The following is a 55,103-nucleotide window of genomic DNA, read 5'->3' as shown; positions in this document are numbered from 1 at the left end:
ACTTCGATATTGATTATAGATCACTTTTCGTCTATACTTAGGGGTGAACACAATGTGATATAACACATCCATTTTGTGTGTGATAAACTATGTGCTTTTTGAGCCATATTTTTCTCCTTTCGCTTTACAATTGGCTTGAACACCTTAATTGTATCGCGTTTGGAGTTTTTTGGTATAACCTTCGATGCGCACCCGCATAGCGGGTGGTTCTTTTGTCTCGCACCTAACGGAGCGAGACGGACTGAAAGTCACATAATAGGATTGGTTTGACTGTTAAGTCAAACCATGGCATACGTAGTATATCATGCAATTTTACATATTTTATACCAGTATTTTAACACGATTTTAGTTTATAGACAATATTTTTGTAAATATTTGTTTGCACACTGGTTATTTTCTGCTTTTATTCCTTGTATTATGGTAGATAAACGAGGTAAAACATGGAACCTATTCAATTAAAAAAATATATCGGTCAAAAAATTCGTACCATTCGCAAAGAAAAAAGATTAAGTCAACAAAAGCTCAGTGAAAAGGCTGGTGTGGGTATAGATTATATTTCCAACCTTGAAACAAAGGGTTCAAATATAAAGATTGATACACTTGAAAAGATTATCACAGCTCTTAATATCACACCATCAGAGCTATTTGAAAGCCGTATAACCCAAAAGAATCCACATCTAGAGTTATTAGCTGATCAATTAACTCAACTCCCACAAACGAGTCAAGAACAGCTATTAGAAGCCTTCCAATTACTAATAAAAACCGTGAAAGAAAAACCAAACCGCTAAGATTTGAATCCTAGCGGTCATTTTTTCATTCGTTCAATTTTCTTTCCTTATAACATGTAAATTTGTTGTGATACGAATAACGCTTCATCGCCTTGTATCAGTCTAAAGTTAATTTTCTATCATCAACATCAACAATTGTTAAAAATCACTAACTTTTGCCATTGTTCAGTATCAAGGAGTTCTGATGCTCCACCACCGCGTCACAAATACATCCACTAACACAAAAAGGTGACAGAGCCACCTTTTTGTTAACGTTTCAGTTTTGTTCCTTTTTCTACAAAATCAGGATTTTATAGAGACTAGCGGGCTGAAATTATTTTTCTGTAAGTGCAGCCAATCCTGGAAGAACTTTACCTTCAAGAAGTTCCATTGATGCTCCACCACCAGTAGAGATCCATGAGAACTTGTCTGCACGACCAAGGTTGATAGCTGCGGCAGCTGAATCACCACCACCGATGATTGATTTAACGCCTGGTTGTTTCACGATAGCGTCCATTACACCGATTGTACCAGCTTGGAAGTCAGGGTTTTCAAATACACCCATAGGTCCGTTCCATACAACTGTTTTAGCACCAGTCAAAGCTTCGTCAAATTTAGCGATAGATTTTGGACCGATGTCAAGACCAAGGAAACCTGGGTCAACTGCTTCACCTTCAGTGTCTTTCACTTCAGTGTAGTCAGCAAATGCGTTCGCTTCTTTTGAGTCAACTGGCAAGATCAATTTGCCGTTTGCTTTTTCAAGAAGAGCTTTCGCAACATCCAATTTATCTTCTTCTACAAGTGAGTTACCGATTTCGATACCTTGTGCTTTGTAGAATGTGTAAGTCATACCACCACCGATAAGAACTTTATCAGCTTTTTCAAGCAAGTTTTCGATAACACCGATCTTGTCTGAAACTTTTGAACCACCAAGGATAGCCACGAATGGACGTTCTGGAGCTTCAACTGCTTCTTGGATGTAAGCAATTTCGTTTTCAAGAAGGAATCCAGCGACTGCTTTTTCAACGTTTGCTGAGATACCAACGTTAGATGCGTGTGCACGGTGAGCAGTACCGAATGCATCGTTTACGAAGATACCATCTCCAAGTGATGCCCAGTATTTACCAAGTTCAGGATCGTTTTTAGATTCTTTCTTACCGTCAACATCTTCAAAACGAGTGTTTTCAACCAAAAGAACTTGTCCATCTTCAAGAGCGTTGATAGCCGCTTCCAATTCAGCACCACGAGTAACACCTGGAAGGAATGTAACTTCTTGACCCAATTTAGCAGCCAAGTCAGCAGCTACAGGAGCAAGTGATTTACCAGCTTTGTCTGCTTCTTCTTTTACACGTCCAAGGTGAGAGAAGAGGATTGCACGTCCACCTTGTTCAAGGATGTACTTGATAGTTGGAAGAGCTGCAGTGATACGGTTGTCATTAGTAATCACGCCATCTTTTACAGGAACGTTGAAGTCAACACGAACGAGAACTTTTTTCCCTTTCAACTCAACGTCTTTAACAGTCAATTTTGCCATTTGGAAAGACTCCTTAATTTTTTTTACGTGTTAATTATATCACAAAATCAATAAAAGAGATAGCAAAACCTTAAACTTTTATCCACAACAATTTTTCTCGATTAAATCAGGACAGTGCTTGTAACTACGACAGAATACTCTACCATTTTTATTCTCCTCCCCTATACAAAAAGATTTGACTCTTAAAAGTCAAATCTTTTTCATTAATATGAAGTCAGTGTTAGATACACTCTCTATCTTAATCTTCTTTTTTCTTTTGAGTTAGCAAGCCAAAACCACTTAAAACTCCGACCAAGCCAAGGGCAAGAAGATTTGCATCTACTTCTGTACCTGTACTTGGAAGTTGTTTTCCTTCAGTTTTTTCAACTTGTGCTTCTGTTTTTGCTGGTTCTTGCTTCGCTGCTTGGCTTGCTTGAACTGGCGAAACGGATGTTTCAGCCTTAGGTTCTGTTTTTGTAGTTTCCTTCTTAGTATCTTGAGTCGCTGGAGCAGGTGTAATTGGTCTGTCACCTAGTACTTTGACTACTTTTGTACCGACTTCAACAATCTCAGTTACGGCTTCCTTGAGAACTTCCGTTCCCTTAAGACTGCGATGTCCTTCAGAATCAATCTCTACAAGGTTTCTACGAAGGCCTGCAACTCCTACTTGAACCAAGCGTCGTTCTCCTAATGGGAGGCTAGGATTTACTCCTTCTTCATGTCCAAATGCAAGAACTTCTTCTTCCACAACCAAGCTTGGTTTCTTAACTTCTAAGACTTTTGGACCGTCTAGCGGTTGAACACGGCTTTCTACCTTAGTACCAACTTCAGTGATTTCTGCAACTGCCTCCTTGACTACTTCTGTCTTAAGAAGAGTACGGTTACCTTTGGCATCTACTTCAATCAGACGACGAGTCTGACCTTCTACACCTACCTGAACAATACGACGTTCACCCAACAAGAGGTCTCCTGATGGACGTTCTTGGCGTTCGAAGGCTTGAGTTTCTGTTTCAATCACTAACTCAGGTAGCGCTTCAACTGTTGGCGCAGTTTCTCCTTCTTCTAAGCTACCCACATGATGACTTTCTTCTGCAGAAGCTAGTTTCTTATTCAGCTTTTCTTTCATGTCCGCAAAGGATTCTGGAGTTGGTGTTTGTGAAGATAATAAATCTTCAGCTTGCGCAATCAACTCCGATTTAGGATCTTTTTCAAGGACAGATTCGAGCAAGCTTTCCAATTCTTCTCTAGCAGTTTGATAACGTTGATTGCCATCCAATTCAGTACCAGCTTGTTTCAAGTCATTCAAGGCCTGGTTGACTGCTTCTTGACTAGCATCATGATTTTCTAAGATAGCTTTCGCTGCATCAAGCTTCTCAGCAAGAGCTGCTTGTTTTGCTGCATCAGCAAATGTATAAGCTATTGTTTCTTTGCGTCCTTGAGCAGATGTGATTTCTTGTTTCAGATATTCGTCGTTAATGGCTGCCTTAGGTGATACTAGAACATCAAAGTCGACAGTTTGTCCTTGATAGTGCAACTGAAGTTTTTGACGGCCTGTTTTTTGAGAATCATAACCTGTAATTTTGACTCCTTGGTCTGTAAAGCTATGTTCAGTCTCCGTCTCATCATCATACAAGACCTTGAAACGTCCTTCTGATAAGTCTAGAGCATCACCTACCAAGTAGTCAATTTTCGGTTGTTTGCTAATATACAAGGCTGCGACTTCTTTTGGACCAGTTTCTTCACCAGTGACTTGAACCTTAAAGCTACCTGCAACTGGAAGACCAAGATAGGTTACTGTTAACTCTTGTTCGCCATGATGGTGAGCATCGTAGCCATTAACAGTAACTCCTGCATGACTAAGGTTGATGACTTCATCTGATTCTTCACCTTCGTATTTGACACGGAGAAGACCACCTTTAAGATTTAATTCCTCACCATCTTGGTAAGTCGTCTTTTTAGGTGCTACTTCTAGACTGACAGCCTTAATCTTTCTTTCATCCTGAGGAATCGTCGCAGCAAGAGTATTACTGATTTCTTTCCCTGGCAATTGTGTTCGGTAGTAAAGAAGGCTTGGACGTTTTTCAAAGCTCAATGGTTCTGTCGCCAAATCCCCTCCAACTGCTGTATTTAAGGTAGCGATTGGAGTTTGTGAATCTGCCTTGTCATAGACTGTGATGGTTGCCCCAGCAGGAACTTCTGAGAAGCCGAGCTGAACCTTATTGTCAGTTAGAAGACGCGCTGCAACTTTACTCATTGGAATGTTTTGGCTCTCCGTATCAAGAGTTTCATACATCTTCCAGTTGTAGATACGAATGGCTTTCCACGGTGTTCCATTGTCAGACGTGATGACGTTCAAGCGCCAGTCTTGCGCAGTGATTGGGCTATCAAGGGTGATATCCGAAACATGGGCTTTATTGCCACGAACAGCTTTAGCTAGTTTCCATTCGCCTGCTTCATCTTTGTAGTAAAGGTCAAAGTCTTTGGTGTTCATCAAGCCATCATTAACAGACTCTCCACCAGCTCCTGCGTGGTCCATGACCCATCTAACAACACGGCGTGGTTGTGTCAAACGAATATCAACGCTACCACTCAATTGAGCAGAAGACCATTTATCAGATAAGCTAGTGATAGTTCCATTCAACATACCTTCGATACCTTCGCCGCCTTCTGTATTTGGGAAGGTACTTCCGATAACAGTCGCTCCTGGAACAATGTTTGTTGCTAATGGTCTTGGAAGGCTTGTATCTTGGACAGTCATTCCCCACTCGAAGTTTGTAGTTGCTGCTTCAGAACGAAGGCCATTCTTCCCAACTGCGACAACCTTCAACTCTTGACTAGTACCAGTTGCACTAGCTGAACGGCTAACTTTTGGTAGGTAGATCGTAGTTGCAGATGAACCTGTCAATAGGCGCCAAGCATCACCATCCTTCTCATAAACTTCATAGAAGTCAGCATCCTTGTTACCTGTAAATTGAACAATGGCTTCCGCTTCTTGAGCATTTTTCAGAGATTGTTTAGTTACTTTAAGAGCAGTTGGTGCTTGGGGTGATTCTTGATTATCTGACACTGTCAACTCACCCAAGTTAAATTGGTAATCCTTAAGAGCAGCAGTATTTTCAAAAGTGAGCTTGATACCGTAAATAGTCTGACCTGCCAAGGCACTCAAGTCAAATTCGTCTTTTGTCCAATTGTCAGATAGAGTCAGCTCTTTACGAGCATTCTCGCCACCATAAGTATAGTTTTTCTGAGTCGCAAATTCTACATAGACCTTGCTTCCCTTACCGCCTTTATGGGCGACACGGAGTTTCGTTTTATCTGTTACTTCCAGTTTTGTAGAGTAGAGACGAACATCTTGGTTAGTATTTTCAGCTAAATCACCCGCAAACTTAAGTGAGTTTCCTCCATTGTAGGCATCTTCAAAGTCATAGTCAGCTTGGAGTTTAGCAGCTGAGGATGTTTGCCACCAGCGCCATGTAGGCAAGATACCTGATACAGAACGATAGTTCCATTCAGAATCCTTAGAGACTTTACCGTCTACAAACCATTTTTTACCATGTCCAGTGTTAAAGGATGTTGTGAAGCTACGTCCAACTGCTGGTGTGCGGTCAGCTACGAGGTTGGCAATCCCGTACCAGTCCTTGTCCTCTGGTTTTTGACCAGTTGGATCTCCTTGATAACCTGTAAAGAATATGTTTTCATTCTTATGATAGTCTTCGCCTGTCTTACCAAGACTCGTGATAGTATCAGGTGCAAAGAGGCCAAGTGATAAGCGGAGCTTGCCATTTTCATCTAGAAGGGCATCCCATTTCACTTTTGTCTTGTAGGAACCACCTTGTTGCAATTCCAAACCTGCAAAAACATCATATTGACTACGTCCAAGCCATTTTGCCATAGTTACAGAGTAATCATTTTTCTCTTTGGTCCAGTTAAAGTTGGCAAAGAAGTGATCCGCAGGAACCTTGTCTCCCTCTTTTTCCATGAATTGGTAATTGTATTCACCAAGTCCATCTTCATGATAACGACCATATTCATAGGTCATGGCGTCATACCAAGAATATTTGACTGGATGATTAACTTGAGCTGCATATTCCTTGGTATAAAGCATGAAGTCACGCATTTTCTTACCAAGAGGCGTCACGATATCACCTGTTGTTTCTTGGTTGATAAAGTAGCCATCAAAACCATAGTATTTAGCCAAATCAACCAACTTACGAGCGATAGGGAAAGTTCCGTCTTCGTCTTGTTGAAGGGCTGCGGCAAATTTTTCTTGGTCTGCAATGCTATTTGACCAGTTAAAGAATAAGGTACCCAATACAGGGACACCATTACGGTGACCAGCATCAATCACATCCGGAGTTGGAACCAGCCCTTCCCAGAAGACCATGGAATTCAAGTACTGCCAGTAGTCGAAAGCGTAGGCTTTAAACTCTTCACCACCTACAGAAGCATGGTCTTTAGCCTTAGAGTTAGTGTTAGCAAGAGCTTCAACCTTAGCGTCCTTATTAGCTTTTTCGTTGACTACATGTCCACGATAGCGTTTGGCTAGTTCTACTGAAGAGCGGTTAATAGCATCGTCTTCGCGAGCACCTGGTTCCCATTTCAACAAATCTTCCCATGTGTCAAACTTAATTTCTTTTGGTCGAAGACTTTTTTCTTCTTTCTTAGGAACGTCAGCGACAGTAGCTTTTTCTTCTGGCTTGTTTTCTGTAGTTGCAGGCGTTTCTTCAGCCTTAGGCGTTTCAGCAACTGGACTAGTTGCTTCCTTATCAGCTGCAGTCAATTGATCCAAACTTGGTTTCTCTTCTGAAACAGGCTGCTCGCTTGTCTTATCTTCCGTCGCTTCCAGCTCCTTCAATACTTCTGGTGCTGGTGTAGTTGCTTCTGCTGGAGTAGTGGTTGACGGTTGCTCTGAAGCTACTGCTGTAGTTGTTGCCCCATTTTCTGGAACGACAGACTCTTCAGCCAAAGCTGGACCTGCAAATAGAACGGAACCAATTATCAATGAGCAGGCACCCACTGACAATTTCCGAATACTATAGCGACAATGTTTTTCAAAAAATGGATTCTTCATTTTTTTCTCCTTTGACTTTCTCATGAAAGTAAGCGCTTTATTTTTGAATTAAAAAAGTAGCTGTTCCAAAAATACACAGAACAGGTCATTTTCATTTTACGATATTTAGAAAAAGAGTCAACACTAGCCCTTCAAGAACTATAAAGAAGTGAAGAATTAATATAAATTAGACAATCATTGACCATTTTTCGAATAAAATCAACATTTTTCTCAAAAAAGAGCATTTACTACTTGTTAGATTTACTTTTATCCTTTAAAATAGAATGGGAGAAATTCCGCGATTATTTTTCGGAGGAAAAAGAAAATGTCCATTAATTGGCAGGAAATTATTTTTCACTTTTTAGGTGGTCTGGGTCTATTTTTATATAGTATCAAGACCATGGGAGACGGTTTGCAACAAGCTGCTGGAGACCGCCTTCGATATTACATTGACAAGTACACAAGTAATCCCTTCTTAGGGGTTTTAGTGGGGATTGTCGTCACTGCCCTAATCCAGTCAAGTACAGGTGTAACGGTTATTACGGTTGGACTAGTCAGTGCTAGTCTCCTCACCCTTAGACAGGCCATCGGGATTATCATGGGAGCCAATATTGGAACGACCGTAACATCCTTCATCATCGGTTTCAAACTTGGCGAGTATGCCCTACCCTTGATTTTCCTTGGAACCATGTTCTTATTCTTTACAAAAAACCGTACTGCAAATAATATTGGACGTATCCTTTTTGGTGTGGGTGGTATCTTCTATGCCCTCAACCTCATTAGTGCTGGGATGAGCCCTCTTAAAGACTTGCCTCAATTTAAGGAATACATGGTTACTTTGGGTCAAAACCCTACCTTGGGAGTTGTGGCTGGTGCAGTTATTACCGTTCTGATTCAGGCTTCTTCTGCAACCATCGGGATCCTACAAGGTCTTTATGCAGGTGGATTCCTCGACCTCAAAGGGGCACTACCAGTCCTATTCGGAGATAATATCGGTACAACCTTAACAGTTATTATCGCAGCAGCCGGAGCAAACATCTCTGCTAAACGAGTTGCAGCAACACACGTTACCTTTAACGTTTTAGGAACCATCCTCTGCTTAATCTTGTTAGGCCCATTCACTTCGATGATCGAGTACTTCCAGGCACTACTTCACCTCTCACCTGAGATGACGATTGCCTTCTCACACGGTGCCTTTAACGTAAGTAACACCATTGTACAATTCCCATTCATCGGTGCTTTGGCTTACTTCGTTACTAAGCTAATCCCTGGTGAAGACGAAGTTGTTAAATACGAACCTCTTTACCTGGATGAACAACTCATCAAGCAAGCTCCTTCTATCGCCCTAGGAAATGCCAAGAAAGAACTCTTGCACCTAGGAAACTATGCTGTAAAAGCATTTGACCTTTCTTACGACTACATTATCAATTCTAATGAAAAAGTCGCAGAAAAAGGACACAAGACTGAAGAAGCTATCAACACAATCGACGAGAAATTAACACGTTACCTCATTAGTCTATCTAGTGAAGCATTGAGCCAAAAAGAAAGTGAAGTCTTAACCAACATCCTTGACTCTTCTCGAGACTTGGAACGTATCGGTGACCACGCTGAAGCTTTGATTAATCTTAACGACTACTTGCAACGCAAGAATGTTCAATTCTCTAACTCAGCCCTAGAAGAGTTGGAAGAAATTTACCGTCAAACAAGCGATTTCGTTAAAGATGCTCTTGAAAGTATTGAAAACAATGACCTTGAAAAAGCTCAAGCTCTTATTGAACGCCATGAAGCCATCAACAAGATGGAACGTGTCCTTCGTAAGACTCACATCAAGCGCCTAAACAATGGTGAATGTTCTACCCAAGCAGGTGTCAACTTTATCGACATCATTTCACACTATACTCGTGTGTCAGACCACGCTATGAACCTTGCTGAAAAGGTTTTGGCTGAACAAATTTAAGATAAAAAAATGCTTTGATTCTTTCGAATCAAAGCATTTTAAATAGCTCTCCAATCATAATGGAAGAGGCAGCTGCACCCTTGTACCTTGCTTCTTCCTTTTGGATAAAACTGGCCAGATTGACTAACTCTGGCGCAGGTGTTCTAGGATTCTTGAGGAGTTCAAGTGTGACTAGCCCTGAAAGTCGGACTGCAAGCAAGCGCTCATTGGTGCTGGGCAATTGCTTAGCAGTTTCTAGGAGTGCAGCCACTAAATCTTCACTCAAGTTTTGACGGGCATGATTGTAAAGGTCCCGTATCAAGGTTTCTAGGTTTTGTTCTCCCATACCTATTATCTCCATCTTTTTAGTTTAGTAATTCTTGATCAAATCTACAGTAGAGCGATCTAATTTCTTCACCAAGGCTTGTAGGAAAGCTTGGGCTTCAAGGAAATCATCCATGGCATAAAGGGTTTGATGAGAGTGGATATAACGAGCGCAGACACCGATTGTTGTAGATGGAACACCACCATTTTTCAAATGAGCTGCTCCTGCATCTGTACCACCTTTTCCACAATAGTATTGGTACTTGATTCCAGCTTCTTCAGCAGTTGTCAAAAGGAAGTCCTTCATGCCTGGGAGAAGCAAGTGACCTGGATCGTAGAAACGAATCAAGGTTCCATCACCAATCTTCCCTTGACCACCATAAACATCACCTGCTGGTGAGCAATCCACCGCAAGGAATACTTCTGGATCAAATTTTGTTGTAGATGCATGGGCACCACGAAGTCCAACTTCCTCTTGCACATTTGCACCGAGGTAAAGTTCATTTCCTAGTTTTTGGCCTGACAAGTTTTCAGCTAATTCGCTAACCATAAGCACACCGTAACGGTTATCCCATGCTTTTGAGATGATATTTTTTTCATTAGCAGTTAGAATCGCACTACTATCTGGCACGATTGTGTCCCCAGGACGGATACCAAAACTTTCAGCTTCTTCCTTATCCGCAAAACCACCGTCAAAAACGATATCTGAAATAGCTGGCATAGTTGGGCCACCTGTGCCTCGAGTCAAATGTGGAGGTACTGAACCTGAGATGACTGGAATTTCACGTCCTTGGCGCGTAAAAAGTTTAAAACGCTGGCTGCTAACAACCATAGGGTTCCAACCACCAATGCTGACTACTCGGAAGGTCCCGTCTGGCTTGATTTCACTAACCATAAAACCAACTTCATCCATGTGAGAGGCTACCAAGACACGAGGGGCATTTTCAACTTCTGAGTGTTTAACCCCAAAAATACCACCCAAGCCATCAGTCACAACTTTATCCACGTGAGGTGTTAATTTTTCACGAAGATAAGCGCGAACAGGTGCTTCATGACCTGAGATAGCGGGAAGTTCTGTTACTTCTTTGATTTTAGAAAATAATGTTGTCATTTCTATCCCTTCTTTCTTTCAACCATTTTACCACTTTTTATAGGAGAAGGGTAGTGGGAATCAACATTTTACCAAGTAACTTACTCTTATAACAATAAAAGAATCACAAATGTGATCCTTCTTCTCTTGTATTCCGCTTTAATGAAAAGTGATCTGGTACGGGGTCTTTACCCGTTTCAGACCAAGGATGGCAACGTAATATCCTAGCCAAGCCCATCAAAACTCCCTTTAATCCATGTTTTTCAATAGCCTGAATCATATAGTTGGAACAGGTAGGCTCAAAGCGACAAGAGGGGGGAAAGGCTGGTGAGATAAAGCGTTGGTAAAAGCGCACTGGCGCAATTAAGATTTTTTTCATTATTTATTATTTGTTACAGCCATGGTGTGTAGTTGGCTGATTTCTTTTTTATTGAGACGACGTGCTTCTCCTGGACGAAGTCCTGTCAAGTCTAAATGTCCAAAACGTGTCCGAGACAACTTATCCACTTGGAGCCCAACTGCTTCAAACATCTTTTTAACCTGGTGATTGCGTCCTTCATGGATAGTCAACTGAACAACTGAGCGGTTTTTTACTGGATCTACTTTTAGAATTTCATAAACAGCTGGCTTGGTTTTCTTGCCTTCAATTTCAACGCCTCGAGTCAAAGGACGAAGATTTTCCTTGTTAGCAATTCCTTTTACACGCGCAACATAGACCTTGTCAATCTCATTTCGAGGGTGAATCATCTCGTCTGTAAAGTCACCATCATTTGTCAAAATCAAGACACCTGATGTATCCCAGTCCAAACGCCCTACCGGATAAATCCGTTCTTTAACATTGGGTAAAAGGTCAACAACAGTCTTGCGACCCTTGTCATCCGTTACACTGGAAATCACACCACGTGGTTTATTGAGTAGATAGTAGACCTTTTCTTCGTTATAGATGGGTTGACCTTCAACCTCAACCTTATCGCCAGACTTAATGGTTGTCGCTAGTTCACGTACTACCTGTCCATTGACGGTTACCAAGCCTTGCTTGATCAACTCCTCTGCTTTTCTCCTACTGGCCACTCCTGCGTGGGCAATATATTTATTGATTCTCATCTTCTTCTATCCTTTCACCAAATAATTGGCTTTCTTGTGCTTGAATATCAAGCTCATCAATCACGGGCAACTCTTCCAAATGGTTAATGCCCATGTAATCTAGGAAATAATCCGTCGTTACATAGAGATTAGGGCGTCCAAGAACCTCTTTTTTCCCGTCTTCTTTTATCAAGTCAAAGGCTTGCAACTTAGCTAGCGCTCCACTTGAATTAACCCCCCGAATAGCATCTATCTCTATCCGTGTGATAGGCTGCTTGTAAGCAATGATGGACAAGGTTTCTAGCGCAGCTCGAGATAGACTTTGATTGATTGGCGCCTTAGAGTATTCTTTTAAAATCAATGCAAATTGTGGCTTGGTCACCAATCTGTAGGCACCACCGGTCTCAATCAGTGCTAAACTGGAATCCTGGTCTTTTTCATACTTGTGGGCTAACTTTTCTAAGCTTTGCTGAATCCCAGTCGGTGGAAGCGATAGGACCTCAGCTAGCTGACGGACTCTAATGCCATCCTCCCCCGCTACAAACAGGAGTGCTTCTATTTCTGCTAAAGTACTCATATTTCCTCTCTATCAAGCTTGACTCTGCTCTACTTGATTTTCTTCATTCTTTTTCATGAGATAAATATCTCCAAAACTCTCTTTTTGAATCAAGAGAATTTCTTGGGTTTTAATCAACTCCAAGGTTGCTAAAAAGAGTGTAATGACCTCTTGTAAATCCTTGGTTTCTTTAAACAAATCCTGCAAACATAATTGTTGACCTTCAACCAAGGCTTCTCGAACGATGACCATCATATCTTCAATCTTATACTCATCTCGTAAGATTGTTGTGTGACTTTTAGAGAATTCTTCCTTTTTCTTGGTCAGTAAGGTTGAAAAGGCTAAGAAAAGATCAATCGTCGTCTTATCATGTACAAGTTCTGCATCCTCATAGATCAACTCTGTAGGTGCTTTTGAGTAATATTGAGCTCGTTCCTGGTGCTTCACTTCCAACTGCTCTCCCAAAAGTTTAAATTTACGGTATTCCTCAATCTGAGAAAGGAGATCCTGCTCTAGGTCATCCTCTAAATCCGTCACTTCTGCAACCTTTGGCAAGAGCTTGCGACTCTTAATCAGCATCAGTTGGCTAGCCATCACCATGTATTCACCTGCAACTTCTAAACGCATAGCTTGTAATGTAGAGATATAGGCTAGATATTGTTCGATAACCTCTGTGATCGGCACATCATAGATATCCATCTGATACTTTGAAACCAAGTGTAGGAGCAAGTCCAAAGGCCCTTCAAAATCTTTTAATTTAATATCCATTATCTATATTTTTCTAAGGTCATGACTGTCTTTAATCCTAATTTTTTAGCAATTTCGTACAAGTCAACCTTTTCTTCGATTTGTCTTAATATAAACTGTTCTCTCAATCCTTGGGCAGATAAATCTGAAAATCCTTTTTCCTTTAAAAAAGCTTCCAACTGACGAAAGGCCCATTGACGGGAGTACGGTTTCCCAGCTTTTTCAAAGAGATAGGTCTGCCCCATCAAGGGCTCTAACTCCGCAAGCAAATTTGTGGGAAGGCTCAAGATTCTTTGTTGAGAAGCTTTATTGACTCTCAAAACTTGAAAATCCAGGTTCACATCCCCTGTTTTTAAGGCTAGAATTTCACTCGGCAAGAGGCCCAATTCTACTATTAACAAGGCTAGCAAGCGTCCTTCTGGATAAGCACTTTCTTGCCAGAAAGAACTGAGGTCTAAAAGTTCCGACTTCCCTTGTTTTTTCTCAGCCTGTTTGGGTAATTCCAAACGGTAAAAGGTGCCAATCATTCCTTTCTGATATAAAAAGTAAAGAAATTGGTTGCAAGCAGAAACTTTCCGCTTTTGGGCACTCATTTTAAAATTTGATAATTGAGCTTGGTAGATTTTTAAACTTGTCTCTGAAATTTGTTTTCCAACAAAATCCAAAAACTGCTCCAAATCATACTTATAAGACTGCTTAGAATTACTAGATAGATTTTGTTTTTCTTCTAAAAATACTGAAACCCATTCTCTCATTTGCTTCGAATCTCATATTCCTTACTAAAATCATGCAGAAGGGCATTGACAGCCTTAAGGATTGATTTCCGTGTAATAATCCCTTGGAAAATTCCATCCTTATCAACAACTGGTAGGAAAGATTCATCCACTAACTTATGTAAAACATCTGTCAATGTATAATCCGGAGCTACCACTGCAACATCCTTCTTGGTCATGTGTACGATATCTGTATCTGCCATGGCTTCTTGACTCAATCCCTGCTCCATCTGGTAGGCAAGAATATCTCTAAGACCAATAGTCCCGACGAATTTTTTCTCATCCGTCACGACTGGCACTCTGGTATAGGTCATCTGACTAAGGAGGAGAATTGCATGATCTGCATTGTGAGTATCAATGAGCACAGCCAAATTTTCAGCAGGAGTTAAAAAGGTTTCCTCTTGCTCCAGTAAAAACTGTTCAAATTCTTTGGCAATCATCGAGCAAACTCCTTAGACAAGCCTGGATATACCTCATGGTCACGTGTCAAAAAGTCCACTTTAAAGTAGCTATCATCAATCTCCACACGAGCGTAGAGGCATTCTCTAATTGCACCACGTGGCTGACTGATAGAACCAGGATTTAGAAAGAGAGTCTTTCCTTCCATCCAAGCATCTGGGATATGTAAGTGCCCATAAAGACAGATATCTGCATCTTCCTCTTGAGCCCAGAAATCAAGCTTTTGGAAGTTGAAGTTAATATCAAACAAATGTCCATGAGTCTGGATGATCTTGGTAGGACCCAGTTGAGTCACTAAGCGTTCTGGATAGTCTGAATAAAAATCCATGTTTCCTCTGACTACCTGGATTCCTTCCCAGAGTGGTGAATCTGGGCGAAGTTCCGAGTCACCATCGTGAAAAATAGCATCGACTTTCCCAAGATAGCGGTCACGTATTTCTTCTACAATCAAGCTATCTCCGTGGGAGTCACTCATTACAATGATGGTTTGCTTTGCCATGATGGAAATACCTCCAAAAGTTTCTTAACGGCTAAGGCACGGTGGGACTGGCTATTTTTTTCTTCGAGGGTTAATTCAGCTGATGATTTGCCAGTTTCTCCTACTAGGAAAAGAGGATCATAACCAAAACCATTTTCACCCTTAGGTTCAAAGTTAATGTAGCCTGGCCAGTCAGCTTCGACAACTAAGCTTTCCTTACCTGGGCTAGCTACGACCAGGGTTGTATGGAATTGTGCCGAACGGTCCTTGAGTTCAAAGACCATAGCCAACTCGTGCAAGAGTTTAGCATTATTTTCTTGGTCAGTAGCCCCTACTCCTGCGAAACGAGCTGACCAGACACCTGGTAATCCACCGAGGACATCGACCTTAAGACCAGAGTCATCAGCTAAAACCATCTTGCCTGTTAATTTAGAGATGGTTTCTGCCTTAAGGCGAGCATTTTCTTCAAAGGTCATACCTGTTTCAGCTACTTCAGGCAGGTCAGGATAGTCATTGAGATTTTCTACATCATAACCTAGCTTATCAAAGATAGCACGAAATTCCTTGGTCTTGCCCTCGTTACGAGTCGCAATCAACAAGGTTTCTCTGACCTTATTTGTCTCAAAGAAATCTTGAACGTTGACTCCTTCTTTAGGCAATTCCACATGCAAGAGTTGGCCATTTTCAACTAAGAGCAAGGCACCCTGACGTTGAATGACTTCTAAGTTTCGGTTCGCTTCTTGGTTGAGAATATCTACCACAAAGGAGAGTAGTCGATAGTCTGAACCATATCGTAAAACGGTAACTGAAAGCGGAAATCCTCGCTCCTCATCTCGAAAGATTTTGGCTAAATCAAACAAAGGAAACTCTAAGTCATCATCCGTCAAAGTCCGAATGCCACCAAAAACACTGTAGGATCCAACATACCAGTCCTGGTCGTCCTTGTATTCATAAATTTTGTTTGTCATAATGTTACATGCTCCACATGAATCTCTTTTTCCAGCCATTCTGCTCCTATCTGGGCAAAACTTTGGCTATTTGCAGTTGTATAAAAACGGTGTTGAAGGGGCGCCGCATCTCGGCTACGGTTAATCTCAAAGTAATTGAGCAAGACTGAAATATCACGCACACACTCAGCTCCACTATCGATCAGCTGAACCTTAGGCCCCATGACATTTTGGATGATAGGTCTAAGGAGCGGATAATGAGTACAGCCTAAAATCAAGCTATCCACTTTTCCGACCAAGGGACGCAAGGTTTCATAGACAACTTTCTTGGTCACACTGGTCGATAGAGCACCTGACTCGACCAAGGGAGCAAACTTAGGGCAGGCCAAGCTTTCCACTTGTAAATCTGGGTCTAGATCATGAATCTTTTGTCGATAAATATCTGATTTTACCGTCATCGGGGTTCCAATCACACCGATTTTCCCACCCTGACTCGCTTTGATAGCTGCTGATGCACCAGGCAAAATCACACCCAGCACCGGAATATCCAACTTAGCTTTAATCTCTTCCCAGACGACTGCCGTTGCTGTATTACAAGCAATGACAATCATCTTAACATCCTTGGTCAAAAGAAAGTTGACCAGCTGCCAAGTATATTCACGAATCTGCTCAGCAGGACGGGGACCATAGGGAGCCCGTGCCGAATCTCCAATATAGACGATTTCTTCATGAGGAAGTTGGCGCATGAGTTCACGCACAACCGTCAAGCCCCCGACACCCGAATCCAAAAAACCAATTGGTCGATTATCCATACAGTCTTCTTTCTAGTATTTTTTCTGATTGATAGTTCATTATCATTACATTTCTTCCTGAAATTTCTGACAGACTGGGTAGCTCCCGACTGTCTCCCTCTTAATCATAATCAAATATCAATAGAATGCAAGGAAAAAGTCTTGTCTCTAAATATCAGTCAAACATAGTGAGAAGTCTGGAACTTTCATCCCAGACTTTTCCTATTTATTTCTTTTTATTGTTAGCAAGGGCTGCTTTTTGTTGGCGAATGATTTGGTGGTAAACTTGTTGTACTTTAGCTTCGCTTGGCTTTTGACCGTTTGCACTTAACAGAGTACGAACTGCTTCTGCGTTCAAACGTGGGTTATCCGCAAATTCTTTTTCGATTTGCTTGCGCACCAAGTACATACCTCCAAGAGCTCCTCCTAGAAAAGCTAAAAGAATCAATACAATTGCTAAAATAAGGTTCATAACATTTCTCCTGTTTCTTTTTGAATCTTCTATATTATACCATAAAGTCCCACGCCTGACTAGTTTGAGTTACGCTTTCATAAGGGTTGGTAATTACTCAGATTATTTTTTATCTCTGATCTTTTTCAATAGAATTAAAAAGAACTAAAATTTGGTAAAATAAAATCATTTCTCCTGTAAGCCCTTGCAATAGTTTTGTTTATTTGTTATATTAAGATTATCTGAAAAAATCACACATATTTCTGCAAGACTTATTTTTTTAAAAGAGAATGTATGCGCTTACAGAGTTAAGAAAGGAGAATTTTGTGGATAAGAGATATTGGGAAAAATCCTGTAAGTATAGCATCCGCAAACTAAGTGTCGGAGCTGCCTCTGTTTTACTTGGTGCTGTTTTTTTAGCAGCACAGGGTGTGGCTGCTGATGGTGTCGAGATTCCGGAAAGTGAGGCAACCATTACTGAAACCTCTGCTAAACCTGAGACGAATGTAGAGGAAGTTCTTGTTTCTAACACAGAGACTCAGCCTGTAGCTGAATCAGCTGAAAAGCAAACAAACCCAGGGACAGAACTACCTCAAACTAGTAGTCAGTCAGAGACAAGTGCTACTACCGCCCCTGCTGACAATAAGGAGAGCGAGAAAACAGAACTTCCTGTGAACAAGCAAGAACATTACGAACTACATTACAACCAACCAACTGCTCCTTCCTATGACGGATGGGAAAAACAAGCCCTTCCAGTCGGAAATGGAGAAATGGGTGCCAAGGTTTTCGGACTAATCGGTGAAGAAAGAATCCAGTACAACGAAAAAACACTTTGGTCTGGAGGCCCACAGCCAGATAGTCAAGACTACAACGGAGGAAACTACAAGGACCGCTACAAAGTCTTAGCTGAAATCCGTAAGGCCTTAGAAGACGGTGACCGTCAAAAAGCCAAACAACTAGCAGAGAGAAATTTGGTTGGGCCAAATAATGCCCAATACGGTCGCTACCTAGCCTTCGGTGATATCTTCATGGTCTTTAATAACCAGAAGAAGGGCTTGGAAACTGTTACTGACTATCATCGTGGCTTAGACATTTCTGAAGCTATCACAACTACCTCCTATACCCAAGATGGGACAAGTTTCAAACGAGAAACCCTCTCTAGTTATCCAGACGACGTCACTGTTACCCACTTGACTAAAAAGGGAGATAAGACGCTTGATTTTACCCTTTGGAATAGCTTGACTGAAGATTTGATTGCTAACGGAGACTATTCTTGGGAGAATTCTAAATACAAACAAGGGACTGTTAGTGTTGATTCTAATGGTATTTTACTCAAGGGAACTGTCAAAGATAATGGTCTGAAATTTGCTTCCTATCTTGGTATCAAGACGGACGGAAAAGTCACTGCTCAAGATGGTTATTTGACTGTCACTGGAGCCAGTTATGCAACACTGCTACTCAGTGCCAAGACTAATTTTGCTCAAAATACGAAAACCAATTACCGCAAGGATATTGATGTAGAAAAAACTGTCAAATCTATCGTTGAAGCTGCTAAAGCCAAAGACTATGAGACTCTGAAAAATGATCACATCAAGGATTACCAAAGCCTTTTCAACCGTGTTCAATTAAACCTCGGCGGTAGCAAGTCTAACCAAACTACAAAAGAAGCTCTCCAAACCTATAATCCAACAAAAGGTCAAAAGCTAGAAGAACTCTTCTTCCAATACGGACGTTATCTACTGATCAGTTCTTCTCGTGACCGGACAGATGCCCTTCCTGCCAACTTGCAAGGAGTCTGGAATGCTGTAGACAATCCACCTTGGAACTCAGATTACCACCTCAATGTCAACCTTCAGATGAACTACTGGCCTGCCTACATGAACAATCTCGCAGAAACGGCTAAGCCAATGATCAATTATATCGATGACATGCGCTACTATGGCCGTATAGCTGCTAAAGAATATGCAGGTATCGAGTCCAAAGAAGGTCAAGAAAACGGTTGGTTGGTTCATACTCAGGCGACACCATTCGGCTGGACTACTCCTGGTTGGAACTACTATTGGGGTTGGTCTCCTGCTGCCAATGCTTGGATGATGCAGAACGTCTATGACTACTACAAATTCACCAAGGATGAAACCTATCTCAAAGAAAAGATTTATCCAATGCTCAAGGAAACAGCCAAGTTCTGGAATTCCTTCTTGCACTACGACAAGGCTAGTGACCGCTGGGTTTCTTCTCCATCCTACTCACCAGAACATGGAACTATCACGATTGGGAATACCTTTGACCAATCTCTAGTTTGGCAGCTATTCCACGACTATATGGAGGCAGCCAATCACCTGAAGGTCGACCAAGATTTGGTGACAGAAGTGAAAGCTAAATTTGATAAGCTCAAACCACTTCATATCAACCAAGACGGCCGTATCAAGGAATGGTACGAAGAAGACAGCCCGCAATTCACCAACGAAGGCATCGAAAACCATCACCGCCACGTTTCTCATCTGGTTGGACTCTTCCCAGGTACTCTATTTGGCAAGGATCAACCTGAATATCTAGAAGCTGCACGCGCAACCCTAAACCACCGTGGAGATGGTGGAACTGGTTGGTCTAAGGCCAATAAAATCAACCTCTGGGCTCGTCTCTTAGATGGAAATCGTGCCCACCGTTTGTTGGCAGAACAGCTTAGATCTTCAACCCTAGAAAACCTCTGGGATACCCACGCACCTTTCCAAATCGATGGAAACTTTGGTGCAACCAGCGGTATGGCAGAAATGCTCCTTCAGTCTCACACAGGCTACATTGCCCCATTACCAGCCCTTCCAGATGCTTGGAAAGACGGTCAAGTCTCAGGCTTAGTCGCTCGTGGTAACTTTGAAGTCAGCATGAAATGGAAAGAGAAAAATCTTGAAACGCTTTCCTTCCTTTCTAATGTTGGTGGAGACTTAGTCGTAGACTATCCAAATATCGAATCTAGTATCATCAAGATTAATGGCAAGGAAGTTCAGGCTAGTCGCCTCAAAGATAACCGTATCCAACTTGCGACTCAAAAGGGTGATGTCATTACCTTTGAAAACTTCCCTGGACGAGTGACTCGTTTATCAGCCCTTCGAAAGGATTCCGTCACAGCTGAACTCGACTTTAACACAGTTGAGGGAGCAACTCATTATGTCATCCGACGAGAAAGCAAGGATGAAAACAGTCAAACTCCTAGCGTTCGTGAGTTTATCACCAACCAAACTCACTTTGTCGATCGCTCAATTGATTCTAGTCATGCCTATACTTATAGCGTTAAGGCTATGCTAGGGGACCGTACAACACCAGTTTCAGACGTTGCCTCCATCGATGCCTTCAGTGAGTTGATGGATGACCGTGACAAACGCATCCAGTACGGCTCTGCTTATGGAAACTGGGCTGACTCAGAACTCTTTGGTGGAACAGAGAAATACGCCGATATCTCAAATGGGAATTATTCCGATAAGGATGCGACTGCAACTATTCCTTTCAATGGACCTGGTATTGAAATCTACGGACTCAAGTCATCTCAATTGGGACTTGCTGACGTTAAAATAGATGGCAAGTCTGTTGGAGAACTTGACTTCTATACAGCAGGAGCAACTGAAAAAGGTGTCCTAATCGGTCGTTATACAAATCTTTCTTCAGGCCCTCACCTCATGACTATCACTGTTAAGCGCGAGCACAAAGGACGTACAAACGAGCGTGCAAAAATTTCTCTCGATTACTTCAAAGTCTTCCCAGGCCAAGGAGAAGCTGTTGAGAAGATTGACGACCGTGACCCTCGTATCCAGTATGGTTCCATGTTTAAGGATTGGAGCGATGCAGAACTCTATGCTTCTACAGAAAAATACGCTGACATCAACGCTGATGATAGCCTCGCTTCTGAAGCCACTGCAACCATTCCATTCTCCGGAACAGGTATCCGAATCTATGGATTAAAAACAGCATCACTAGGCAAGGCACTTGTCACACTGGATGGAAAAGAGATGCCCGCCCTTGACTTCTACACTCCAGGAGCGACTGAAAAAGGTGCATTAATTGGCGAATTTACCAATCTAGCAGATGGCGATCACGTTCTTACTTTGAAAGTAGATCCGAATTCTCCAGAAGGACGAAAGAAAGTTTCTCTCGATTCCTTTGATATCTTAAAAGCTCCGTCAGTATCACTCGATAGTCCAAGCCTTGACCCTATTAATTCCAAAGATAAGACTGTTACCTTAACCCTACCAACTGGCAATTGGGATGGAGTCGCTGTGACCTTCCCTGGTATCAAAGATCCTCTCCTACTCAGAAAAGTCGATGAGGACCATCTTGTCACATCAGGTGAACAAACTGTTCTAACCATTAAGGATAACAAGGTCCAACTAGACATTCCTGAAACTACAGATCGTAAAGCTGGCAATCCGATAGAAGCTTATGCTATCCAAGGCAAAACAATCAGCAGCTCTGTTGTAACAGTATTTCCTAAGGATGAAACCAGTCCAGTGGAAGAAAAAATCCATACTAGTAAAGGTGATGAGCCTGCTCCAGTAGTAACCATTCCTGAGTACACAGGTCCTATCGGAACTGCTGGTGAGCAGGAGGCTCCTACTGTGGAAATTCCTGAATACACTGGTCCTATCGGAACTGCTGGTGAGCAGGAGGCTCCTACTGTGGAAAGACCTGAATACACTGGTCCTATCGGAACTGCTGGTGAGCAGGAGGCTCCTACTGCGGAAAGACCTGAATATACCAAACCAATCGGAACAACTGGGGAACAGGAAGCACCTACTGCGGAAAGACCTGAATATACCAAACCTATTGGAACAGGTAGTGGTCAAGCCGCGCCAAGTAACACGGCTCCTGAGTTTAAACTCAAAGTATTGAAAGACAAGACTACAAGAGTTCAAGTTATTAGTGGCACAACTGAACTAGGAGGCGCAAGCTACCTCGACAGTCAAAAAGTTGAAAATAAAGAACTCTTGGGCAAGAAATACGATGCTTACGCTCTTCAACTTAAGGATAAAGATGGACAGCCAGTTCAACCAAAAGGTGCTGTACTCGTTCGACTACCAGTATCCGGTGATATTCAAGAACTCTATCAATTAACTTCAACAAATGAATTAAAACCACAAGAATTCACCATTCGAGACGGTATGATTGAGTTTATTACTTTTGACGTGAGTACCTACGCTATTGTCTACAAGACAGAAGACTCAACTGTTAAACCTGTCCCAGCTCATACGGAAGAAAGAAATCTAGAAACCACAAAACCATTGGTTGAAAGTAATGAAGCCAATGATCAGGTCTCTACGAATGACAAACAACTCCCAGCCACAGGTGAACAAGCTAGCTCTCTCCTCTTTATAGCAGGTCTCAGCCTAGCCCTCTCAGCTACCTTCTTACTAAAAGGTAAGAAAGATTAAATATTGTCCCCCTAGGAATATAGATTTATTCCGCTATAAAAAAGGATGGAAAATCATTCCATCCTTTTTCAATTTCAATAATATACTACAAATCAAATCCTATTCACATCTTTTGAAAATGATTTGGTGGGGTAGATAAGTGGTAGAACAAGTCTTGATGTTCTACTTTTTTTACATCCACTACTTCCGTTTTCTTGCGATCAGGTGAATCGGTGTTCCTTCAAAGACAAAGGCCTTGCGAATTTGATTTTCCAAGAAACGTAGGTAAGAGAAGTGCATGAGTTCTTCTTCGTTAACAAAGATAACAAAGGTTGGTGGTTTGGTTGCCACTTGAGTCGCATAGAAGATTTTGAGGCGTTTCCCTTTATCTGTCGGTGTTGGGTTGATGGCAATGGCATCCATGATTACATCGTTCAAGACAGCTGATGGAATACGTGTGTTTTGACTTTCACTGATTTGCTTGATCATCTCAGGAAGTTTGTGGAGACGTTGCTTAGTCAAAGCAGATACAAAGATAATCGGTGCGTAAGGTAGATATTGGAACTGCTCACGGATATCTTCTTCCCAGTTTTTCATAGTATGGTTGTCTTTTTCAAGTGTATCCCACTTATTGACCACGATAATCATCCCTTTACCAGCTTCGTGGGCAAAACCTGCGATACGCTTGTCATACTCACGGATGCCTTCCTCGGCATTGAGGACCATCAAGACTACATCTGAACGGTCAATGGCACGCATAGCACGCATGACTGAGTATTTCTCAGTATTTTCATAGACTTTACCAGATTTACGCATACCAGCAGTATCAATCATGGTAAACTCTTGGCCGTCAGCATCTGTAAAATGGGTATCAATGGCATCACGAGTTGTACCAGCAACAGGGCTGGCAATGACGCGGTCTTCTCCCAAAATGGCATTGATCAAGCTAGATTTTCCAACATTTGGACGTCCAATCAAGCTGAATTTAATAACATCTGGATTTTCTTCTTCAACTTCATGTGGGAGATTTTCCACAATAGCATCCAGTACATCCCCTGTTCCGATACCATGAACAGATGAGATTGGTAGCGGTTCACCCAATCCTAGAGCATAGAAATCATAGATATCATTTCGCATCTCTGGGTTGTCAACCTTGTTAACGGCTAGAATGACTGGTTTATGAGTTTTATAAAGTTTACGGGCAACGTATTCGTCCGCATCTGTAATTCCTTCTTTACCAGATACGACAAAGACGATAACATCTGCTTCTTCCATGGCAATTTCTGCCTGGTGTTTGATTTGTTCCATAAACGGAGCATCGACATCATCGATCCCCCCAGTATCAATCATACTAAAAGAACGGTTAAGCCACTCACCCGTGGCATAGATACGATCTCGCGTTACACCTTCAACATCTTCTACGATTGAGATGCGCTCTCCCGCGATACGGTTAAATAGGGTTGATTTCCCAACATTGGGACGTCCCACAATGGCAACAGTTGGTAAGGCCATGTTTTCTCACTTTCTACAATAACTTCTTCTGCTCAAGATTTTCTCGAGTCGAGCTTGGTTCAGGATTGCCGAATTGCTCTGCCAAACGTTGACTCCAAGTTGTAGTCGCACGCGCACCTGCATATTCAGTCTGTACACGGTCATAGGCTTCGATTGCCTCAGTCGACTGCTCTTGGTATTCTTCCTCAAAGACAACATTCTCAAGTGGCAATCTTGGTTTTACATCATGGTTTTGATTTGGCACACCTAGTGCAATCCCAAAGACTGGATAGGTATAGTCAGGAAGCTTGAACAATTCTGCTAATTCAACAGACTTGTAACGCACCAAACCGATAATTACTCCGCCATAGCCTAGGCTTTCTGCCGCAAGCAAGGCATTTTGTCCAGCTAGAGCTGCATCTACTGAAGTGATGAGGAGTCCTTCCACCCCTTGAGGTTGGAAAACATCCGTATGGAGACGAGCCCCTTTTTCTGCACGGTTTAGGTCACCGACAAAGAGCAGAAAGGCTGCAGACTGGCGAATCGCTTCTTGAGGAACTAACTCAAATAAGGCATCCTTCTTTTCTTGATTTCTAACTACAATCACAGAATACGATTGGAAATTTTTCCAAGAAGAAGCCATTTGGGCAGCTGTCAAAATCTCATTTAAGTCTGCTTGGGGAATCTCTTGCTCTTTAAATCTACGCACTGAAGTGTGAGCCTTCATTAATTTGATTGTTTCTGTCATCGGCGGTTTTCTCCTTCAAGTCTGGTTTCCTCTGCTAAATAACGAATGCGTTCCATGACGCGTCTAGCTTCCCAGGTTTCGTCATTTCCATTTTTCCCTTTAGCGAAATGCTTCTCCAAATCTTCAAAATTGAAGTTGGAGGTGAAAAAGGTCGGTAAATCTTCCTGCATGCGATACTGGAGAATGACCTGCAGGATCTCGTCACGCACCCAAGCTGTTGATTGCTCGGCACCAATATCATCTAAAATCAAGACTTCAGCCAGCTTAATCTCATCTACCAAGGTCTTAACATTGCCATCACCGATGGCATTTTTGACATCGATGACAAAGCTCGGATAGTGGAGGAGAGTTGATGAAACGCCACGTTTTTCTGACAAATCATGGGCTAGGGCAGCCACCATGAAACTTTTACCCACACCAAAGTCTCCATATAAGTACAGACCTTTTCGAATAGCTGGATATTGCTCCACAAAGGCTAGGAGCTTTTCAAAAACGGACAAGCGCCCCAAATCATCTAAATCTACTTGAGCTAAGCTAGCTTTTTTAAGACTAGCTGGAAGATTGATTAGCTTGAGACGGTTTTTAATCGCCGCTTCTTTTTCTGCCGCGATTAGCTCCGGAGTCTCTTCATAAGAAACATCTGCATAGCCATGGTTCATGACTAGGATAGGCTTGTAGCCACGCGCGATATAGTCTGTATCTCCTCGGAGGAACTTATCTCTCTCAGTGATATATTGGTTAAACTTGGAAATACTACGGTTTAACTCCTCCTGACTGAGAGATTCTTTCTGGATAAAGACCGCAACATCAGGGTCTTTCACAATTTGCTGGACCAAATCTTGATACTGAAATCGGCTTGGTTGACGCTTGAGTACGTCTCCGACACTTTCCATCTAGTCTCCTCCTTTTTCTAATCGAGCTAACATTTCTTTTTTCTTACGTTCTAGTTCTAAACGAGTTTCTTCGCTGGTTTCATTCTTATATTCAGGGTTGCTCCATTTAGGCACATTGGTTTTTGCTGGGGCAGTCTGATTCTGATTCTGATTCTGCTTTTGCGTTTTTGCTTTTTGGCCACGTTCACGAATACGGAGAACTGCCTCCTCTGCACTACGGATATTTTGATAGGCGTAGTCATTAGCCACCTTCATGGCGTATTTTTCATTGATATTGGCCGAATCAACCTTATTAAAGGTCAGGAGCAAGATAACATTGATTACTTCATCCAGCAAGCCCAAGGCCGCCATCTGCTGGAGCAGGTCCCGTTCAGTCTGAGTAATACTTCCCTTGCGGGTCTGCTTAATCTCAGCAAGGAACTGCAAGGCTGTCTTTTTCTTAGCCTCTCGGATAATGGTTGCCTCCTTGGGACTAAAGTCAGAAGTCACAGGCTTTTGCGCTATCTTTTCGCGGATGCGTTTGACAGAAATCACTTGCGACACTGCTGTCGCTTTGGCTACTTGATAAGTCTCAAACCAGGTCCACTTCTGCTCATCAGCTATTGCAAACAAGGCCAAAACATCCGAAGTCTCATCTTGAAAACGAAGACCATCACGAGCCATAAGCTGACGGAAATGCTCCAAATCAAAATCATCTGCTGCTGGCTGACTGCTAGAGGTTTCTTGACTCGCAGACTCAGATAACTGAGGAAAGATTTGACTCAAGGCCACCGAGATCGGTTCCCCTTCAACACCTTCCTGTCTCATGGCTGCAACCGCACTATCCCCAATCATTTTTTCTAATAAGGTCCGATAAACTGTATGTTGTAAAAATTCTTGAGTTGATAAGGGAGAATGGAGTAACAAGTTATAGGCCTCTCCCTGCTGATAGAGGGTCACCAATTTCATGGCTGTTAGAGTTTTAAAAGCCTTTAAAAGACTATCCATCCCAAAATTCAGATGATTGAGCATGGCTGCAAAGAGATGTTCCTTTTGACCACCATCCCAAAAAGTCATAGCATAAAGATAGAGGCTCAGAGCTTCCTGACCGATAATCGGGAGGTAGCACTGCACCATTGATGAGGTATCTTGCGACACCCGATTATTCTTTACAAAAGAAAAACGGTCATTTGGCTTCATTTATTTTTCCTTTTTCTTTTTAGAGGATTGTGTAATCTGCTGGAGTAGGCTTTCAAGCTCACTCACATCCTTAAAACTACGGTAAACACTGGCAAAACGGACATAAGTAATCTCATCTAGCTCTGCCAACTCTTCCATAACCAAGGAACCAATAACCTCACTCTGAATTTCATTTTCATTGCGACTACGGAGTTTTTGTTCGATGCGATTGACCACCATGCCAATCTCATCACTAGACACTGGACGTTTCTGGGCTGAACGAATAATCCCGTTAAAGATTTTATCTCTTGAAAATTGTTCCCGTGTACCATCTTTTTTGACCACAACTAGTGTTCTCTCTTCTACACGTTCATAGGTTGTAAACCGATGCTGACACTCTTCACACTCACGTCTTCTTCTGATTGTATTTCCTTCTTCAGCCTGGCGACTATCGATCACACTTGATTTTGTAGCGCCACATTTTGGACAACGCATGCCTTTCCCTCCTTGTCGTTTTCTTTTCATTATACCATTTTTTAAGAGATTCCCAAAATAATTCTCCTTTTGGCTTGACAAGTTTTTTGTTTTGTTGTATTATTGAATTAACACAAAGGTGATTAGAAAGGAGATCGTGATGTCTTGGACATTTGATAACAATAAACCCATTTATTTGCAGATTATGGAGAAAATCAAATTGCAGATTATTTCCCATAAACTCGAGCCCAATCAACAGCTTCCAACCGTTAGAGAATTGGCTAGTGAGGCAGGTGTCAATCCCAACACCATCCAGCGCGCCCTATCGGATTTGGAGAGAGAAGGCTTTGTCTATACCAAGCGAACATCTGGACGCTTTGTCACAGAGGATTTGGGCTTGATCCTCCAATCCCGTAAGCAACTGTCAGAAGAACAGTTACAACAGTTTGTAACAGGCATGGTAGAATTCGGCTATGAAAAAGAAGAACTACCAACTGTTTTGAGAGATTATATTGAAGGAGTTTAAACTATGACCTTGTTAGCATTTGAAAATGTGTCAAAATCCTATGGAGCAAGCCCTGCTCTTACAAATGTTTCCCTTGAAATTCCAGCTGGAAAAATCGTTGGCCTCCTTGGCCCAAACGGTTCTGGAAAAACAACCTTGATTAAACTAATCAACGGCTTGCTACAGCCAGAGGAAGGATGTATCCTTATCAATGGTATGGAACCAAGCCCAGCAACTAAAGCGATTGTTTCTTATCTCCCTGATACGACCTACCTCAACGAACAGATGAAGGTCAAAGAAGCTCTCACTTATTTCAAGACCTTCTACCAAGATTTCAATCTTGAACGTGCTCAAAGTCTCCTTCGTGACCTTGGTATTGATGAAAATAGCCGTTTCAAGAAACTCTCAAAAGGGAACAAAGAAAAGGTTCAGTTGATCCTTGTCATGAGTCGTGATGCTCGTCTATACGTCCTTGATGAACCAATCGGTGGTGTCGACCCCGCGGCTCGTGACTATATCTTGAACACCATCATTAACAACTACTCTCCAACTTCGACTGTCTTGATTTCAACTCACTTGATTTCAGATATCGAACCAATCTTGGATGAGATTATCTTCCTAAAGGATGGAAAAGTCGTCCGTCAAGGAAATGTGGATGATATTCGCTATGAGTCTGGAGAGTCTATCGACCAGCTCTTCCGCCACGAATTCAAAGCCTAGTTAAAGGAGATTATTATGTTTTGGAATTTAGTTCGTTATGAATTTAAAAATGTTAACAAATGGTATTTAGCCCTCTATGGTGCTGTGTTGGCTCTTTCTGCCCTTATCGGGGTTCAAGCTAGTTCCCTAAAATCCATTGATACACCTGATCAACAAATGATTATGTTAGTTTTTCTGGCTCTAGTTTTTGGTGGACTAATCATTACCTTAAGTATTTCAACCTTGATTTTGATCATCCGTCGCTTCAAGGGTAGTGTCTACGATCGTCAGGGATACCTAACTCTCACACTCCCCGTATCTGAGCACCAAATCATTCTATCCAAACTTTTGGGTGCTTTCATCTGGTCTCTGGCGAGCTCATTAGTCTTTATCTTGAGTATTTATATCATTTTAGTTCTGACTGGTGCAAACTTCCTTGATATCTTTTCTCTCGAATACCTCTTTAAATTTTACATGGATAGTTTCTGGCTTTCTGTGATTTCATTCATCCTTAGTACTGTAGCAAGCATCCTTTGCATCTACTTGGCAATCTCTATCGGACAACTCTTTAATGAATACCGTACAGCTCTTGCCGTTTTAGCCTATATTGTTATCCAAACCATTCTCGGCTTTGTTGGTCTCAACCTTCGCATAGATATCGACTACAATTGGATGATCTCCTTCGAAATCTTTAAAGACCTCATCCTCAGCGTAGCATTCTATCTCGGAACCTACTATATCTTGAAGAATAAAGTCAATCTTCAATAATCAATAATCTCCTAGCAAAAAGACTTGCTTGGGGATTTTTCATTTAAAATAGATAGAAAAAACCAAGGAGGGAAAAATCCTTGGTTCTTAACTCAAGATCAAATTGGCTACGATCGGACTGACAAATACGTAGAGAATACCTGTAACGCCGATAGCTAATCCGCCCATAGCACCTGCAACTGGTCCATAGCGAAAGGCCGTTCCAGTTCCAACGGCGTGACCTGTTCCTCCCAGGGCTAGTCCAGCAGCTACTGGATCGTCTATTTTTAACCATTTCAAAAGCGTTGGTCCGATTACACTGGTCAAAATCCCAGTCGCTACTACAACTACTAGGGTCACGGTAGTCAAGCCCTGCAACTTTTCTGTAATCCCTACTGCCATAGCAGTCGTTACTGACTTAGGAAAGAGGGAAATAGCTAGGAAAAAGTCCATGCCAAAGATTTTTGCGACTAGGGCTGTAAAAGAGGTATTGACGATGACAGCTAGGAAACTCCCCAGCAAAATACTTCTGACATGATGCTTCATCAAGTGGAAACTCTTATAGAGGGGAATTCCTAGAGCCACTGTTGAAGGAACAATCAAGTTATTAAGATAAACCCCACCTTGGTAGTAATCTTGGTAGGAAATGCCAGTCACCTTTAGAAAGATGATAATAAAAATAGCTGACAGCAACAAGGGAGTCGTTAAGGGATGAGGATAGCGTCTGAAAATCATCATTCCCCCAAGATAGGCTAAGATTGATAAAGCAATCCCAAATAGGGGATTGGATACAAATTCGCTCATTTAGCACCTCTTTCTTCGTAGTCACCTTCATAGCGTTTTTTGATAAATTGAACCACAAGCGCAATCAAGATGATATTAATCACTGCTGCAAAAAAGACAATCAAAACAATCGGCAGAAGATAGGGAGCAATCACATCAAATTTTTCCATAATTCCAACCGCAGGAGGTAGAAAAAGAATGGTCATGTTGGCTAGGAGAAAATTTCCAACCATGTTGACATGGCGGGTGCGCAGCCATTTGAACTGCAAGGCTAGAAAAAGAATAATCAAGCCGATGATACTTCCTGGTATGGGCAAATGAAAAAAACTGGAGATTCCTTCACCGATTAGAGAAATCACAAAGAGAATCATTAACTGAACATATAACTTCATAGCAAACTCCACAAATAGACTTTCTGCATACCAGTTTACTCTTTTTTCAGAAAATTTCAAGGAAATATATAAAAAACATTCTTCTTGCTATCCAAGCCAAAAAGGTGTATACTAATTGCGTGCGCAAGCATCATAGATGCACTAGTATGATTACACTATTATAGAAGGAAAGGAGATGGACATGACTTACTTAGAAAAATGGTTTGACTTCAACCGTAGGCAAGTAGAGCTAGAAGCTATTTTAGAAGAGACCATCGCTAAGCAGAGTGAACAAACCTTGACACTCAAGGAGTTTTACCTCTTGCACTTTCTAAATCAGGCTGAAAGCAAATCCCTAAGACAAATCGACTTGCCAGATAAACTACACCTGAGCCCTAGTGCTGTTTCACGGATGGTGGCTCGCTTAGAAGCCAAGAACTGCGGTTTACTTAGTCGGAGATGCTGCGACCAGGACAAGCGAGCTAGTTTTATTTGCCTGACTAACGAAGGACAGACTACCTTGGCTTATTTACAAACAGCTGTTGAAGAAAGCTTAGCAAGAAAATCAAACTGGTTAGCCTAAAATATTTTTCAAAAAACTTGCGTGCGCAATCATTTTTCTTGACATTCCTTTTTTCAAGGAGTAAAATGAAAACATGATTTAGCAAAGGAGAATCCTATGATTGAAATCACTTATCTTGATGCTAGCAAGCAAGAGAGAACCATGACCTTCGAGTCATACGATGAATTTGAACGTTCTCAACATGCCTGCCTGATTGGTGTCGCAGACTATTACCCCGTCCAAAAAGTAACCTACAAGGGGCATGATTTGGACTACCATGGGACTTATGGAGATGTTTTCTTCTATCTCATGAAACAAGATTTAAGCCAATATAACTAAAAAGGAGAAATACTATGGCAAAAGCAATTACAGACGCAACATTCGAACAAGAAACTAAAGACGGATTGGTCTTGGTAGACTTCTGGGCAACTTGGTGTGGCCCATGTCGTATGCAAGGTCCAATCTTGGACAAATTGTCTGAAGAACTCTCAGAAGATGTCTTGAAGATCGTTAAAATGGACGTTGATGAGAATCCTAACACAGCTCGTTCATTTGGAATCATGTCTATTCCTACTCTTCTTTTCAAAAAAGATGGACAAGTGGTTAAACAAGTTGCTGGTGTTCACACAGCAGAACAAATCAAAGCTATCGTTGCTGAATTAAGCTAATCAAAGGAGAGACCAAGTGCATTCATTTGGTCTCTTTTTTCTTGCCCTTTGCCATTTTTCAAAAAATATGCTAGACTGTAAGTAGAATATCACGATGTTTGGGACATGCCATCGCTAAAAAAAACCTCTACTTGGTATTTTTTAGCTCCCTATAGGGAGCTTTTTGCGTGCTCTGAACATTTCCCATTTTGGAAGGAGTACTATGAAACGTCAATCAGCCTTGGTCGTCTTTAGTGGCGGTCAAGATTCAACAACCTGCCTTTTCTGGGCTAAAGAACATTATGAAACGGTCGAAGCCGTTACCTTTGCCTATGGCCAACGCCACCATCTCGAAATTCAAGTGGCCAAAGAAATCGCTGAGGAACAAGGAATTCGTCATCATATCCTAGATATGTCTCTGCTAGGACAAATTACTGAAAATGCCTTGACTTCAGATCTAGAAATTGAGCAAAAAGAAGGAGAGGTTCCTAATACTTTCGTCGATGGTCGCAATCATCTCTTTCTGTCCTTTGCTGCAGTCCTTGCCAAGCAGCGTGGAATTACGGATATCGTGACAGGAGTGTGCGAAACAGACTTCTCAGGCTATCCTGACTGTCGTGATGTCTTTGTCAAATCGCTCAATGTGACCCTCAACCTTGCTATGGATTACGACTTTGTGATCCAAACGCCTCTCATGTGGCTAGACAAGGCTGAAACTTGGAAATTAGCCGACCAACTCGGTGCCTTTGACTATGTTCGTGAGAAGACCTTGACCTGCTATAATGGCATTATCGGTACTGGTTGTGGAGATTGTCCTGCCTGCCATCTACGCCAACATGGTTTAGAGGTTTATCTCTCTCAGAAAGGAGAGGCCTGATGTTTTTTGCCCCCAAAGAAATCAAACAAGAAACTGGGGAATCTCTTGTCTACAATCCTCACAGAACCTTAGTCTCAAAAGAATTTACCTTCGATGCTGCCCACCACCTCTTTCACTATGAAGGAAAATGCAAATCCCTACACGGTCACACCTATCATCTGCAAATCGCTGTCAGTGGATTTTTAGATGATAGAGGTATGACCTACGATTTCGGAGACATCAAAGCTATCTACAAGGACTACTTAGAGCCCCACTTGGATCATCGCTATCTCAATGAAACCCTTCCCTACATGAATACGACTGCTGAAAATATGGTTTACTGGATTTTCCAAACCATGAGCCAAGAGTTGCCAGACGAGCGCGGTCTCCGTTTGGAATATGTTCGCCTCTATGAAACTCCGACTGCCTTTGCAGAGTTTAGACGGGAGTGGTTAGATGACTAAGGAACGTGTCCTCAAACTACCAGTTCTAGAAATTTTCGGCCCAACCTTTCAAGGAGAAGGTCGTGCTATCGGCCAGAAAACCATGTTTGTCCGCACTGCTGGTTGCGACTACCACTGCGACTGGTGCGACTCTGCCTTTACTTGGGATGGTTCTGAAAAACCAACTCGCATGACAGCTGATGAAGTAATCGCTGAGTTAGACAAGCTAGGAAGCTACGACTATGTAACCCTGTCTGGGGGAAATCCTGCTATCCTAGCAGCCAATATGGCTCAACTGGTCACCAAGCTCAAGCAACGTGGTGTCACTCTTGCCGTTGAAACCCAAGGCTCCCGCTGGCAAAATTGGTTAAAAGATATCGACCAAGTCACTCTGAGTCCTAAGCCTCCTTCCTCCAAGATGGAAGTCAACTTTGAGACCTTGGACTTTATCGTTTCCCAACTAGATCCAGACAAAGTAACCTTTAAAATCCCTGTCTTTGATGATGCAGATCTAGCCTTCGCCAAAGGCATTCAAGAACGCTACCAACCAGATGTCCTCTTCTTATCGGCGGGAAATCCTGAGCCCAAGGCTAGAGGCAATATTGTCCAAGACCAACTGGACCGCCTCAAAGAACTCTGGGAACGTGTCGCTGCCGACGATAGCTGGGGCAATGTCCGCGTCCTTCCTCAACTCCATACCCTCCTCTACGATAACCAACGTGGTGTTTAAGATTAGAAAGAAAAAATCATGTCACAACAAGAAGAAATGAAAAACCTCAGCCTACTGGGCAATAAAGAAACAACCTACATCTTTGACTATCAACCAGAAGTCCTCGAATCCTTTGACAATCGTCATGTGGAAAATGACTATTTCATCAAGTTCAACTGTCCTGAATTTACCTCGCTTTGTCCTATTACGGCTCAGCCAGACTTTGCGACGATTTATATTTCCTACATTCCTGACAAGTTCTGTGTCGAGTCAAAGTCCCTCAAACTCTACCTCTTTAGCTATCGAAACCATGGAGATTTTCACGAAAACTGTATCAACACCATCGGGAAAGACTTGGTCAACTTGCTAGACCCTCGCTATTTAGAGGTTTGGGGGAAATTTACACCTCGTGGTGGTATTTCAATCGACCCCTACTACAACTACGGTAGACCTGGAACCAAGTATGAAGGCTTGGCAGAACAACGCCTCTTCCAACACGACCTCTATCCAGAGAAAATTGACAACCGCTAATACTCTTCGAAAATCTCTTCAAACCGCGTCAACATCGCCTTGCCGTAGATATAGTTACTGACTTCGTCAGTTCTATCCACAACCTCAAAACAGTGTTTTGAGCTGACTTCGTCAGTCTTATCCACAACCTCTCAAAACAGTGCTTTGAGCAATCTGCGGCTAGCTTCCTAGTTTGCTCTTTAATTTTCATTGAGTATAAAAAGATACGAAAAAGCCCTGTTCCTCAAGATGAGGAGCAAGGCTTTTTAAATTTCAATTATTCTTCAGTTCCAAGGAAGTTTTTAGCAACTAGAGCTGCAAGAACGCCACCAACGATTGGTGCAAGGATGAAAATCCAAACTTGTTGAAGAGCTACGCCACCTACCAAGACAGCAGGAGCCAAGCTACGAGCTGGGTTTACTGAAAGTCCAGTGATGTTCAAGCCAGCTAGAATCAAAGCTGTCAATGACAAACCAATCACCAAACCAGCGATTGCGCCATTACCTTTGCTTACTGATGTTACAGTCATGATGACCAAAACAAACAAGAATGTTGCGATTGTTTCAAACAAGAAACCACCAAAGACAGTTACTCCGTTTGCCAAGGCATTTTCACCAAGACTTGCAGTTGACATACCTGAGTTTGCCAAGAGGAAGAGTACAGATCCAGATGCAAGGAAAGCACCGACTACTTGACCAAGAATGTAGTTTATAAGCTCTGAAGATGACAAACGTTTGTTAACAAACATAGCGATAGAAACAGCTGGGTTCAAGTGAGCACCTGAAACAGTTCCGATTGAGAAGGCTGCGACTACGATTGCCAAACCAAAAGCAAGAGCAATCCCAAGGTGTCCAAGACCTTCAACACCATTTCCAAAAACAACAGCTCCTGTTCCGATGAACACAAGCATAAAAGTACCAAGTAATTCAGCAACAAATTTTTTCATGATAAGTCTCCTTTTTTCAAACTATGTATTAGTCTATCAGAAGAAGGAAAGGGTTTCAAGAAATGTGCTTGGAAATTTTGTGTAAGTTTTCCCATTTAATAGTCGAAATCTAATATTGAAAAGATTGAATGGTTTCTTTCAAGTCATCTTGTAAACTATTTCTCTGGTCGAGTTGAACATAGACTTCTAAGAGACAGGATCTAAAATTGGAAAATTTATAAAAATCTTCCGTCTCTTCTATCGGGCAATCAAGTGACTTTATCCAAGAGGTTAGTGTCGCTTGATCCACCTTGCCTTGCAAAATAGGTTCATAGATCACTCTCGCTAAACGCCAATCCTCATCATCTGTAAAACGAATCGAAATTCTTTTAAATAGTTGACCAAGTATATCAAATACTTCATAAACTCTGTTTATAGGAAAGTCTGGATGACAAACTACTTCTGTCAGTAAATCGGCTCCATGTGCAAAAGCATGTACCCAACCATACTGACTTGAAAAACCAGTCGTATCCTCTTCTTTTTCAAGGTAGTGCAAACCTTGATCGAGCATCGTATTTCTGATATCAGTTTTAAGCACTTGATAATAAAGAGAGTGTTGGTTGCCATCGGCAGATAAGAGATTGGCATAAATAAGTGCCCTAAAAGAACGTTCAAGCGTTGAAGCTCCTAACTTATCGAGCTCTTTATCTAGTCCACCATCAGAAACAATCATAGCAGATATAAATTGAAATTGCTCCTTTGTAAATAACTCTTCTTGGATCCCTCTAGCCAAACTGGTAAAAACCAATTCATCGCGAATTTCTGGACTCGAATCCCCTAAGTGCTCAAGTAACCACTGGAGTTCTTTTTGACTATAACTCGGTTTTTCTTCTGCTATTTTTCTATGTAACTCTTGATACATGGTCAATACCTCTACATTTCTAGCAACTTGATATAATCCAGACCCCATTTCTCGACAGCATCTAAAACAACTCTGAATTCCTGTCCCATTTTGGTTAAGCTGTACTCAACTCGTGGGGGAACTTCCGCATAGACCTTTCGTTGAATAATCTTATCCTTTTCTAATTGACGGAGATGACGTGTCAAAATAGTTTGAGTAATCCCAGGCAATAATCTCTGCAATTCTTTAAATCGTTTAGTACCCGTACTCAACTGATAAATGATTACCAGTGCCCATTTCCCTGTTAAAACCCTCTGCGTTGTCGCAAATGGACAAATACCATACTCACTCACTTTATTTGGCATAAAATATCTTCTTTCTATTTTTTTAAAAAATTTTATCTTTTAGTATCAACAATAGTACTACTTTTGATACCAGCTATCGAAAAAGTGTCTACTTGTTTTTTCGATTGTAACCGTTACAATTATATCATAAAAAAGAAATGGAGAATAGATATGTCAACAAACTTAGAAATTTTCAATGCTTATAACCAAGCTTTAATTGCTGGTGACTTTCCTGGTGTCTTTGAAACGATGGCAGACGATATTGTCTGGCATCAACCTGGTACTCATAGTATATCTGGTACAGTTGTTGGTAAGGACAAGCTAGGAACTCACCTAGCTACATTTGCTGAGAAAACTAATGGAACCTTTAAGGTGATAACAAATTGGGTTTCTGACAATAAGGATTTAATCGCAGCCAATGTTACTTTTCTTGGAACACGGGCTGATGGTACTGAACTCAATATGAACGGGATTGACCTCTTCCGTATTGAAGACGGAAAAATCAAAGAAGTTTGGCTCTTCTCTTCAGATCAAGCTGAAGAAGATAGCTTTTGGGGATAATTTAAGAGGCAGGGACAAAAAATTTTGATTTTAGGAATTCTTTATTATAAATTTTTTAAATAAATAGATTAGATAAAAAATCCAACCTCTTTTATCATCTCTACGATTCCAATTTTGGGAGTCGTTTTTTGTCATTTAAAACAATCTTCCTGTCCTATTCATGCTTTAGAAATGAAAGGATTTCTTCAAGACTAGCGGAACTTCCTTGCTCTAAATAGCGTGATTTACTACCATTTTGATAGACTGAAAGATTCGGAACGGTTTGGATATCCATTTCTTTTGCAAAGGCTGTAATTTCATCCTTTTCATCAGAATCACTATCCAAATAATAGACCGTCTGGTGACTTTTTTGAATCGCTAGAGCCAAATTGGGCACAAACTTTTGACAGTAGGGACAGGATTCTCTTCCGATGTAGACGACAAACTCGTCGCCATTTGCAAGTTTGGAGCGCATTTCTTTCATATTGATTGCTTTGGTATACTGAACAGCTTCCTGATAAGTTTTTGGAAGAACAGGCTGACTGAATTTCCAAATCATAAACAAAATCAGCATAGCAATTCCAATGATAAGCAAGCTAAGTTTTTTGTTCACACGCACTAGCATCTCCGTCCTTTTCTAAGTATTTTCCCTAGTCTAATCGCCCACGACAAGATATAAAATCCAACCGATAGATCTATAATAACGCACATTCTGAAGACAAAGTCTTCAGTAAACTTTATTAAATAAACGTCATTCTAAAATCTCAACAATATAACTCTATTGTTGCACTTTTATGATCTTATTCTCCCAACTGGGTACTGTAGTTGATAATTTGGTCAACTGTATCTGACAAGAATTGAATCGTATCACGGAGTGGTTTATCCGTTGAGATATCGGCTCCGATAACCATAGCTGACTCAAGTGGTGTCTTGCTACCACCTGATTTGAGGAGATTGAGCCAGTCTCTAGCTCCATTCTCAGAGTTTTTAAGATGAAGGTAACCAGCAGTCGAGATGACAAGTCCTGCTGAGTAAGTGTAGCTATACAAGCCCATGTAGTAGTGAGCTTGGCGCATCCAAGTCAGTGCTGCATCATCATCAATCTCAATAGCATCTCCCCAGAAGTCAGTCAAAACTTCCTTCATAATACTGTTGAGTTTGCTTGCCCCAAAGGTTTCTCCTTCTTCAATCAGTGTATAAACCTTACGTTGGAAGGCTGCTTCCAAGAGGTGGGTGATAAAGTTATGGAAGTAGGTATCTGTCAAGCGGTGAGCAAGAGCGAATCGTTTCTGACGTGGATCATCAGACTGGTGTTCCAAGTAATCACTTAACAGCAATTCATTGAAGGTTGACGGTGCTTCAACATAATAGGTCGACATGTGAGCATTGAAGTAGCTTTGGTGATTATCTGAAAAGATGAATTGACCAGAATGCCCGATTTCATGAATCAAGGTATAAACATCGCTCAAACGGCCTGTCCAGCTCATGAGGACATAAGGGTGCACGCGATATGGATCTGCTGCATATCCACCTGAATCCTTGCCACTGTTAGCAGCGAAGTCTACCCAGCGCTCTTCTTGATAGCGAGCAATTTCTTGACAATATTCTTGACCCAGTGGTTCTACCGACTTCATGACCAAATCATAGGCATCATCAATAGTCACTTCAGGATTCAGGGCGCTGTCCAAATCCAATTTCCAGTCTGCAAAAGTCATCTTCTCAAGACCATTGACCTTGGCAACATGCTTGAGGTATCTCTGAGCAACTGGTGCAAAGTCCTTCATGATGAGGTCAATCTGGCGGTCAAACATGGCACGGTCCACTTCTTGCTCAGCCAAAAGATAGTCGAATACTGAGTCATAACCTTTCATATCTGCCAACAATTTCTCAGTCTTTACCTGAGCAAGATAGGCTGCCGCAGCTGTATTTTGGTGCTTACGAAGTCCTTCAGAGAAGGAACGGAAAGATTTCTCACGAACTTCAGCGTCCTCGTGATTTTGGTAGAAATTTTCATAGGTCACAAAGCTGTTTTTGTAGGTTTTTCCATGGGCTTCAAAGTCAGCCATTTCGAAATCCCCAGCTCGCATCTTGGTGTAAATATCCTGTGGACTGTAGAAAACTTCGCCAAGATTAGTCAAGGCCTTCTCCACATCAGCCCCTAGATAGTGGGCTTTTTTGATTTTGGCCTGACGAATGGCTGCAGTCAAGTGAGGCAATTCACCCAAACGGTCCAAAACTTCCTCGTCTGCTGCCACCAAGGCGTCGTCAAAGAAGGTCAAGGCTACACTGGCATCTGTTTCAAATTCCATCCCAGCTTGGGCAATATTGGCAAACTCTTCATTGCTATAATCTGTCGTCTGAGGCATAAAGCTGTAATTACCGATATGGCTCATCTGAATATAAATTTGTTCCAATTCTGCAAAGGCCTTCTCGAAATCCTCAAAAGTATGAAGATTGCCCTTATAGTCACGGCTAAATTGATTGATGTCTTCACGCGCCTTCTCTATCGCACGCAAGAAATCCTCACGGTCTTGATATAGGGCTGTTAAGTCCCAAAGTTCCTTTTCAGGAAATTCTGAACGGTGTTTTTGTTCCATCTTCTTCCTCTTATTTCTCTAATTCTAATAAAACACTAAGGGCTGATAAGGCGTAAAGTGGCGCTGTTTCTGCTCGTAAAATACGAGGGCCAAGCCCTGCCAAGACTGCTCCTTTAGCTTCAAAACTTTCAATTTCTGCTGGTGAGAGACCGCCTTCTGGGCCAAAGATAAAGAGCAATTTGGCTACTTTTTCAAGACCAGTGACTGCTTGCAAGAGCGCAGCGGTTTCTCCCTCTTTAGCCGACTCTTCATAGGCCACTACGATAGAGTCAAACTGGTCAAACTGAGCTAGAAAATCTGCTTTTTTCTCAAAAAGCTTGATACTTGGAACTAGATTACGCTTGCTTTGCTCTGCTGCTCCAAGAGCAATTTTTTCTAGTTTTTCAACCTTTTTACCCAACTTCTTGCCGTCCCATTTGGCAACTGACCAATCGGCAGGGAAGGCCCAAATTTGGCTGGCACCCAGTTCCGTCACTTTCTGAGTGATAAACTCCAGCTTGTCTCCCTTGGGAAATCCTGATGCGATAGTCACCTGGACTGGCAGTTCCACATTGTTAGCCAATTCTTGAACCAACTCAAACTGACGAGCTTCCACATTTAGCACACGCGCCAAGCGCTTGATACCATCATCAAAGACTAAGGTCACCTCGTCATCTTCTTTCAGGCGCATGACCTGAAACATGTGCTTGCTGGTTTCCTTGTCCTCGATAGTGACAGGAGAGACTGCACTGCCTTTGATAAAATACTGCTGCATACTAGCCTCCAATCACACCTGAAATATCCTTGGTTTTCTTAAAGACACAGGCATTCCATTCCCCTTGGATCATGTGGGTTTCAAGGAAAAATCCAGCTGCTTCTGCTGACTCACGCACCATGTCCCACTTGTCCTTAATAATGCCACTCATGATCAGGTAGCCTTCATCCTTGACCAAGCGATAAGCATCATCCGTCAGATGAATGAGGATATCCGCCAAGATATTAGCCACGATGACGTCTGCCTCAATCTCCACGCCTTTAAGCAAATCGCCTGGGGCCACATGGATATTTTCCATGCCAGGATTGAGCTCAATATTTTCCTGAGCGACTCGAACCGCTACATCATCTAGGTCATAGGCGAAAATTTCCTTGGCATCTAGGAGAGAGCTAGCAATAGAAAGAACCCCTGAACCAGTCCCTACATCTAGCACTGTTTCGCCACCACGAAGGACCTGCTCCAAGGCAAAAAGACTCATCTTAGTCGTCGGGTGTGTTCCAGTCCCAAAGGCCATACCAGGGTCCAGCTTGATAATCTTTTCTCCCGCAGTCGCCTCATAGTCCGTCCATGACGGTACGATGGTTAGGTCATGGGTGATGCGTGCCGGTTCATAATACTTCTTCCAATTGTCTGCCCAGTCTTCCTCAACCAAAGCAGTCGTCCCCATTTTGACTTCTCCTAAGTCCATAAAGTCCGTCAATTCTGCTAAACGAGCCTTCAAATCTGCTTCAACTGCCGCTACATCCACCGTGTCAGGGTAGTAGGCTGTCACTACGATTTCTTCTTGTTGCTCGACCTCAGGGAAAATCTCACCGAAGCGGTCCACATTTCCCACATAGTCCATGCTGTCTTCGATTGCAACACCCTGGGCACCTAACTCAATCAAGAGGTTGGAAACCAACTCCTCTCCCTCACGCTTCACTGTAACTTTTAACTCTTGCCATGTTTCCATCATTAAGATACCAAGCCCGTAAAACACAAAGCCAAAATAGGAAACTCTCTGAAGACGTTTGTGTCTAAGAGAAGTTTATCTTTTTGGCACAGTGTTTTGGGCGAGTTCAGTTTAGAAATTTAACTGAACCATCCTTTCTATTTCTCTATCAATTTTTTCATGTAGACCATATCCATGCCTTCTTTTTCAGGCTCAATATAAGTTTGATGGTAGCCATTCTTCTCGTAGAAGGCAACCATTCCCGCATCCTGTAATACCGTACACAAATCCCATTGTGTGATGGTTGGAAATTCTTTTTCCAGTAAGCTTAAACCTTTAGATCCATACCCTTTCCCTTGGTACTGAGGCAAAATCTCTGCCGTTCCCAACCAAGCTTCCGTCAACTCTTCATTGGTATGAATTCGTAAAAAACCAATCTTCTCTTCATTTTCTTTCACAAAGTAGTAATAGCTATTGGGACGCTCGACTAATTTCCATTTGATTCGCTCGCGATCTTCTAGATAGGGATCATATTCATCCTGGTATTTTTCATAAACTGCTTTAAAACTAGCCCTTTGAATCGCAATGACGTCCTCTAAATCCTCTGCTCCTGCTCTCTCAAGTCTTATCATAAACTTTCCTCCAAATAATCACTCAATCTCCCCTGTAGCTGAGGCACTGCCTGATTAGACTTCAAAAACTCCTCAATAGACATCAGTTTATAGGCCTGTCCTTCATCCCCAAAGGTAATACTGTCAAACTGATCCTGACTTAACTGACCAACCATAAATACTGACTGTCTACCTTCACAGAGCATGCTGGGATAGACCTTGCTCCAGAGCAAACAATCTTCATTTAAATGAATTCCCAGTTCCTCATAAACTTCACGCGCTACGCACTCTAAAGGACTTTCGTTTCCTTCACGACCACCACCTGGCAACTCCCACATATTTGGACAAGGGATACCCGGTTTGTCGTCACGTAAGATAGTCAGGATTTTGTCGCCACAAATCAAAGCAATCTTGCAACCTGTAAAATCAGAAATTTCTATTTCCATATCAGACTCCTTCTGCTAATTCCTTTTCCAGCTCGGCTAACCAGTTTTCATAATATCTTTTCTCATCCCGTAACATCCGGCTGCTATTCATTTGCTGTCTAGCAATCTTCATAGCCTTGTGAGTTTGAACTACATCTTTCTTTACCTTAAATTGATACCAAGCTTGAATAACCTGCATATCTGCTGTTTTTAGAGATAAAAAGGATTTGACACCTCGAATACTTGCATATTCTTCCGCTTTCTTATTATCTCCTTCTATCAGAGCAATTTGAAGAAGGTATAATTGAGAAATAGTTTTAGACATTGGATTATCTGTTTTTTCTAACACAGACTGAAACAGTTGCTTTGCAAGCTCTATATTATCATCCAATATGAACACCAATCCCTGAAGAGTCTGAACACTTTCTGCAAAACTCCCTCTCACATCCTCATCAACAGACATGATAAAGTCTTTTAAATCATATTCTTGAGGAGCTAGCAAGGTCTGGGCAGAATGCCTCAACATCAGGTAGGCGTATTTCGTATTTTCAGGGTGTTGTAGCAATTCCCAAATTTTTGCTCCATCGGTGATGCCGACTGGCATAGGAAGAAAGACAAATTAAGAAAAATCCAAGTCCCTGCAAAATACCAGCTTCTTGTCAAAAATCCAAACACTATCGCCAATAATATCAAGCTGAGATGAATCATCAAGCCTCCTGAAAGCATCAGGATGATTCTTTGATCGCTTTCATCCTCTTTTAAACCAATATACTGAGCACCAACATTTTTTATAACTGCTGTTCGACTAAGATGAAGCCTTCCTGACTTTTTGGTTAAAAGAAAGTTCCCTAATCCAAAAGCCACCAGCCGATAGCCTGTCAAGTAGCCACAAAAAGCATGTCCCAGCTCATGAAGAATAAAGATTAAATACATACTTAGAAGAGCGAAGGCATAACCAAAAGTAAAGACTAAAACTGCGGAATACCCCAACTCTGCAAATGCGATTGTTCCACAAGCAAAAGCCAGCATAATAAAGACAACAGCTAGCGCATAAACCAAATAAATCCCAATTTTCTTCATAAAATCTCCAACCAACTCCTAGTATCTCGGATAAGGATAAAATTCTCCCTCTTCCAAACCGACTTTTCCTTCTTCAAAGACTTCTTGGTTCCATTCCATGACAAATTCTTCTGCTTCTGGGTCTTCCAAAAAGTCCATGAGGGCATCTAGCCCGACCTCTGCAGTATCTTTGAGAAATAGTGCAAAGTAAGCTAAAAATTCACGAGAAAAACCTTTTTTAGGAAGGTAAGGGATAACTGTCAAATAGTCTTCCTCATTAACAGTTGACTTGGCAGGATTGTAAAAGAGCACCGCTTCCTCAAAAAGGATATCGTCTGATGATACCTCTCCGTCCTCGTCCACCATCTCCACACCTGCAGCATTTTGTGCCTCTAATAGAAAACTCACTTCAACCGCATGATTGCGCTTGTCCCAACTAATCTCATAATCAAAAGGAAAGTTCTTGTCCAACTCTTCTTGTAAAACATCTAAAAATCCATATGTTGCCATTTTGTCCTCTTTCTATACGACTCTTCAATCGCCCCGAATACTCGGAAATATGCTAAAATAGGTACTACCATATTACCACATTAGTATCAGAAAATCCATGTTAGAAAGGACTGCTATGCCAGACAATCTCGCGCTTCGTATGCGCCCCAAAACCATCGACCAGGTCATCGGTCAGGAGCATCTGGTTGGACCAGGCAAGATTATCCGCCGTATGGTGGAAGCCAATCGCCTATCCTCTATGATCCTCTACGGACCTCCAGGCATCGGAAAAACCAGTATCGCTTCAGCCATCGCTGGAACGACCAAGTATGCTTTTCGGACCTTCAATGCCACTGTTGATAGTAAAAAACGTCTCCAAGAAATCGCTGAGGAAGCTAAATTCTCAGGTGGCCTTGTACTGCTACTAGACGAGATTCATCGTCTTGACAAGACTAAACAAGACTTCCTCCTTCCTCTCTTGGAAAGCGGTCTAGTCATCATGATCGGGGCGACAACTGAAAATCCTTTCTTTTCTGTCACTCCAGCCATCCGCAGTCGTGTTCAGATTTTTGAGTTGGAACCCTTATCTAACCAAGATGTTAAAGAGGCCGTTCAAATAGCCCTGACTGACCCTGAAAGAGGTTTTGATTTCCCTGTTGAGTTAGATGATGATGCCCTTGATTTTATCGCAACATCTACCAACGGAGACCTCCGCTCTGCCTTCAATTCGCTTGATTTGGCAGTTCTCTCCACTCCAGAAAATGATGACGGTATCCATCATATCACACTTGACATCATGGAAAATAGTCTTCAGAGAAGCTACATCACTATGGACAAGGATGGAGACGGACACTATGATGTTCTATCTGCTCTCCAGAAATCCATCCGTGGCTCTGATGTGGATGCCAGTCTCCACTACGCTGCCCGCTTGATTGAAGCAGGTGACCTTCCTAGTTTGGCACGCCGTTTGACGGTGATTGCTTATGAAGATATCGGCTTGGCCAATCCCGATGCACAGATCCATACCGTAACTGCTTTGGATGCTGCACAGAGAATCGGCTTCCCAGAGGCTCGTATCCTCATCGCCAATGTCGTCATTGATCTGGCACTTTCACCTAAGTCCAACTCAGCCTATGTGGCTATGGATATGGCCCTGGCTGACCTTAAAACATCTGGTCATTTACCAATCCCACGTCACTTGCGAGATGGCCACTATAGCGGTAGCAAGGAATTAGGCAACGCCCAAAACTACCTCTATCCACATAGTTATCCTGGTCACTGGGTCAAGCAAGATTATTTACCAGAAAAAATTCGCGACCATAGCTACTTCTCACCAGAAGATACCGGAAAATACGAACGAGCCCTAGCTCAGCGCAAGGAAACCATTGATAAATTACGAAATTTGTGAAATCCTTTTCGAATTTTTTAATTTTCCCTTGATTTTTTTTGAAAAAGTGGTATCATATAATCATAGAAACGCTGTGGTGTACGACTTCACATTTAAGTGTTGACCGACTATTTTTTGTATTATTAGGGAAACAAAAGTCTTCTAACAGCATGTAGGCCGTCTCACACGGAAACAGCTTCAGTTAGAGCGAGTTGCCCACCTGCTTAATTGCGCGGGTTCAATACAAACCGTGAAGTTTCGGCACCAATACAGCTTTTTATTTGCCTCCTTAGCTCAGTTGGTAGAGCAGTAGACTCTTAATCTATGGGTCGCAGGTTCGAGCCCTGCAGGGGGCATCTAAATCAACAGGAGAAAGCCTTATTTAAAGGCTTTTTTTCTTATCTGTTCTACTTTTGTTCTACCAACTGATACTCACTTAAAAGCTGTCGTATAATCTGATGTTCTTTTTCTTTCTTCTCTTTCAAAAGATGACCATACGTTTCTGTTACCTGTTTTATATTTTTATGGCCCATCACATGAGCAACTACCCAGATATCAATTCCTTTTGCAAGCAACATACTAGCATAAGTATGTCTAATACCCGTAGCTGTTAAATTATATGGAGAAATATCTAGTTTTTTTAGTAGCGATTGTAAACTTTGATTTACTGCATTATTACTAGGAACTCCATACACAACATCATAGAAAAGGAAATTTTCTTTTTCCTTAATACCTTGATTCTTATATACAAGCTTTTGTTCTTTCTTTAATAACTTCAAAACCTCAGATGTTTCTTCATCTATAGGCACATCTCGAACAGATGTATCCGTTTTGGGTGGTCTCCATTTATAATTATAGTAGCGCCTATAAGTGTGGATGACTTGATTTTCAAAATCAATGCAATCCCAAGTTAAACCTAAAATCTCTCCGAAACGCATTCCTGTTTTAAAGGAAACAAACAAAAGATAAGGAATCACAGATTTACTGTAATTAAGATGACTTTTTAAATGAACTAAAATCTTATAATAGTCTTCAATATTGTCAATATATTTTTCGTCTGTTGTCTTGCTTTTCTTCATCCCTGAAATAATCGCACCATCAGTAAAATCAACTATATCTAATTGGTCACGTTGAGCAAACTGAATGACTTTTCGGATTTCTGAGTTTAGTCGTGCTACGGTATCTTTTGTAACCCTTTCAGCATACAAATTTAGAGCTCGTTGATATTGACTAAAACGAATAGAAGTTGCCGGTCTATCTTGAAAAAGTTCCTTTATCAAGTCTCCTCTCTTCTTATGCTTAAAAAGCGTTGATTCACTTTTTCCAAGTGGTCTTACAACAACATCAAACCATTCTTCCCATAACTCATATAAACTAGCTTGCGAATTAATTTTTGCACCTGACATCAACTTTAATTCAATAGCTAAAGCTTCTTTTTCTGCTTCCTTCTTAGTTCTGAAGCCACCTTTAAATGCAACAAGTTTTTTGTTATTATCTACAATTCTATAATCCCATGTGCCACCTTTTGTACGTTGTCTAAAAGTTGCCATTAGTTACCTCTTTCAATAGATAACCAAGGTTTTTGCCAAGGCTATTATACCATAATTTCTCTAAAGTTTTCTTCAAACCATTGTTTGGTTTTACTGGCTAAAAAGAAATAGCGTCCACCTTGGTTCTCAGGATATTTAACAAATCCGTTAGGATTTAATTCAACATCAATTTCTTTCCGAATTTTTGAGTTATTCAATACATTATCAAGTAACCACGGTCTTGAAACTGATAGAAGTTGTAGAACATCAGATAAGGACATATATCTACCTTGAGAAGAATTATGTTGTAAATTATCATATTCTTTTCTATCGACGATAATTTTATCTTCTGGCAATTGTATTTCTACATTGATTAAATCAACAGTAATTTTATTTATATCAGTCATAGAAAATTCTCCTTTTTTATGAGATAATAGCTAGAGATGATGAAAATCATCCCTATACTATTTTTCAAGCAATATTACTCTTTGTTTTTAGGTCGTTTCGGAGTGATATTGTTTTTTTGATAGAATAACTTAAAACTATCTTCAAAATACTCTTTATAATTTAATTGAGAGAGTTCTGATCCAAATTTGTTAAGCCATAGCTCAACATCTTGGTTTGGTATGTAGTTCCACTCATACTCTTGAATTAAACGAATAATAAAATGATTACGAGCCTCTACTCCCCAAATTTCCTCAATTTTCTTTAGAAGTGGATAAAATCCGCTACCTTTTAACAAATAAGAAATGGTTGCTAATAAATCATTATTTCGGGAGTTTAAGGATTCAAGCTCTGGGAAGATACCAAAACCTTTAAGTAAATCACTAGTGAATGGCAACAGTTGACCAGTCTCTGCATCATGAAAACAATATTTATCAATCATTTTGTTGACAATGAGCTTGCTCAAATCTTGAGAGCTATCAATAGCAAGCAATAATGTTAGAATTTGATTGCTATAAGTACCTTTATAGGAAGCCTCCATGCGTACCCAAGAATTGCAATACTTAGTTAAGTGCATATAGCGACCTTGATTGTCTAATTGTTCCTGATACTTGTTATAGATCCGCAACAGAGCATTTACATTCTTTTTCTTGCTACCAATATATATCGTTTGCGCTTGACCATTCACTTCTTGAGCGCTAATGTTAGAAATATTTTTACGTCCTTTATGATTGGTGATAATATATTTTTTGATTTTTAACCCTTGGTAAAGGTCATTGACAGCCATTGGATAATTAAAGTAATCAACAGCAAGGTCAATACGAGAAAGGCGCAAATCATAATAGTCAGCGTACAGCAGTTGTGCTATATTGTGAACGTCAATTGCTTCACTATAATAGTCTTGATAGGAGGCTTTATAGTGAGACAAAGCCGATGCAGAAAATTTCAGGATAATTCCCATCGTGAAATTAGTCTGATGCCAAGCAATCGCAAAGTAATAGGGGAGATTCTGAAAGGTAAATCCCTCTGTATAACCTGCTGGTGGGATTTTTAGTGGAATATAATTTCCAAAGAGAACTGGGAGGGATAGCTTTTCTGCTACTGTTTCAGACAGCGATAAAGCAATTTGATGCCAATTATCAGGATATTCTCCTACAGTATCTTCTGTCGGTTGGATGACAAATGTAGCTTCATCGACACTGGTCATAATGACTGGGTTATGGTCGTTATCTTTTTGAAGATACTTTTCAATTTCATTTTTACAAATCATTTTATTTTCTTTCTATCCGCCTAAAGAGTGAAAGTTAACTGGGCGGAAAATATTGCTTTAGTTAACTATTTATTGTAATGTAGCGAAATTTCTACGCTTTTATTCTCTCACAGTTTCAGGAAGTAATCACCCTAAATAAAAAGTTATAGAATAACGTTGATATAACAGCATTTTAAGGGAATTGAGTATTTTACCCTAAAGTGGAATTTACATAGCTTTAGAACAAGGTCAAATGGAACGGGGGTCTTTACATGTCCCCCGTATAACAGCCAGCTAAAGCTGGCGAGGCTGTAAGACCATCTGATTCTCTAAAGTGAATCAGGGTCAACAGCCTCAGCAACATTAGCAGACTTTCCTAATATATCAAGAACTCGTCCCTTCAGTAAATTTATATCAGGTACTTGTTTAACCTTAATTTTAATAACATTAGAACCATCATCAAAACGCTGAAGATAGCCAAATCTTTTGGGTAAATTTTTTTGTAGCTCTTGTCCTTCCTCTAGTTCAAACAGTCCCTTCGTTACTGATGACCTCAGTGACCCCAATGCAATGACTAAAGAAAATTGATTCCGAGCAGACCCCTCCCCTAGTGCAGAAGCAAGCAGATCTTGTGAAACGGCTAATAATTTGACATTAAAGGCCCTCCCAGTATAAAGAATAACTCTAATTTTCTCCTGATATTCTTTCTTAGACTTTCCTGCTAATTCAAATAATGAAGTTAATTCTTCTACTACAAGATAGTAGGGAGTTTTTTCTCTTCCTCTATTCTTTTTTCTTAACTCAATCTCATTAAAAGCTACATCTATAGCTAAAATAGCTCTGTCACCTAAATACACATTGGGTAAATGTTCTGCAAATAAATAATCAGACTGCTTCATCTCAGAGATAATAAATTCACTTGCAGGATTTTGATTGTATAGATAATTGATGATAGCGAATACAGCCGTAGATTTTCCAACACCACTACTCCCCAGCAACAAAAGATGGATGAAATCTATATCTGGCGTTCCGCCCCCAGCTTTTAGAAATGGATTTTTAGAGCTCAATGATTTCATCAAGGTCAAATTCCTCCTGAATTTTAGGTTCTGTTGCTCTAGCATTCTGATTAAAGGTAGCATCCTCAATAGTTTCTAATTTTAAGAAAATAAACCACCCTCCGTTTACTAACTCAACTTGACTGTAATCAATAGTATAAGAAACTTCGTGGTTTGCAATAATTCCTTTTACTATATTCTCAATCTCACGCTGTTGTTCTGATGAAATATTGGAACCGAGTTGAATTATTAGATATTCACCACTATCAGAAAGTTTAACTTGATCTTTAACCTTTAAATGTTCTAGCGTAGGTAACAGAGAATAAATATTCTGTTGGATACTACCTATCTTAGACCACTCTCTAGGAAGAGAATATTTATTGTTTAAGTAGTTAAAGAAAAGTTGGTTTAGGAATATTTTATCAAATTGATATATTCCCCAAATAACAAGAGCCATAATCCCTAACAATAGGATAAATAGTAGTGAAATAGAGTACAGAATAATCATTAGTTTTCCTCCTTGCTTTCAGGATCCCTCATTCGATAATTAAAATCTACGTAAGAATCATGAATATCATAAGAAAATTCAAGTATTTCCTTGACATGTTTATAAACCTGATTAACTACAAAGTCTGCTATATCTATGGAAAAATCCTCGGTTACCCAGAATCTGATACGACCGCTGTAGAAATTATCCCTAGGAAGATTTATAGGGTGATTATCGAAAAGGATAGGTTTTTTACTTCTATCAAGGTATGATGATAAATTTAAATCAATCGTTTCATGTAAACTATTTAAAATAAACATAAATTAAACCTCCAATACAATGAGAGGGAGGAAGACCTCCCCTAATAATTTAAACAAGCTCAATAAAAGCAGACTTAGCTTTTACTGAGAGCGCAGCACGATTTCCACTGTTATAAGCATTGATAGAAACACCTTCAAGAACAATTTCTACTTTTTCGTCAAATAAAGTTGTAAAATCAGATACATTAACCATATCAGCCTTGATATTTGTTTGATTGAATCGACCGTCTGGAGTTCGTACACCGATAGTCAAATTTGTTTGACCAGTGCTGAGACCAGATGTATAGTCTTTTACTTCCGATGCGCCAATAAAGCGACCTTGCAATGTTGTTTGTGTAGCTTCCATAGGCTACCTCTTTTCTAACCGTTTTATTAAATACATCAAAAAATTCACGGCTTTTCAAATTTATTGAAGATATGTATTGTGTGATAGCTACCTCACATCTTAATTATTCCATAAAAACTGACAAGACTTTACCTAAATTCACTTAAAATATACGTAATAATTTTTCTTGGTTTTTTTAAGATTTTTTTGTTTGTTCAAACCATTGTTTAAAGCTTGCTACATAGCACTTTCAGTGGAATATAATTTATTATCTATCGAGATTATTTGGTTCAAAAAAAAATAAATTTTTGTAAGATTTTTATTGAAAACGTTTTACCCTAAATTTTTATAAAACCCATTAATATCTTGACGTTTAAAATGTATTAATGCTAAAATGATACATAAACTTTTTTGTGTAAAGGATGTTTACTATGGAAGAAAAAAAAGAAGAACGTATGCTTGTTGCAGTCACAGTTAATTTGATGCACAAAATGGAAGAATTTAAAAGGTTCAAACATGAACGAAAGATTAGTGGAGATTATGAAGCTAAAATTGCTTATTTAGTAGAAGAGTTTCACATGAGCGACAAGACGGCAGAAAATTTGTTGTCTGGTAAGGTAGTCTCTAAAAATAATTATTTAGCTATTTTTCCTTCCTTTGACAAAGATAATATAAACAAAAAATCTACTGCATTAGAAAAATTTGCAGAGACTATTGTGGATGCAATAGGAAAGGAAAATGAAGCTATTATTACAGAAGTATCTAATATAATCACTAATAAATTAGAAAAACTTGATTTAAAAAATAAGGCAAAAGCTGTATTATCAGATGATAAACGAGCGGAATCATTAAAAAACTCCATAATATCAAGCTTAAAAAGTGTAGAGTTCCCAAATAAGAAAACTAAAATTAATGACTACGCTCTAATTGTATGGATTGATCACTTTTATAAGAGTATCTCTGAACAAGATAATCTATTTGAAATTACTAGCAAATTAGATACTATCTCGAAAGCTATTGAATATCTTCCTCTTGTTGAAAAGATATTTGAATCTGAAGAAAACATCGAAATATTTTCTCAAGTAGCTAATCGTCTTGACACATTTAGGATTGCTGATGAGTACGAGGATTGGGATAATATAGAGAGCTTTATCAAGGACGTACGAGAGCGAAATGGATTTGATAACTACTTGAAATAGAATATAAAAAAGCCAAGTCATGCTATATGTGACTCGGCTTATTTTTCTATCTCATCTAGGAAATCAATCAAAAGTTTTGTGACCCTCTCTTGCTTACTAGGTGCTAATTTTTCCAGCTTAAACAATAATTGATTTATCAGCGGATTACTTTCTGTCAGAGAAATGTCAAAAAAACTTTCTATATTTGTATCCAGAGCATCCATGATTTTTTCAAGGGTCTTGATTTTGATATTTGGTTCAAGGTTTTCTAATTTATAAGTATATTTTAACGGTAAGTCCGCCAGCTCCTCTAGTTGCTGTTGGGTGATATTTTTTTGTAATCTCAGTAGGCGGATTCGCTTGCTGATATAGGATTGTAGGTTCGTTTTTGTCATCTCAGTACCTCTTTAAATCCTATCATACTGAAATTTGTGTCCTTTAAAAACTACTTAAAAAGCGAAAAAAACAGTTATATAGTTTCAAAATACTACAACATGTGATAAAATAGGACTATAAAACTATCAAAAGGAGTTTACATGCTAGAATCAAACACACAAGGTCACGGAACCATTAAGAAATTGCGTACTGGCGCAGTTATTTCAACGCTTGCAATCTCGGCTCTGGGGGTATCTACTGGGGTATCTGCTAGTGAGACTGAAGTAGCCGTTAATGAGCCTGCAACTAGGGTAGTTGCTAAGGACGAGGTAGTTGCTAAAGTTCCTAGTCAAGCTGATGTTGATGAGGCTAAGGCTGAATCTGACAAGGCTAATCAGGATGTAGCTAAGCAAAAGGAAGTTGTTTCAACTACTGAAGCAAACATTGCTAATACTGAAAAGACTATCGCTGAAACTACTAAGAAAGTAGAAGAAGCCAAGTCGGTTACACCTGAAAAGGTTGCAACTGCAAAAGCCGAGGCTGAAAAGCGAGCAGATGAGCTTGCTACGGCTGAAAAGACTGTAGCTGATGCTGATAAGTCTGTTTCAGCTACGGCTGAGAAGGTTGCTGACCAAACTAAGGTAGTATCTAATGCTGAGAAAACTGCCACTGATACTGCTAATAAGGTAGCTGACGCTCAGAAAAAAGTAGATGCTCTTTCATCTACTAATGATACCACCCAACTTGAAAAAGAGGTAACCACTCTTACTAGTCAAGTTAGTGAAGACACTCAAGCAGTAGAAACTGCTCAGACTAACCTTGATAATGGTAAAAAAGCTCAATCTAACAAAGACCAAGCTGTCAAAGATGCTCAAACTGGGGTATCTAGTGCTGAGTCTAATCTCACTCAAGCTACTACAGCCCTTGCTAATGCTAAAGCTGACCAATCTAACAAAGATAAGGCAGTTACTTCTGCTAAATCGGCTCTTGATGTAGCTAAACAAGGTGTTACTGAAACAACTACAACTTCTGAAACAATGTACGATGTTCCAAAGGCAACTTACTCTCCAGCCTTGTCTGATGAGTATATTAAGGCAATTAAAGCCCTAGCTAATGGTACGGGTAATGTTCTTGATGTCTTGAAGGCAATCAATAAGCCTTATACTGACGAGAAGACAGGTGTAAGTGCCAATACTCTAGGTGGGTATAACTTTACAGGTAAGTATTTCTATAAAGGTAAAGATATTGCTTACGGTTCTGAAGACACAGACACAACAGAGATTGTTGATTTCCAACACCTATCTAAAGAGCAAGCGACTAAATTGAGTTTGTATGCAGCGTCTATCGTTAACAATTTGCGTGCTAAGGTTGGTACTGCACCTCTTAAAGTTAGTGAAAGTTCTGTTGAATTGGCTACTCAGTTTAACCATTATGCAAATCCTTTTGAAAAAGTGACAGATGGTAAGACAAGTCCAAACTACACAAAACCTTTATCTGAGAAGTTAGCTATGGGTAAAGAGTCAGCTAAATTTAACTTGGATGCACTAGGTATTCGTGCAGAGAATATCCCAGATTACGCAGGCAAAGGTACTCTTTCAACTATGGCTCAAATCAAGCAAGTTGTTTATGAGGGTATTGTTCAGACAGTTATGTCTGCAACAAGTACAAGTTCTAGCGAAGATCTATATAGTGGTGCTTTGTCACTTCTAGGTTTCCGTGATACCGATAAAACCAATCTTGGTGTAGGTCTAGGTTTTGGTTATAGTCAGCTTGGGGTAAAATATGAGACTAGTTTCACTTTATCTCCTACTAAAGAGGTAACTACAACTACTCAGAAGGTAGACGCTAAGGCAGTTGAAACTGCACAAAAAGCCTACGACGACGCCCTCAAAGCCTCTCAAGAAGCCAAATCAGCCGTCCAATCAGCTCAAACTGCCTACACCAACGCTGAAACAGCTCTTGCTAACGCTCGTACTAACTTATCTAACGTAGTCGGTAACAAGGTTGATGTTCCAGCACTTGAAAAGGCTCTTGCTGATGCTAAAGACAAACTAGCACAAGACACTAAAGCTTTGCAAACTGCTAAGGAATCACTTGCTCTAGCTAAATCAAACGCTACTGACAAAGCTAAGGCTCTTGCTGATGCTAAAACAGCTCTTGAGACTGCTAAAGCTGAACAAGCTAATGCTGACCAATCTCTTGCCACTGCCAAAGGTGAGTTGGAAGTACTTACTAAAGCTCATGATGTAGCAGTATTGGCTCGTAAGTCAGCTGGTCAAGACCTTGCTCGTAAACGTGAAGCGTCTAAAGAGGCTACTGACACTCATACAGTTCTTGAACTTGCTCTTACTAATCGTGATGAAGTCCTTAAGGCTTTAGAAAAAGAGCTTACTGATGCTAAATCTAAGCTTGGTGTACTCCGTGCTGAGTTGGAGACTGCTAAGGAAGAGTTGGCTCGTCTTGAGGGTATCGCTGAAGCTAAGGCTCGTAGATATGAGAACTTCAAGCAACTTAAAGCCGACCATGACGCATACCTTGCTGAACAACAACGCTTGCAAGCTTTGAAAGACAGAGCAGAAGAAATCCGTAACGCAGGTGGAGAGGTTAAACCTGTCCTTGATGCTGACGGTAAAGTAGTTGATGTTGTGGATGCTAAGGCTCAAAATAAGGTTGTAGTTGCGACAGTGGGAACTATAGACGATAAAACATATCAAGCTCCTGCACAAGCTACAAATGCAAAAGCAGAACCTAAAAAACAACTTCCAAATACAGGAGAAAAGCGTACTAATACTGCTACTCTTGCGATTATCACAGCTTTATCTTCTATCGGTCTTGTATACCGTAAACGCAAAAAATCACAATAAAAAATAAATCTCCTTACTACCGTAGGGAGATTTTGTGATAAAGAAGAAAAATAATAATCTGTTCTACTTTTGTTCTACCTTTTATTTTTACATACGATTTAGAGAGTGGCAAAACCTTGATTTATCAGTATTTTTGTTACTCATTTTTACTTATTTTAACTCTAAATCGACTGCAGGGGGCATCTAAATCAACAGGAAAAAGCCTTGGTTAAAGGCTTTTTGGGTTATCATTAAAAATTTCATCTACAATTTTTACAATTCAAAAAGTGAGCCATCAATTTGGCTCACTTCTTCTTTTTAGCATGCCCTTTTATGGATCAAAAAGTGTTAAAAATAAGACAGTAACCTCAGAAT

Annotated in this window: 56 protein-coding genes, 1 tRNA gene and 2 pseudogenes; 18 read left to right on the top strand and 41 right to left on the bottom strand. The window is 40.7% G+C overall.

Annotated features, from left to right (window positions below; all coding sequences use genetic code 11):
* Positions 1–107, bottom strand: a pseudogene (locus ADH90_RS10775) (transposase); the annotation flags it as partial.
* A 333-nt stretch (positions 108–440) separates the two neighbouring features.
* Here ADH90_RS10775 and ADH90_RS03890 point away from each other — a divergent pair.
* Positions 441–788, top strand: a complete 348-nt coding sequence (locus tag ADH90_RS03890) for a helix-turn-helix domain-containing protein (protein ID WP_049530045.1) — start codon at positions 441–443, stop codon at positions 786–788.
* Between the two features lie 313 nt (positions 789–1,101).
* On the opposite strand, the gene ADH90_RS03885 is transcribed toward ADH90_RS03890, so the two are convergent.
* The gene (locus ADH90_RS03885; RefSeq protein WP_001096781.1) at positions 1,102–2,301 is read right to left on the bottom strand and encodes a phosphoglycerate kinase; all 1,200 of its coding nucleotides are present in this window, start codon (positions 2,299–2,301) and stop codon (positions 1,102–1,104) included.
* 238 nt (positions 2,302–2,539) lie between these two features.
* Positions 2,540–7,351: an endo-beta-N-acetylglucosaminidase gene (locus tag ADH90_RS03880; RefSeq protein ID WP_049530044.1), complete on the bottom strand. Its 4,812-nt coding sequence runs from the start codon at positions 7,349–7,351 to the stop codon at positions 2,540–2,542.
* A gap of 304 nt (positions 7,352–7,655) precedes the next feature.
* Here ADH90_RS03880 and ADH90_RS03875 point away from each other — a divergent pair, with 304 nt between their 5' ends.
* A complete protein-coding gene (locus tag ADH90_RS03875; RefSeq protein WP_049530043.1) occupies positions 7,656–9,287 on the top strand; it encodes a Na/Pi cotransporter family protein in 1,632 nt (543 codons plus the stop codon).
* Positions 9,288–9,315: 28 nt separating this feature from the next.
* Here ADH90_RS03875 and ADH90_RS03870 read toward each other — a convergent pair whose 3' ends face one another.
* The 12 genes from ADH90_RS03870 to ADH90_RS03815 all read right to left on the bottom strand — a co-directional run bounded on the left by ADH90_RS03870 (position 9,316) and on the right by ADH90_RS03815 (position 16,986).
* Entirely contained in the window at positions 9,316–9,612 is a 297-nt protein-coding gene (locus ADH90_RS03870; RefSeq protein WP_049530042.1) for an enterocin immunity protein, read from the bottom strand.
* Positions 9,613–9,636: 24 nt separating this feature from the next.
* Positions 9,637–10,701 carry a glutamyl aminopeptidase gene (pepA, locus tag ADH90_RS03865; RefSeq protein WP_049530041.1) on the bottom strand — a complete coding sequence of 355 codons (1,065 nt, stop codon included), beginning with the start codon at positions 10,699–10,701 and terminating at the stop codon, positions 9,637–9,639.
* A 103-nt stretch (positions 10,702–10,804) separates the two neighbouring features.
* Positions 10,805–11,059 (bottom strand): membrane protein insertion efficiency factor YidD, encoded by a 255-nt coding sequence (yidD, locus tag ADH90_RS03860; RefSeq protein WP_049530040.1) that lies wholly within the window; start codon positions 11,057–11,059, stop codon positions 10,805–10,807.
* Positions 11,059–11,784: a pseudouridine synthase gene (locus ADH90_RS03855; RefSeq protein WP_049503236.1), complete on the bottom strand. Its 726-nt coding sequence runs from the start codon at positions 11,782–11,784 to the stop codon at positions 11,059–11,061. The genes yidD and ADH90_RS03855 overlap by 1 nt, the downstream gene beginning before the upstream one ends.
* Positions 11,771–12,340, bottom strand: coding sequence for an SMC-Scp complex subunit ScpB (scpB, locus tag ADH90_RS03850; protein WP_049530039.1), 570 nt, complete (start codon positions 12,338–12,340; stop codon positions 11,771–11,773). Before scpB ends, ADH90_RS03855 begins: the two co-directional genes overlap by 14 nt.
* Positions 12,341–12,352: 12 nt before the next feature.
* Positions 12,353–13,087 (bottom strand): segregation/condensation protein A, encoded by a 735-nt coding sequence (locus tag ADH90_RS03845; RefSeq protein ID WP_016466838.1) that lies wholly within the window; start codon positions 13,085–13,087, stop codon positions 12,353–12,355.
* Complete coding sequence (xerD, locus tag ADH90_RS03840; RefSeq protein ID WP_049530038.1) at positions 13,087–13,821, bottom strand: site-specific tyrosine recombinase XerD; 735 nt, start codon at positions 13,819–13,821, stop codon at positions 13,087–13,089. Before xerD ends, ADH90_RS03845 begins: the two co-directional genes overlap by 1 nt.
* Entirely contained in the window at positions 13,818–14,279 is a 462-nt protein-coding gene (gene cbpB / locus ADH90_RS03835) for a cyclic-di-AMP-binding protein CbpB (protein WP_049530037.1), read from the bottom strand. Before cbpB ends, xerD begins: the two co-directional genes overlap by 4 nt.
* Positions 14,276–14,797, bottom strand: a complete 522-nt coding sequence (locus ADH90_RS03830) for a metallophosphoesterase (RefSeq protein ID WP_006150069.1) — start codon at positions 14,795–14,797, stop codon at positions 14,276–14,278. The genes cbpB and ADH90_RS03830 overlap by 4 nt, the downstream gene beginning before the upstream one ends.
* Complete coding sequence (locus ADH90_RS03825) at positions 14,773–15,744, bottom strand: nucleoside-triphosphate diphosphatase (RefSeq protein WP_049530036.1); 972 nt, start codon at positions 15,742–15,744, stop codon at positions 14,773–14,775. Before ADH90_RS03825 ends, ADH90_RS03830 begins: the two co-directional genes overlap by 25 nt.
* The gene (gene racE / locus ADH90_RS03820) at positions 15,741–16,535 is read right to left on the bottom strand and encodes a glutamate racemase (protein WP_049503242.1); all 795 of its coding nucleotides are present in this window, start codon (positions 16,533–16,535) and stop codon (positions 15,741–15,743) included. The genes ADH90_RS03825 and racE overlap by 4 nt, the downstream gene beginning before the upstream one ends.
* A gap of 205 nt (positions 16,536–16,740) precedes the next feature.
* Positions 16,741–16,986, bottom strand: a complete 246-nt coding sequence (locus tag ADH90_RS03815; RefSeq protein ID WP_001048970.1) for a YneF family protein — start codon at positions 16,984–16,986, stop codon at positions 16,741–16,743.
* Between the two features lie 305 nt (positions 16,987–17,291).
* Here ADH90_RS03815 and ADH90_RS10770 point away from each other — a divergent pair, with 305 nt between their 5' ends.
* The gene (locus ADH90_RS10770; protein ID WP_080982617.1) at positions 17,292–22,385 is read left to right on the top strand and encodes an SIALI-17 repeat-containing surface protein; all 5,094 of its coding nucleotides are present in this window, start codon (positions 17,292–17,294) and stop codon (positions 22,383–22,385) included.
* A gap of 180 nt (positions 22,386–22,565) precedes the next feature.
* Here the strand turns inward: ADH90_RS10770 and der are convergent, their stop codons facing one another.
* From der to nrdR, 5 genes are read right to left on the bottom strand one after another with little or no spacing between them, the layout of a single operon-like run.
* Positions 22,566–23,876 carry a ribosome biogenesis GTPase Der gene (gene der / locus ADH90_RS03805; protein ID WP_045762664.1) on the bottom strand — a complete coding sequence of 437 codons (1,311 nt, stop codon included), beginning with the start codon at positions 23,874–23,876 and terminating at the stop codon, positions 22,566–22,568.
* Between the two features lie 13 nt (positions 23,877–23,889).
* Positions 23,890–24,603 (bottom strand): NADPH-dependent oxidoreductase, encoded by a 714-nt coding sequence (locus ADH90_RS03800; protein WP_049530035.1) that lies wholly within the window; start codon positions 24,601–24,603, stop codon positions 23,890–23,892.
* The gene (gene dnaI / locus ADH90_RS03795) at positions 24,600–25,496 is read right to left on the bottom strand and encodes a primosomal protein DnaI (RefSeq protein ID WP_000446521.1); all 897 of its coding nucleotides are present in this window, start codon (positions 25,494–25,496) and stop codon (positions 24,600–24,602) included. The genes ADH90_RS03800 and dnaI overlap by 4 nt, the downstream gene beginning before the upstream one ends.
* A complete protein-coding gene (locus ADH90_RS03790) occupies positions 25,497–26,675 on the bottom strand; it encodes a DnaD domain protein (RefSeq protein ID WP_049530034.1) in 1,179 nt (392 codons plus the stop codon).
* Positions 26,676–27,149 (bottom strand): transcriptional regulator NrdR, encoded by a 474-nt coding sequence (gene nrdR / locus ADH90_RS03785; protein WP_001203674.1) that lies wholly within the window; start codon positions 27,147–27,149, stop codon positions 26,676–26,678. It lies immediately after the preceding gene.
* 139 nt (positions 27,150–27,288) lie between these two features.
* On the opposite strand from nrdR, the gene ADH90_RS03780 reads away from it, so the two are divergent.
* From ADH90_RS03780 to ADH90_RS03770, 3 genes are read left to right on the top strand one after another with little or no spacing between them, the layout of a single operon-like run.
* Complete coding sequence (locus tag ADH90_RS03780; RefSeq protein WP_049530033.1) at positions 27,289–27,654, top strand: GntR family transcriptional regulator; 366 nt, start codon at positions 27,289–27,291, stop codon at positions 27,652–27,654.
* A 3-nt stretch (positions 27,655–27,657) separates the two neighbouring features.
* Positions 27,658–28,353: an ABC transporter ATP-binding protein gene (locus ADH90_RS03775; protein WP_049530032.1), complete on the top strand. Its 696-nt coding sequence runs from the start codon at positions 27,658–27,660 to the stop codon at positions 28,351–28,353.
* 15 nt (positions 28,354–28,368) lie between these two features.
* Positions 28,369–29,100, top strand: coding sequence for an ABC transporter permease (locus ADH90_RS03770; RefSeq protein ID WP_049530031.1), 732 nt, complete (start codon positions 28,369–28,371; stop codon positions 29,098–29,100).
* Positions 29,101–29,187: 87 nt separating this feature from the next.
* On the opposite strand, the gene ADH90_RS03765 is transcribed toward ADH90_RS03770, so the two are convergent.
* Both ADH90_RS03765 and ADH90_RS03760 read right to left on the bottom strand, forming a co-directional pair.
* A complete protein-coding gene (locus ADH90_RS03765) occupies positions 29,188–29,883 on the bottom strand; it encodes an LrgB family protein (RefSeq protein ID WP_049508971.1) in 696 nt (231 codons plus the stop codon).
* Positions 29,880–30,254, bottom strand: coding sequence for a CidA/LrgA family protein (locus ADH90_RS03760; RefSeq protein ID WP_049530030.1), 375 nt, complete (start codon positions 30,252–30,254; stop codon positions 29,880–29,882). The genes ADH90_RS03765 and ADH90_RS03760 overlap by 4 nt, the downstream gene beginning before the upstream one ends.
* Positions 30,255–30,435: 181 nt before the next feature.
* Here ADH90_RS03760 and ADH90_RS03755 point away from each other — a divergent pair, with 181 nt between their 5' ends.
* The 7 genes from ADH90_RS03755 (at position 30,436) to queF (ending at position 33,981) form a co-directional block, all read left to right on the top strand.
* Complete coding sequence (locus ADH90_RS03755) at positions 30,436–30,816, top strand: MarR family winged helix-turn-helix transcriptional regulator (RefSeq protein WP_049530029.1); 381 nt, start codon at positions 30,436–30,438, stop codon at positions 30,814–30,816.
* Between the two features lie 96 nt (positions 30,817–30,912).
* Positions 30,913–31,134: a DUF4649 family protein gene (locus ADH90_RS03750; protein ID WP_049508973.1), complete on the top strand. Its 222-nt coding sequence runs from the start codon at positions 30,913–30,915 to the stop codon at positions 31,132–31,134.
* Between the two features lie 14 nt (positions 31,135–31,148).
* Positions 31,149–31,463, top strand: coding sequence for a thioredoxin (trxA, locus tag ADH90_RS03745; RefSeq protein ID WP_001029584.1), 315 nt, complete (start codon positions 31,149–31,151; stop codon positions 31,461–31,463).
* Positions 31,464–31,665: 202 nt separating this feature from the next.
* Positions 31,666–32,319, top strand: a complete 654-nt coding sequence (gene queC, locus ADH90_RS03740) for a 7-cyano-7-deazaguanine synthase QueC (RefSeq protein WP_000828760.1) — start codon at positions 31,666–31,668, stop codon at positions 32,317–32,319.
* Positions 32,319–32,762: a 6-carboxytetrahydropterin synthase QueD gene (queD, locus tag ADH90_RS03735; protein ID WP_000464566.1), complete on the top strand. Its 444-nt coding sequence runs from the start codon at positions 32,319–32,321 to the stop codon at positions 32,760–32,762. The genes queC and queD overlap by 1 nt, the downstream gene beginning before the upstream one ends.
* Positions 32,755–33,471: a 7-carboxy-7-deazaguanine synthase QueE gene (queE, locus tag ADH90_RS11435; RefSeq protein ID WP_049530028.1), complete on the top strand. Its 717-nt coding sequence runs from the start codon at positions 32,755–32,757 to the stop codon at positions 33,469–33,471. Before queD ends, queE begins: the two co-directional genes overlap by 8 nt.
* An 18-nt stretch (positions 33,472–33,489) precedes the next feature.
* Entirely contained in the window at positions 33,490–33,981 is a 492-nt protein-coding gene (gene queF, locus ADH90_RS11430; protein WP_049530027.1) for a preQ(1) synthase, read from the top strand.
* A gap of 256 nt (positions 33,982–34,237) precedes the next feature.
* Here the strand turns inward: queF and ADH90_RS03720 are convergent, their stop codons facing one another.
* The 3 genes from ADH90_RS03720 to ADH90_RS03710 all read right to left on the bottom strand — a co-directional run bounded on the left by ADH90_RS03720 (position 34,238) and on the right by ADH90_RS03710 (position 36,151).
* A complete protein-coding gene (locus ADH90_RS03720; RefSeq protein WP_049530026.1) occupies positions 34,238–34,906 on the bottom strand; it encodes an MIP/aquaporin family protein in 669 nt (222 codons plus the stop codon).
* 109 nt (positions 34,907–35,015) lie between these two features.
* Positions 35,016–35,807 (bottom strand): DUF2785 domain-containing protein, encoded by a 792-nt coding sequence (locus ADH90_RS03715; RefSeq protein WP_049530025.1) that lies wholly within the window; start codon positions 35,805–35,807, stop codon positions 35,016–35,018.
* Between the two features lie 11 nt (positions 35,808–35,818).
* The gene (locus ADH90_RS03710; RefSeq protein ID WP_049530024.1) at positions 35,819–36,151 is read right to left on the bottom strand and encodes a winged helix-turn-helix transcriptional regulator; all 333 of its coding nucleotides are present in this window, start codon (positions 36,149–36,151) and stop codon (positions 35,819–35,821) included.
* Between the two features lie 150 nt (positions 36,152–36,301).
* On the opposite strand from ADH90_RS03710, the gene ADH90_RS03705 reads away from it, so the two are divergent.
* Positions 36,302–36,691, top strand: a complete 390-nt coding sequence (locus tag ADH90_RS03705; protein ID WP_049530023.1) for a nuclear transport factor 2 family protein — start codon at positions 36,302–36,304, stop codon at positions 36,689–36,691.
* A 154-nt stretch (positions 36,692–36,845) separates the two neighbouring features.
* On the opposite strand, the gene ADH90_RS03700 is transcribed toward ADH90_RS03705, so the two are convergent.
* The 8 genes and pseudogenes from ADH90_RS03700 to ADH90_RS03665 all read right to left on the bottom strand — a co-directional run bounded on the left by ADH90_RS03700 (position 36,846) and on the right by ADH90_RS03665 (position 43,557).
* A complete protein-coding gene (locus ADH90_RS03700) occupies positions 36,846–37,283 on the bottom strand; it encodes a thioredoxin domain-containing protein (protein WP_239681982.1) in 438 nt (145 codons plus the stop codon).
* Positions 37,284–37,470: 187 nt separating this feature from the next.
* Positions 37,471–39,267, bottom strand: a complete 1,797-nt coding sequence (gene pepF, locus ADH90_RS03695) for an oligoendopeptidase F (RefSeq protein WP_049530022.1) — start codon at positions 39,265–39,267, stop codon at positions 37,471–37,473.
* 10 nt (positions 39,268–39,277) lie between these two features.
* Positions 39,278–40,021, bottom strand: coding sequence for a 16S rRNA (uracil(1498)-N(3))-methyltransferase (locus tag ADH90_RS03690; protein WP_049530021.1), 744 nt, complete (start codon positions 40,019–40,021; stop codon positions 39,278–39,280).
* Position 40,022: 1 nt separating this feature from the next.
* Complete coding sequence (prmA, locus tag ADH90_RS03685; protein WP_152904470.1) at positions 40,023–40,973, bottom strand: 50S ribosomal protein L11 methyltransferase; 951 nt, start codon at positions 40,971–40,973, stop codon at positions 40,023–40,025.
* A gap of 137 nt (positions 40,974–41,110) precedes the next feature.
* The gene (locus tag ADH90_RS03680; protein WP_049530019.1) at positions 41,111–41,584 is read right to left on the bottom strand and encodes a GNAT family N-acetyltransferase; all 474 of its coding nucleotides are present in this window, start codon (positions 41,582–41,584) and stop codon (positions 41,111–41,113) included.
* Positions 41,581–42,009 carry an NUDIX hydrolase gene (locus ADH90_RS03675; protein WP_049530018.1) on the bottom strand — a complete coding sequence of 143 codons (429 nt, stop codon included), beginning with the start codon at positions 42,007–42,009 and terminating at the stop codon, positions 41,581–41,583. The genes ADH90_RS03680 and ADH90_RS03675 overlap by 4 nt, the downstream gene beginning before the upstream one ends.
* 1 nt (position 42,010) lies before the next feature.
* A pseudogene (locus tag ADH90_RS03670) lies at positions 42,011–43,068 on the bottom strand (site-2 protease family protein).
* A gap of 18 nt (positions 43,069–43,086) precedes the next feature.
* Positions 43,087–43,557 carry a DUF3013 family protein gene (locus ADH90_RS03665; protein ID WP_049530017.1) on the bottom strand — a complete coding sequence of 157 codons (471 nt, stop codon included), beginning with the start codon at positions 43,555–43,557 and terminating at the stop codon, positions 43,087–43,089.
* Positions 43,558–43,672: 115 nt separating this feature from the next.
* Between ADH90_RS03665 and ADH90_RS03660 the strand changes: the two genes are divergently transcribed.
* Both ADH90_RS03660 and ADH90_RS03655 read left to right on the top strand, forming a co-directional pair.
* Positions 43,673–44,944: a replication-associated recombination protein A gene (locus ADH90_RS03660; RefSeq protein WP_049530016.1), complete on the top strand. Its 1,272-nt coding sequence runs from the start codon at positions 43,673–43,675 to the stop codon at positions 44,942–44,944.
* Between the two features lie 262 nt (positions 44,945–45,206).
* Positions 45,207–45,279, top strand: a tRNA-Lys gene (locus ADH90_RS03655).
* A gap of 51 nt (positions 45,280–45,330) precedes the next feature.
* Here ADH90_RS03655 and ADH90_RS03650 read toward each other — a convergent pair.
* The 7 genes from ADH90_RS03650 to ADH90_RS03620 form a co-directional block, all read right to left on the bottom strand.
* Positions 45,331–46,473 carry a tyrosine-type recombinase/integrase gene (locus tag ADH90_RS03650; RefSeq protein ID WP_049530015.1) on the bottom strand — a complete coding sequence of 381 codons (1,143 nt, stop codon included), beginning with the start codon at positions 46,471–46,473 and terminating at the stop codon, positions 45,331–45,333.
* 44 nt (positions 46,474–46,517) lie between these two features.
* On the bottom strand, positions 46,518–46,859 hold the full coding sequence (locus ADH90_RS03645; protein ID WP_049530014.1) for a DUF771 domain-containing protein: 342 nt from the start codon (positions 46,857–46,859) through the stop codon (positions 46,518–46,520).
* Positions 46,860–46,933: 74 nt separating this feature from the next.
* Positions 46,934–48,166: a replication initiation factor domain-containing protein gene (locus ADH90_RS03640; protein ID WP_049530013.1), complete on the bottom strand. Its 1,233-nt coding sequence runs from the start codon at positions 48,164–48,166 to the stop codon at positions 46,934–46,936.
* Between the two features lie 308 nt (positions 48,167–48,474).
* Positions 48,475–49,221 (bottom strand): ATP-binding protein, encoded by a 747-nt coding sequence (locus tag ADH90_RS03635; protein ID WP_049530012.1) that lies wholly within the window; start codon positions 49,219–49,221, stop codon positions 48,475–48,477.
* The gene (locus tag ADH90_RS03630) at positions 49,202–49,708 is read right to left on the bottom strand and encodes a hypothetical protein (protein ID WP_049530011.1); all 507 of its coding nucleotides are present in this window, start codon (positions 49,706–49,708) and stop codon (positions 49,202–49,204) included. Before ADH90_RS03630 ends, ADH90_RS03635 begins: the two co-directional genes overlap by 20 nt.
* Entirely contained in the window at positions 49,708–50,007 is a 300-nt protein-coding gene (locus tag ADH90_RS03625; RefSeq protein ID WP_049530010.1) for a hypothetical protein, read from the bottom strand. Before ADH90_RS03625 ends, ADH90_RS03630 begins: the two co-directional genes overlap by 1 nt.
* Positions 50,008–50,056: 49 nt before the next feature.
* Complete coding sequence (locus ADH90_RS03620; protein WP_049530009.1) at positions 50,057–50,353, bottom strand: hypothetical protein; 297 nt, start codon at positions 50,351–50,353, stop codon at positions 50,057–50,059.
* A 410-nt stretch (positions 50,354–50,763) separates the two neighbouring features.
* Here ADH90_RS03620 and ADH90_RS03615 point away from each other — a divergent pair, with 410 nt between their 5' ends.
* Positions 50,764–51,531 carry a hypothetical protein gene (locus tag ADH90_RS03615; protein WP_049530008.1) on the top strand — a complete coding sequence of 256 codons (768 nt, stop codon included), beginning with the start codon at positions 50,764–50,766 and terminating at the stop codon, positions 51,529–51,531.
* A gap of 38 nt (positions 51,532–51,569) precedes the next feature.
* Here the strand turns inward: ADH90_RS03615 and ADH90_RS03610 are convergent, their stop codons facing one another.
* Positions 51,570–51,905 carry a helix-turn-helix domain-containing protein gene (locus ADH90_RS03610; protein WP_049530007.1) on the bottom strand — a complete coding sequence of 112 codons (336 nt, stop codon included), beginning with the start codon at positions 51,903–51,905 and terminating at the stop codon, positions 51,570–51,572.
* 141 nt (positions 51,906–52,046) lie between these two features.
* Here ADH90_RS03610 and ADH90_RS03605 point away from each other — a divergent pair, with 141 nt between their 5' ends.
* Positions 52,047–54,749: an SEC10/PgrA surface exclusion domain-containing protein gene (locus tag ADH90_RS03605; RefSeq protein WP_049530006.1), complete on the top strand. Its 2,703-nt coding sequence runs from the start codon at positions 52,047–52,049 to the stop codon at positions 54,747–54,749.
* The last annotated feature ends 354 nt before the right edge of the window (positions 54,750–55,103 follow it).

It is taken from the genome of Streptococcus pseudopneumoniae (assembly GCF_001073085.1).
Taxonomy (GTDB): domain Bacteria; phylum Bacillota; class Bacilli; order Lactobacillales; family Streptococcaceae; genus Streptococcus; species Streptococcus pseudopneumoniae_M.
This window is presented reverse-complemented; position numbering and strand designations above follow the sequence as displayed.

Bases quoted from the DNA above. Each gene is read 5' to 3' on its own strand.
- ADH90_RS03890 (WP_049530045.1), top strand. From the start codon at position 441: ATGGAACCTATTCAATTAAAAAAATATATCGGTCAAAAAATTCGTACC.
- ADH90_RS03885 (WP_001096781.1), bottom strand. From the start codon at position 2,301: ATGGCAAAATTGACTGTTAAAGACGTTGAGTTGAAAGGGAAAAAAGTT.
- ADH90_RS03880 (WP_049530044.1), bottom strand. From the start codon at position 7,351: ATGAAGAATCCATTTTTTGAAAAACATTGTCGCTATAGTATTCGGAAA.
- ADH90_RS03875 (WP_049530043.1), top strand. From the start codon at position 7,656: ATGTCCATTAATTGGCAGGAAATTATTTTTCACTTTTTAGGTGGTCTG.
- ADH90_RS03870 (WP_049530042.1), bottom strand. From the start codon at position 9,612: ATGGGAGAACAAAACCTAGAAACCTTGATACGGGACCTTTACAATCAT.
- pepA (WP_049530041.1), bottom strand. From the start codon at position 10,701: ATGACAACATTATTTTCTAAAATCAAAGAAGTAACAGAACTTCCCGCT.
- yidD (WP_049530040.1), bottom strand. From the start codon at position 11,059: ATGAAAAAAATCTTAATTGCGCCAGTGCGCTTTTACCAACGCTTTATC.
- ADH90_RS03855 (WP_049503236.1), bottom strand. From the start codon at position 11,784: ATGAGAATCAATAAATATATTGCCCACGCAGGAGTGGCCAGTAGGAGA.
- scpB (WP_049530039.1), bottom strand. From the start codon at position 12,340: ATGAGTACTTTAGCAGAAATAGAAGCACTCCTGTTTGTAGCGGGGGAG.
- ADH90_RS03845 (WP_016466838.1), bottom strand. From the start codon at position 13,087: ATGGATATTAAATTAAAAGATTTTGAAGGGCCTTTGGACTTGCTCCTA.
- xerD (WP_049530038.1), bottom strand. From the start codon at position 13,821: ATGAGAGAATGGGTTTCAGTATTTTTAGAAGAAAAACAAAATCTATCT.
- cbpB (WP_049530037.1), bottom strand. From the start codon at position 14,279: ATGATTGCCAAAGAATTTGAACAGTTTTTACTGGAGCAAGAGGAAACC.
- ADH90_RS03830 (WP_006150069.1), bottom strand. From the start codon at position 14,797: ATGGCAAAGCAAACCATCATTGTAATGAGTGACTCCCACGGAGATAGC.
- ADH90_RS03825 (WP_049530036.1), bottom strand. From the start codon at position 15,744: ATGACAAACAAAATTTATGAATACAAGGACGACCAGGACTGGTATGTT.
- racE (WP_049503242.1), bottom strand. From the start codon at position 16,535: ATGGATAATCGACCAATTGGTTTTTTGGATTCGGGTGTCGGGGGCTTG.
- ADH90_RS03815 (WP_001048970.1), bottom strand. From the start codon at position 16,986: ATGAACCTTATTTTAGCAATTGTATTGATTCTTTTAGCTTTTCTAGGA.
- der (WP_045762664.1), bottom strand. From the start codon at position 23,876: ATGGCCTTACCAACTGTTGCCATTGTGGGACGTCCCAATGTTGGGAAA.
- ADH90_RS03800 (WP_049530035.1), bottom strand. From the start codon at position 24,603: ATGACAGAAACAATCAAATTAATGAAGGCTCACACTTCAGTGCGTAGA.
- dnaI (WP_000446521.1), bottom strand. From the start codon at position 25,496: ATGGAAAGTGTCGGAGACGTACTCAAGCGTCAACCAAGCCGATTTCAG.
- ADH90_RS03790 (WP_049530034.1), bottom strand. From the start codon at position 26,675: ATGAAGCCAAATGACCGTTTTTCTTTTGTAAAGAATAATCGGGTGTCG.
- nrdR (WP_001203674.1), bottom strand. From the start codon at position 27,149: ATGCGTTGTCCAAAATGTGGCGCTACAAAATCAAGTGTGATCGATAGT.
- ADH90_RS03780 (WP_049530033.1), top strand. From the start codon at position 27,289: ATGTCTTGGACATTTGATAACAATAAACCCATTTATTTGCAGATTATG.
- ADH90_RS03775 (WP_049530032.1), top strand. From the start codon at position 27,658: ATGACCTTGTTAGCATTTGAAAATGTGTCAAAATCCTATGGAGCAAGC.
- ADH90_RS03770 (WP_049530031.1), top strand. From the start codon at position 28,369: ATGTTTTGGAATTTAGTTCGTTATGAATTTAAAAATGTTAACAAATGG.
- ADH90_RS03765 (WP_049508971.1), bottom strand. From the start codon at position 29,883: ATGAGCGAATTTGTATCCAATCCCCTATTTGGGATTGCTTTATCAATC.
- ADH90_RS03760 (WP_049530030.1), bottom strand. From the start codon at position 30,254: ATGAAGTTATATGTTCAGTTAATGATTCTCTTTGTGATTTCTCTAATC.
- ADH90_RS03755 (WP_049530029.1), top strand. From the start codon at position 30,436: ATGACTTACTTAGAAAAATGGTTTGACTTCAACCGTAGGCAAGTAGAG.
- ADH90_RS03750 (WP_049508973.1), top strand. From the start codon at position 30,913: ATGATTGAAATCACTTATCTTGATGCTAGCAAGCAAGAGAGAACCATG.
- trxA (WP_001029584.1), top strand. From the start codon at position 31,149: ATGGCAAAAGCAATTACAGACGCAACATTCGAACAAGAAACTAAAGAC.
- queC (WP_000828760.1), top strand. From the start codon at position 31,666: ATGAAACGTCAATCAGCCTTGGTCGTCTTTAGTGGCGGTCAAGATTCA.
- queD (WP_000464566.1), top strand. From the start codon at position 32,319: ATGTTTTTTGCCCCCAAAGAAATCAAACAAGAAACTGGGGAATCTCTT.
- queE (WP_049530028.1), top strand. From the start codon at position 32,755: ATGACTAAGGAACGTGTCCTCAAACTACCAGTTCTAGAAATTTTCGGC.
- queF (WP_049530027.1), top strand. From the start codon at position 33,490: ATGTCACAACAAGAAGAAATGAAAAACCTCAGCCTACTGGGCAATAAA.
- ADH90_RS03720 (WP_049530026.1), bottom strand. From the start codon at position 34,906: ATGAAAAAATTTGTTGCTGAATTACTTGGTACTTTTATGCTTGTGTTC.
- ADH90_RS03715 (WP_049530025.1), bottom strand. From the start codon at position 35,807: ATGTATCAAGAGTTACATAGAAAAATAGCAGAAGAAAAACCGAGTTAT.
- ADH90_RS03710 (WP_049530024.1), bottom strand. From the start codon at position 36,151: ATGCCAAATAAAGTGAGTGAGTATGGTATTTGTCCATTTGCGACAACG.
- ADH90_RS03705 (WP_049530023.1), top strand. From the start codon at position 36,302: ATGTCAACAAACTTAGAAATTTTCAATGCTTATAACCAAGCTTTAATT.
- pepF (WP_049530022.1), bottom strand. From the start codon at position 39,267: ATGGAACAAAAACACCGTTCAGAATTTCCTGAAAAGGAACTTTGGGAC.
- ADH90_RS03690 (WP_049530021.1), bottom strand. From the start codon at position 40,021: ATGCAGCAGTATTTTATCAAAGGCAGTGCAGTCTCTCCTGTCACTATC.
- prmA (WP_152904470.1), bottom strand. From the start codon at position 40,973: ATGGAAACATGGCAAGAGTTAAAAGTTACAGTGAAGCGTGAGGGAGAG.
- ADH90_RS03680 (WP_049530019.1), bottom strand. From the start codon at position 41,584: ATGATAAGACTTGAGAGAGCAGGAGCAGAGGATTTAGAGGACGTCATT.
- ADH90_RS03675 (WP_049530018.1), bottom strand. From the start codon at position 42,009: ATGGAAATAGAAATTTCTGATTTTACAGGTTGCAAGATTGCTTTGATT.
- ADH90_RS03665 (WP_049530017.1), bottom strand. From the start codon at position 43,557: ATGGCAACATATGGATTTTTAGATGTTTTACAAGAAGAGTTGGACAAG.
- ADH90_RS03660 (WP_049530016.1), top strand. From the start codon at position 43,673: ATGCCAGACAATCTCGCGCTTCGTATGCGCCCCAAAACCATCGACCAG.
- ADH90_RS03650 (WP_049530015.1), bottom strand. From the start codon at position 46,473: ATGGCAACTTTTAGACAACGTACAAAAGGTGGCACATGGGATTATAGA.
- ADH90_RS03645 (WP_049530014.1), bottom strand. From the start codon at position 46,859: ATGACTGATATAAATAAAATTACTGTTGATTTAATCAATGTAGAAATA.
- ADH90_RS03640 (WP_049530013.1), bottom strand. From the start codon at position 48,166: ATGATTTGTAAAAATGAAATTGAAAAGTATCTTCAAAAAGATAACGAC.
- ADH90_RS03635 (WP_049530012.1), bottom strand. From the start codon at position 49,221: ATGAAATCATTGAGCTCTAAAAATCCATTTCTAAAAGCTGGGGGCGGA.
- ADH90_RS03630 (WP_049530011.1), bottom strand. From the start codon at position 49,708: ATGATTATTCTGTACTCTATTTCACTACTATTTATCCTATTGTTAGGG.
- ADH90_RS03625 (WP_049530010.1), bottom strand. From the start codon at position 50,007: ATGTTTATTTTAAATAGTTTACATGAAACGATTGATTTAAATTTATCA.
- ADH90_RS03620 (WP_049530009.1), bottom strand. From the start codon at position 50,353: ATGGAAGCTACACAAACAACATTGCAAGGTCGCTTTATTGGCGCATCG.
- ADH90_RS03615 (WP_049530008.1), top strand. From the start codon at position 50,764: ATGGAAGAAAAAAAAGAAGAACGTATGCTTGTTGCAGTCACAGTTAAT.
- ADH90_RS03610 (WP_049530007.1), bottom strand. From the start codon at position 51,905: ATGACAAAAACGAACCTACAATCCTATATCAGCAAGCGAATCCGCCTA.
- ADH90_RS03605 (WP_049530006.1), top strand. From the start codon at position 52,047: ATGCTAGAATCAAACACACAAGGTCACGGAACCATTAAGAAATTGCGT.